Below are 54886 nucleotides of genomic sequence, written 5' to 3'. Positions count from 1 at the left end.
CGCGAGCACGAAGCTGCCGGTGCAGAGTGCCGTCAGCGGCACGCCCTTTTCGGCCGCCCGCAACAGGAAGGCCTCCTTTTCGGAGCTGAGGCTGCGGTTGGTGTCGAGCAGGCCACCGACCACGACGACATTGTCGAACTCCTGCGGATTGCCGATCGCCTTGGTCGGCAGCAACTCGACACCGCAACTCGCCCGGATCGGCAGGCCACGCTCGCCGACGATCTCCCAGTCGAACTCGATCCGGCGGCTGCGGTCGCCTTCATCGCCGGCCAGCCGCAGCGTGTCGATGAACAGCGACAGCGGCGACAGCGTGAAGTCGCGAACCAAGAGAAACGCAAACCGCCTGGCCATTGTTGCTCCGAAACGTTCCTTCGGGTGGATGGAAGCAAAGATGTCGCACAGGCGAGCACGCGGCGCTTTTCAGGAGAAGCCACCGGATGTCGGAGATGAGATCGACGGCCTCAGTGCGGAGCTGGAAATTCTCTGGGTTGTGTGGTGGTCATGGGATGTCGTCATCTACGCTCACACAAGACAGGCAGATGGACCAGTGGAATTGATCAGCATGGCACGGCGTGAGAAAAACCCTATCGTGTTTGTGTAACCTGCAGCACCAAAGCGGAGCCCAAGCCATGACCCTCACCAATCGCGATATCATCGAGCTGACGGCATGGCGCCGCAAGCTGCACCAAAACCCGGAAATCTCCAACGAGGAAGAACAGACCGCCAAGGAAGTCGTCAGCTTCCTCGCCGATACAGCGCCGGACAAGGTGCTGACCGGCCTCGGCGGTCATGGCGTGGCGGCGGTCTATGACAGCGGCCAGGCGGGACCGACGGTGCTGTTCCGCTCGGAGATCGATGCGCTGCCTATCGAGGAGCTTTCGGGCGTCGAGCATGCCTCGCAGGTGCCGGGAAAATCGCATATGTGCGGCCATGACGGCCACACCGCGATCCTCGCCGCACTTGGCCGCCAGCTCGGGCGTGAGCGGCCGGCCCGCGGCCGCGTCGTCTTGATGTTCCAGCCGGCGGAGGAGACCGGCAATGGTGCGGCCGGCGTCGTCGCCGATCCACGCTTTGGCGAGATCGCGCCGGACTTCGCCTTCTCGCTGCACAATCTGCCGGGCGTGCCGTTCGGCGAGGTGCGGCTCAAGCCCGGCGTGGTCAACTGCGCCTCGCGCGGCATCCGCATCGTGCTGGAGGGCAAGACCGCGCATTCCTCCATGCCCGAAACCGGCGTGTCGCCGATGCCGGCGATCAGCCAGCTGATGCCGACGCTTCCGGCACTGGGGCGCGGCACCTTTGCCGACGATGATTTCAGCATGGTCACCGTCACCCATGCGACGATGGGCGAGGCCGTGTTCGGCATCGCGCCCGGCTACGCCGAGGTGTGGGCGACGCTGCGTACAAGGCGCGACGAGCGCATGGCGGAACTGGTCGCGGCGGCGGAAGCGTTGGCCACCAGGATCGCGGCCGAGCACCACCTTTCCGTGCGCTGCGACTATCACGAGATCTTCGTCGCCAGCGTCAACGCTCCAGACGCGGTGGAACATCTCAACCGCGCGCTGGACGAAGAGGGCGTCGCGCGCAGCGAGGAAGCCTTGCCGATGCGCGCTTCGGAAGATTTTGGCATCTTCGGCCACAAGGCGAGGTCGGCGATGTTCTTCCTCGGCGCGGGCGAGCGCACCCCGTCATTGCACAATCCCGATTATGATTTTCCCGACGATCTGATCCCGATCGGTTCGAAGATCTTCATGCGCACGGCGCGCAACCTGCTGGGGTGAGCGGCCCTGCAAAATCCGCATCCTGGAGCTGCCTTTTTCCCGCTGGAATCGTCTTGTAGTCGCCTCCTACATTAGGAGGGGCTTGCGGATGAGAATTGCAATGGTCGTCGCGTTGACTGCGACAGTGGCAGGGTGCGTATCGTCTCCGGTCCAGTATGGAGCCTCGCTCTCGACCCAAGACCCGAAATGGGCGACGCCGGAATGCCAGCAGGCCCGCACCGATGCCATGAATTACGACGCGCGCGAGAAGGAGCATCCGGGATGGGCCGCCGGCGTCGTGCTGGGGCCCTACAGCATGGGCCTCGTGGCGGCCATCAAGGAGAACGAGCAGAAGCAGCGAAGGCTGCTCGCACGCGAGGTGCATTTGCAGTGCTCAAGCCTGCCCTTGCCGAGGGATCTGGACTTCGATCCAAAGATCTACGCGCCAAAGCCGACGCATTACCCCTGAGGGTGGCTTGCCGGCGGCGATCATGATGCGCCCTTGGCGTCAGAGGCCAGTCGACCGGCCCGCGCAGCTCGGGTAACAATGACCGTCTTTGGCGAAAGGGGTCCAATGCGGCAAGTGCCCATCGTGATGCAGCCGTTTGGCGGCATGGCGAACAAGATGTTCCAGTACATGTTTTGCCATGTGCTGGCGAAGCGTATCCCCGGTGGCTATGTCTGCGACGCCGACCTGCCGGAATGGTCCATTGCCAGGGTGCGGCCGCCTTTGTTGTGGAAATACCGGCTGCTTCGGGTCGACGGCTATCACCGCTACGACCTCGACGGGATCATAGCCGCGTTCCGCGACAGGCGGGCGCGGAGCATCCGCTTCAAGGGCTTCGCGCAGCGGCTGGGTTATTATGACCGGGACGAGGTCTCCGGGCTGTTCGACGGGCGTGCCGTCGCCGCGCCGACCCATGGCGACGATTTTCTCGTCATCCATGTGCGGGCCGGCGACATCCTCGACGGCTTCCACCGCAACTATTGCCCGATGCCATTCGGCTTCTTCGAGACGCTCATCAAGGATAGCGGCCGCAAGCCGGTCTTCGTCGGCCAGACCCATGACGACAACGATTATTGCCGGCGCCTGCGTCAGCGTTTTCCCGATGCTGTCTTCGCGCCGAAGGCGTCGCCATTGACCGATTTCGAGACGCTGCGCCGGGCGAGCCATCTCGTCACGGGGGTGAGCAGCTTCTCCTGGCTGGCCGGTTGGTTGTCTTCGGCGCGGACGATCCATCTGCCGGTGGCCGGCATATTCGACCGGTGCATCAGGCCGGATATCGACCTGCTGCCCCTTGACGACCCACGCTATCGGTTCCACCAGTTCGACATGGGCGACTGGACGGGCTCTTCGGAGCAGCTTGCGGCATTTTATGGCGATGCGATCCCGTTCCGGCAGGTCGAGCCTCAAGCAGCAGCGGGTGGCGCGGGGAAAGCGTTGCGATGAGAATTCCGTTTTCCGTCAACAGGCCGGTGATCTGCGCGATCATGAAGCTGGAGCAGCCCTATGTGATCGAGTGGGTCGCCTGGCACAAGCTGCATGGCTTCGACCTGATGATCGCCGACAACTGCAGCGCCGGACCGCAGACGGCGGTGCTCCAGGCGTTGCGCGATGCCGGCTGGATCCGGCTGGTCGACTGGCGACACGACACGGTGCTGCCGCAGCGGCGGGCCTATTCCTATCTTTACTGGCAGGCATTGCTCCACGGCTATCGCTATCTGGGCTTCATGGACGCCGACGAGTTCCTCGAGCCGCTCGACGCGCCGCCCTGGAGCGGAGCCGAACTGGTCCGCTCGCTTTTGAGCCGCCCGGGCGTGCGCAGCGTCGCCTTTCGCTGGGTGAATTTCGGCAGCGACGGCAAAGAGGCCTATGACGACGAACTGGTGACGGTGCGGTTTCAAAGGCGCGGCACGCATGACGCCCCGACCGCGCGCTGGAAGAAGTCGTTTGCCCGCGTGTCCTCGGTGCTGCGCAAGGCGCTGCGGGATCCCGGGCAGTTCATGCCGCACCCGCACGGTTTCCGCATCTCGCTGCGCAGGACGCTGGTCGACGGCATGACGCTCGACAAGCACCCGGCGGCCATGCCGATGGAATGGAAGATCGGCTGGATCCGCCACTATGCCGTGAAATCGAGGCAGGAACTGGCCGACAAGCATGCCCGCGGCGGCGGCTTCACGCCGTCGAGCGAGGCGCCGTCGCTGGACGAGTACCGGGTATCGAGAGATCAGAACGATATTCTCGATCCGCTCGACGATGCGACGGTGGGCGCCTTGCGGGCAAAGGTTTCGGAAATCGTCAGGTCGCTCGACCCGGCGGTCATCCCCCAGACGCGGCCGCTTTTCACGCAGCGGGGTTGAGGATCAGCGGCGCGGTAGCCATGCCGTGAAACGACATCGAGGCGCGGCGCTCGGCATTTGCGGCATCGAGCCGCCATCCGGGCGCACGGGTGAACAGGGCTTCTATCATCGCCGCGATCTCGATACGGGCGACATGCTGCCCGAGGCAGACATGCAGGCCGGTGCCGAAGGTCATCGACATGGCTGGCGGGCGCGTGAGGTCCAGCCGGTCGCCATCGGCGAAGACGGCATCGTCGCGATTGCCGCTGCCGAGCACCGGCACGACCGCTTCGCCAGCCGCAATCCTGACGTCGCCGAGGTCGATGTCCTGCGCCGCGATGCGGGCGACGGCGTATTGCACCGAGGCGCCATAGCGCAGCAGTTCGGCCGCCGCGCTGCTCCAGTCGACAGCGCCGCGCTCGAGCAGCGCGCGCTGTTCGGGAAAGCGATCCAGCGCAACAATTGCGTTGCCGAGAGCGTCGACGACAGTCTCCTGTCCGGCAAACAGCATGAAGACGATGTTGGCCACCATGTCCTCGCGCGACCAGCGGCCTTGCGCAACCTCCCGCACCATGCCGGCAACCATTCCGTCCGGCCGGTAGGCCTGTCGAGCCAGCCGCTCCTCGACAAAAGCCTGGCATTCGCGATAGGCCTCGGCGCTTGCTGCCGGCGGCTGCGCTCTTCGCAGGTCGAATGCGCTGGCCATGCGGCGGGTCACCGATTTCAACGCCCAAGGGTCCTCGATCTCGATGCCGAGGATTTCCTGCAGCAGCCAGAAGGACACCGGCACGGCGAGCCCGGCGACGGCGTCGACGCGGCCATCCGCCAGCGCACGCTCGACCAGCTCGTGGCTCAGCGCGCGAAGACCTTGCGTCAGCGCTTCGATGGCCGGCCGTGAGAAAAAGCCAGCGACCGGCCGGCGCAAGGCGCCATGCTGAGGCGGATCGGCAAGCAGCACCGAGCGGCTGAGCAGAGCCATGGGCGCATGGTCGACGAGCTTGCGGCGGACCTCTTCATATGTACCCGGCGGCGCCTGAACAAGAGCGGGATGCTTCAGCGCGCCCGACACCAGCTCATGGCTGAACACATAATGCGCGTCGGCCAGTTCGGGATAGGGCGCGACGCCGCGCGCAATGCCGCCGGCGGCGCGCATGCGGGCGAAATGCGGAAACGGGTCGTCGCCGAGCGCGAACGGATCGAAATGCGGAGCTGTCATGACGGCTCGAATCTCATGCCTTGAGATTCTTGGCTGAAATGACCCTGAAGCCGCCTGACGTGGCGTCCTGCGGGAAGAAGTCCGGCATGACGTAGAGGAACTCGCATCCGTAGACGCGGTAGTGCATGCGCAGCAGCGGATCGCGGATGATCTCTTCCAGCGGCGGTCTTGTGCCGGTCTGGTTCCAGCGGTCGATGGTGGCGCGGAACCGCGCATCGGCCTTGACATGATCATACTCTTCGCCCGAGGAGCCGGCATAGGACGAGCAGCGGCCATCGCCGATCAGCCAGCTGGCGCCCAGGCGGCGGCCGTGGCTCTCCATCTCCTTCAAGAGCCGCACCGCCGTGTTGGAGCCGCGATGGCTCGGCCGGACGCAGAGATTGTAGGCGTAAAGTGCGTAAACCGGCTCGCTGCGCGGCAGCGATGCATAGGCATCGAAATTCCTGGGGAAATCGGCGCGCACCAGCGGATCCTGGCTGGTCTCGGTAAAGCAGATGGTGCCAGCAAGCAGATCGCCATCGATCGCGCCGAACATGGTGTGTCCGAGTGCCAGCCGGTGGCGGATGGTCGTTTCGCTCGCCTGCAGCGGTGCGGCCCAGGCGGCAGCCTCAAGCTCCATCAGCAAAGGGATGTCTTCCAGGTCTAACCGGCGGACGGGTATCGCAACATCGTCTAAATTCATGTGTCGGCTGCCTCGACTTCTAACGCGTTGATGGCGCATGGCAGTTTCTTGCCAATGCGGTTTGCAGCTTCACGGAAACGTCAACCTGTTCTATCTCCTGTTTGACGGATGCCGGATCGAGAACCATTTCACGGCTTTCACAAGCCTGTCTAATTATCATGGTTCCCCTTTGCAATTACATACGGACAACGGAAACGCATGATATTTTACGTCGCGCACCGGGAGCACGCCTACACGCAGGCGGTGGTGCTTCTGTATCACCGGACTGACCTGGAGGCGTGGTTCCGGCTGGTGCGCTACGAGGATGCCGGGCTGCTGCGCGGCGTTCGCGCCGGGGTGGTCATCTGGTCCGACATGGACCGGCTGACATCGGACGAATTGAGCCGCGCGGCCGGCATCAGCGCCGAACTGGCTGACAACACCGGCCTGACGCAGCTCAATCACCCGACCGCCAGCCTGCAGCGCTTCGACCTGCTGCGCCTGCTTCATGCCGACGGCAGCAACGCTTTTCGTGTGTTCAGGCCGGACGAGCTGGAAGAGGCGATACGCTATCCCGTTTTCATCCGCGACGAGACGGGCGCACTCTACAGGGAGCCGCCGCTGCTGCACGACCGGCCGGCGCTGGACGCCGCGATCGCCCGGCTGGACGGTAGCGATCTGGCGCGGCCGATGGTGGTGGAGATGATCGGCACCCCCGGAATGGACGGTTATTTCAGGAAGTACGCGGCGTTTCGGGTCGGCGATACGATCTACGGCCAGCATTGCGCCATGTCGAAATCGTGGTTCGTCAAGAATTCGCCCGAGCAATTGCTGCCGGCGCATATCGAAGAAATCAGGACCTATATCGATACGAATCCTGACGCCAATGCGGTCATGCAGGTCTTCGAAAAAGCCCGCATGCAGTATGGCCGCATCGACTACACTTTCGTGGACGGCAGGCTTGTAGTGTTCGAGATCAACAGCAACCCCACCGTGCTCAGCGACCCGCCGACGCCGTTCGCCATCTATGACCCCAAGCCCTTTGCCGATCTTCAGGCCGACGCGCTGCTCGCGCTGCCGCAGGCTACCGAGGCGGACTCGCTGGCTGCAATCGACACCGCCCACCAGTCGGCGCTGGCCAAGTTGCGGCGCCATTACCAGATGAGGCGGTTGAAGTTAACGCTGCGAAAAGTGCTCAGGAAGAGGAAATAGCCGCCGCCTCCTCCGCAACCCGAAAGTACACCACGTCACGTTTCGTCGGATCTTGTCACAGCCTGCCTGGAACCAAATCACGGGCTAGATTGTTCAAGTTGGTTACGACGCCGACGAGCCCTGCCGGTTGGGTGAGCGGCGCACTTGAGGAGCTCCCACCATGACCATCTCGTCCAGCTTTCGTTCGCTCGCGGTTGCGGCCATCACAACTGTGTCCGTCAGCGCTGCCAGCGCCGCGCATGCCGATAGCGGCACGATCCGCTTTGCCGTCTACAAGGCGGCCTTCTTCGTCGGCGGTTCCGGCGGCGAGGGGACGCTGACCTTCCACGGCCGCTCCTATCCCATCACGATCGGCGGCGTTTCGGGCGGCTTCGCCTTCGGCGTTTCCAAGACCTATTTCCGGGGCACCGTGCGGCATATCAGAAGGGTTCGCGATGCGACCGGGGTTTACGGCGCGGCGGGTGGTGGCGGCGCGCTCGGCAAGGGCGCGCAGGTGATCGTCATGACCAACGACAAGGGCGCCCAGCTCGAGCTTACCGGCCGGCAGGTGGGCCTGCAGGTGAATGCGGATCTGAGCGGGATGGCGATTTCGTTGAAGTAAGGGGCGTTGCGTCTGGGTGGGCAAGGTCGCCCAGGATGGTGGCAACCGCATAGGGTGCTCCCCCACTCCGTCTCGGCTTCGCCGAGCCACCTCTCCCCCACATCCGTGGGGGAAGAGGAAACGCTAATCTCCGAGGTCGCGGCCTTCAAAAGTTTGGGTGTCCCTCTCTCTCGAAAAGCTTGGGTTCCTCCACGCCAAAAAGCTTGGCATTTCCTCTCCCCACGGACGTGGGGGTAGAGGGGGCTCGGCGAAGCCGAGAGGGAGTGAGGGCTGGCGCTGGCCTCGGCCCCTACCGCTCCTCCACAATCCGCAAATATGCCGCCGTCACGAACAGCACGATCAGCCCGAACAAGATCCGCCGTGCCCCCTCCGGCATCTGCAGGATGGTCAGCAGTGTTGTCAGCACGGTCAGGATCAGGGCGCCGATGATGGTGCCGGTGTAGCCGCCGCGGCCGCCGAAGATGGAGGTGCCGCCGATGACGGCGGCGGCGACCGAGGGCAGCACCAGCGGTTCGGCGAGCGACAGCGACGGCGCCTTGATCAGGCCGATATAGAGCAGGCCGGTGATGCCGGCGAGCACGCTAGAGGTGACGTAGAGCGCGGTGATGACCTGCCAGTATTGCACGCCCGACAGGCGGGTCGCGCGCTCATTGTCGCCGACGGCGTAGAGCAGGCGGCCGAAGCCGGTGCGGGCGAGCGTGAAGACGATGAGGGCGGCGAGCGGCACGAACAAAAGCAGCGCGTTGGGGAAGCCCCATGTCACGCCGGTGCCGAGCCAAGCCAGGAAGTCGGGGATTTTTGCGCCCGACGCGATCACCGTGCGCTGGTAGACCTGCAGGCAGCCGGTGCCGATCAGGCTGGTGCCCAGCGTCATGATCAGCGGGTGGACGCGGAAGACACCGACGCCGATGCCGTTAACGAGGCCGATCAGCACCGCCGGCATCATCGCCAGGAGGAACGCCACCGCCGGGTCCTGGTTGACCACTTGCGTCGCCATGATGAAGGCGCTCATCGTTGCCACCGTGCCGACCGACAGGTCGATGCCGCCGGTCAGCATGGTCATGGTCTGGCATCCCGCCAGGATCGCCAGCGGTATGGCGAATTTAATAGTGTTGGCGATCCAGCGCTCGTTGACGATGCCGGGGCGCAGGATCTGCAGGATTATAACCAGGATGGCGAGCAGGACGATCAGCGGGATGAGCGGGCGATCGGCCATGAAGCGCTTTATGCGGCGGCCGAAGGGGACCGGGGTGATGGCCGTGGTGCTCATGGGGCGGCTCTTGCTCGCGATGAGGTTTGCAAGGTGCGGCAAGTTGGCGAGGACAGTGCTCTACGGCGCCCCCCTCTGGCCTGCCGGCCATCTCCCCCACTTGTGGGGAGATTGGCAGCTTCAGCGCCTCGCTCATTCGTGCAAGGTTGGAGATTGGCGAAGGTCGTCGCGACATCCAATCTCCCCCCTTGTGGGGGAGATGTCCGGCAGGACAGAGGGGGGCGCGAAGGAACGCCGACGTCTCTCTGCGACAGCACACCCATCATTGCCGCCCCCGCATCGTGATAAACGCGCCGAACATCACCACCGCCACCATGATCAGCCCCTCGATGATGGCGGTGACATTCGGGTCGATGGCAAGCAGCGTCAAATCCGTGCGCACCAGGCGCAACACGAAGACGGCGACGATCGGGCCGAGCAGGCCGCCCTTGCCGCCGCCGAGCGCGACGCCGCCCAGCACCACGGCGGCGACGCTGGCGAGCAGATAGGGGCCGGGGATGGGGGCGCCGATGCCGGTGCTCATGGTCAGCGCCAGGCCGCCAAAGGCGGCGAACAGGCCGGACAGCGCATAGGCGATGATGCGAGTGCGCTTGACCGGCACGCCGGAGCGGAACGCCGCCAGTTCGCTAGAGCCGATGGCGTAGATGGAGAGGCCGAGGCGCGAGCGCCTCAGTGGTATCCAGATGACGCAGAGGCACACGATCAGCACCAGCAGCGCCTTGGGCAGCCAGGCGTCTATGGCGTCGGGCAGGCCGGGGATCGGTACGGTGCCAGAGATCAGCGCCTTCAGCCATTCGGCGATGCCGCCGCCTGGCGCTTCGAGTACCAGCAGGGCTGCACCCTGCAGCACGAACAGCATGGCCAGCGTCACGACAATGTCGGGCACGCGGGTGACGACGATGAGCAGGCCGTTGAGTGCGCCGAGCACGAAACCCATGGCCAGCACGAAGGGCACCACGAACAGCGCGTATTCCTCGCTCGCGCCATTCATCATCGCCGCCGCGGTGACGCTGGTCAGCGCCATCATGGCGGCGACCGACAGATCGATGCCGCCGGCGATGACGACCACCGTCTGCGCGGCGACTGCGAAGGCATAGGGCAGAACGGCGCGGGCGAGCGAGCCGAAATCATTGCTGCCATAGGCCGGCTGGATGATCCTGGTGGCGATGAACAGGACCATGAGCAGGGCGAAGAGGCCGACAACCCAACCCTGGCGGCGCAGGAAATGGCTCATGGCGTTGGCTCCGTCGAAGCCGAAGCGTCGGCCGTGGGATCGGCCAATATGCCGATGTCGGCCTTGGCGCCGCGCGGCAGGCCGTAGGCGGCGCGCATCAGCGCCGGCTCGTCGGCCTCCTCGACCGGAAAAATGTCGACCAGGCGGCCGCCGAAGATGACAATGACGCGGTCGCAGACGCGCTGCACCTCTTCCAGTTCCGAGGTGTAGAACAGCACCGACTTGCCGTTGCCGGCGAGCTCGCGCAGCAGTTTGTAGATCTCCTGCTTGGTGCCGACATCGATGCCGCGCGTCGGGTCGAAGCACAGGATGGTGCGGGCATCCGCCGCGATCCAGCGGGCGATGGTCACCTTCTGCTGGTTGCCGCCCGACAGGCGCTGCACTTCGCCTTGCGCCCGGGTGTCGATCTGCAGCCGCTCGATGGCGCTGAGCACGGTCGCGCGCTCGCGGCGCATGTTGATCGGCCCCCAGTTGCGCAAGGCAGCGCTGAAAGGCAGCGCGATGTTTTCGCGCACCGAGCGCTGCATGGCGAGCGCCTCGGAGCGGTCGCCCGGCACATAGGCTAGGCCGGCGCGGATGGCGTCGATCGGGTGGGCGAATTTCACTGGCTGGCCATCGACTTCGATCGTGCCGCCGGAGGGCCGGATCGAGCCGGCAAGGGCGGCGAACAACTCGTCCTGGCCCTGGCCTTCGAGCGCGACGACGCCAGCGACTTCGCCGTCGGCAAGATCGAAGGAGACGTCACTGAGCTTGGCACCGACGCGGAGATTGCGCACGGAGATGCGCGGCCGGGCAGCTGCGGGCGCGGCCTTCTCGGCGGCACTGCGGGCCGCGACATGGGTTTTGACGATGCGGGTGCCGAGCATCAGCTCGACGATCTTTTCTTCCACGCCCGGCACGACGTCGACGACGCCGACGGTCTCGCCATCGCGCAGCACGGTAGCGCGGTCGCACAGTGCCGAGATTTCGACGAAGCGGTGCGAGATGAAGATCACGGCGCGGCCGGCATCGCCCTGGCGGCGCACCACTTCCAGCACTTTTTCGGCGAGGTTGGCGGGCAGGGCCGCCGTCATCTCGTCAAGCAGCAGCACGTCGGGCTCGACGGCGAGCGCCCGCGCGAGGTCGAGCACGCGCAGCACGGCCAGCGGAATGTCGCGCGCGGTGTCGCGCAGATCGAGGTCGGTAATGCCGAGCTCGCGCACCCAGGCGCGGAACGGCTCGACCGGCGTGCCGGTGAGCCTGAGATTGGAGAGAACGTCGAGATCGGGGATTAGCGACGGCTCCTGGTAGACCGGCAGCAGCCCGGCGCGGCGCGCGGCGGCGGGCGAGCGAATGTCGCGCGCTTCGCCGCGGATCAGGATGCGGCCGGCATTGGCGGGAATGGCGCCGGTGAGGATCTTCACCAGCGTCGACTTGCCGGCGCCGTTGGCGCCCATCAGCGCGTGGACCTCGCCCGGCAGCACGGAGAGCGACGCGTTGCGAAGTGCTGCAACCGCACCGTAGTTCTTGGCGACGCCGGTGGCGTCGAGGAGGGGGCTGGTGGTCAAATGGTTTGTTGTCAAAATTGATGGTTCCAGAAACTAATGTCGGCGCTCTACGGCGCCCCCCTCTGTCCTGCCGGACATCTCCCCCACAAGGGGAGAGATTGGCAGTTCCGGCGCCGCCCCTCGTCTTGCGACGTAGAAAATTAGCGAAAGCCGAGATGACAGCCAATCTCCCCACCTGTGGGGGAGATGTCCGGCAGGACAGAGGGGGGCGCCGTAGAGCGCTAGTCTGTGTGGCGAGGACGGCCGTTCGCCGTCCTCGCCAGTTCATTCAAACCAGGCTTACTCCCCCGGCCCCTTGCAGGCCACGATCTGCTCCTTCGTGTAGGTCGTCCACTCCGGGATCGAGATCGAGACCGGCCATTCCGGGCTGAGCGACGGGTCGGCGGCTGCCTTCAGCTTGGCCTTGCCTTCGTCGGTGGCGTTGTCCCACAGCTGCGGGTCGACCAGCACGGTCTGCTGCGCCGGCTTCTTGCCGTCGAGGATCTGCAGCGCCAGCGTCACGCCCGCGCCGCCGATCGAGCCGGGGTTGGTGACGGCTGCACCGACGAGACCTTTCACCGAGCTCAGCTGGCCGACGAAGCCGGCATTGTCGGCGCCGACCACCGGCACCAGCGGCGCCTGCGATTCGACCAGCGCGTCGACGATGACGTTGTCGATGCCCGACGTCCACACGCCGTTGAACGGCGTGCCGGTGGCCAGGAACGACAGCATCTGCTGCTTGGCCTGATCCTGCTGCCAGCCGGTGAAGACTTCCTGCGCCACCTTCACGCCGGGGTTTTCGGCCAGCGCCTTCTTGAAGCCTTTGTCGCGATCGCTATCGGCCGAGGCGCCGGCGGCACCGCGCATGTAGAACACTTCGCCCTTGCCGCCCATCTGCTGGAACAGCCATTTGGCGCCGAGATAGGCATACTGTTCCTGGTTGTTGGAGATGATGTAGGCCGACGGTTCGGTCACCGCCTGGTCGACGGCAACGACGACGATGCCGGCCTTGGTGGCTTCTTCCAGGCCCGCCTTGATGCCGGCGGGATCAGCGGGGTTGACGACGATGGCGTCGACCTTGGCGCTGATCAGATTGCGGATGTCTTCGAGCTGGCCGGCGGCATCGGTGTTGCGGTGGGCGATGTTGAGCTTCGTCACTTCGCCCGAAGCCAGCGCCTGCGCCTTCATGGCGCAGACCATTTCCTCGCGCCAGCCATTGCCCTGCACGGTGTTGGAAATGCCGATCGTATATTTGGCTTCGGCCGACGACACGCCCATCGATGCCAGCAAGGCAGCGCCCGCAAGCAACGGGACCATGGTCAGTATTTTCTTCATGTCAGTACTCCTCCACATTGTTGTTTTTCGTCTCAGGGTCAGACCCTTCGGCAGGTTCAGACCAAGTCATTCACCTCGTCATTTGACGAAGGGGCGCAGCACGTCGCGGGCGAGCAGGAAGCCCCGCTTCACCGCATCGTCGTTGCCTTCAAACCGCCTGTCCTCATGTTCGATGATGACCGAGCCGTCGTAGCCGGCGCGGTAGAGGCCGGNCGTCGTTGCCTTCAAACCGCCTGTCCTCATGTTCGATGATGACCGAGCCGTCGTAGCCGGCGCGGTAGAGGCCGGAGAAGAAGCCGCTCCAGTCGACATCGCCCAATCCCGGCATGCGCGGCACCTGCCAGCGTATCCCGGCGGAAAGAATCCCGCGCTCATACAAACCATCATGATCGATCATCAAATCCTTGGCGTGGACATGCAGCATGTAGGGGCCGAACTCCTTGATGAAGCGGCCCTGGTCGATCATCTGCCAGACCAGATGCGAGGGGTCGAAATTCATGCCGACCTCGCCGCCCCAGGCCTCGAGGATGCGCCGCCAGATGTAGGGCGAATAGGCGATGTTGTGCCCGCCCGGCCACTCGTCATAACTGAAGATCATCGGGCAGTTCTCGAAGGCGAGTTTTACCCCGTGGCCGCGCGCATAGGCGACGGTCTCGGGCCAGACTTTCAGCGCGTCCTGCCAGTTGACGTCGACGGTCTTCGAGGCATCGCCACCGCAGAAGGTGTTGACCACCGGCACGCCCATATTGGCGGCCAGCACGATGACCTTCTTCAGATGGCCGATGACGGCCTCGCGATGGGCAGGGTCCGGATGCAACGGGTTGGGATAGTAGCCGAGGCCGGAAACCGTCAGCTTCTTCTCCGTCAGCGAAGCGACGATCTCCTTGGCCTGCGCGGGCGAGGTGGATGCGGCATCGATATGGCTGGTGCCGGCATAGCGTCGCGTCGCGCCGGATGTCTTCGGACAGCAGGCGATTTCCAGCGCCTCGAAGCCGGCCGAGTGCGCCCAGTCGGCGACCTCGCCAAGCGGCGTCTCCGCAAACGGTGCTGTAAGCACTCCAAGTTTCATTCTGCCTCCCTAGACCGACGACTATAATGCCGATTGTTTGGATCGCTTCAACCTCGCGACCTCATCTTGTTCGAGACTGTGCCGGACAGCCGCCATCGGATCGTCCGACAGCAGGTCGCCCAGCGCCGATATCACGGCTGCGCGGAACGTATCGTCGGCGGCAAGGCCGGGGCCGAATATCCCGTCGATGGCAAGGATGGCGGACACCAGCGCGCTGGCATCGTGACCGGTCGCGTCGGCGATTCCGGCGACCTTGCCGGCATAGGGGTCCGACACCGGCCAGCGTCTGCCGAAACGTCCCGAGGCCTGGATCAGATAGGCCATCCAGCCGGCGACCGGCACCGACAGCAGCCCGATGCTTTGGCCCTGGCTCAGCCGGTCGCGGATCGGGTTGAGCAGGCGCTGGACGATCTTCTGCGAACCGTCGGTGGCGACCTGGTGGTTGCGGTGGCGGATCGCGGTGTTCTTCAGCCGGGCAAGGCTCTGCTCGACATAGGCAAGGGGCAGGACGCCCGGCACCGGCATCAGCGTCGGCAGCGTCTCCTCGACCAGCATGCGCCGGATGAAGTCCGACAGCAGCGGGTCGGCCATGGCATCCGATGTGTGCTCGAGACCAGCTAGAACGCCGAGCGTGGCGAGTGCCGTCTGGGCGCCATTCAGCACCCGCATCTTGAGATGCTCAAACGGCGTGACGTCGTCGACGAAGGTGGCGCCGACCAGATCCCAGCGCGGCATGCGGCCGGCGAATTTTTCCTCGATCACCCACTGCCGGAACGGCTCACCGACAGCGACGGCGGCATCGTGGTAGCCGAACCATTGTTCGACACTATCGAGGTCATCTTGCGTCACCGCCGGCGCGATGCGGTCGACCATGGCCGCGGGGAAGGCGACATTGGCCTCTATCCAGCGGGCCAGCCCTTTGCTCCGCCGTTCGGCAAACGTCCGCACGACATTGTTCAGGATAGTACCGTTGGTCGGAATGTTGTCACAGGAGAGAAACGTTATGGGTCGCTCATGTGTGGCCCTGCGCTGCTCCAGCGCCCGCACCAACAGGCCGGGGATGCTGCGTGGCGTCTCGGGGCTGGCGAGGTCGTGGACGATGTCGGGATGGCCAAGGTCGAGTTCGCCGCTGGACGGGACGTGGCAATAGCCTTTTTCGGTCACCGTCATCGTCACCAACTCGATATCCGGTGAGATCAGCACACCCAGCGCCGGTGCGGCACTCTCCTGGCTGTCGACCACCCGGACGATGCTGCCGATGACGCGCGCCTCGATGTGGCTGTTCTCGCGGATCAGCCTTGTGTAGAGCCCGCCCTGCCGTCCCAGCGTGTCGGCAAGGCGGGGCGGACGGATGTTGATGCCGACGATGCCCCAGCGGTCGAAGCGCAGCGAGATGAGATCGTCGGTGTATTCGGCCTGATGGCAGCGATGGAAGGCGCCGACGCCGAGATGCGCCATGCCGGGCGCCAGCATCGTGCGGTCGTAGGACGGTGTCTGGACCGAAGCCGGCAAGCGATCGAGCAGCGCCGGGCCGAGCGGCTCTATGGCGCTCACCGGTTCGCCCCGATCACCGCCTGTTCCTGGTCGATGACCGCGCCGGTCATCGGTCCGGCGGCATCGGAGAGCAGGAAGACGGCGAGGCTGGCGATGTCGTCCGGCGTCAGCAGCCGGCCGAAAGGCTGCGCGGCATTGGCCTTGTCGAGCCAGCCAGGGCCGTTGCCCAAAGTCTCCGCCTGCATGATGCGTTCGGCCGGCGTGTCGGTCCAGCCGACATTGATGCCGTTGACGCGGATGCGATCGAAACGGTGGGCGTTGGCGGCGTTCTTGGTCAGCGTCGCCAGCGCGCCCTTGGTGGCGGAATAGACGGCAAGCTCCGGCGAGCCGCAATGGGCGTTGATCGACAGAATGTTGAGAATGGCGCCACCTTGGCCGCGCTGCTTCATGTCGGCAATCGCCGCCTGCATCAGGAAGAACGGCGCGCGCGCATTGACGGCAAACAGTGACGCCCAGTCGTCGAGGCTGGCGTCGAGGAAAGAGGCGCGATCGGTCAGGCCGGCGGCGTTGACCAGCGCATCGATGCGGCCGAAGCGCTCGATGCAGGCCTGCGCCAGAAGGGTGGGGGCGTCAGGATCGGCAAGGTCGGCGGCGACGAAGATGGTCGGCGTGCCCAATTGCGAAAGCTCGGCCGCCACGGCCTCGCCACGCGCCCTCTCGCGCCCGGTGACCAACAGCCCGGCGGCACCGGAACGCGCCAGCGTCTCGGCAATGGCGCGGCCAATGCCTTGCGTCGACCCGGTGACCAGAGCCACCTTGCCGTCAAGCCGGATCTCCATTCCTCCTCCCGGGAATAAAGTTTCTATTTTGAGAAATATGGAACGGCAATTCCCGATAGTCAATTGGACCAGTGACGCCTCATTCGTCGCGCCGCGCCGCCACGCCATGGACCAGCGCCATCCCAACGGCGAGCGAGGCCGCCAGTGAGCGGAAGCCGGCAAAGTCGGATTCCACCACTTCCAGCCAGCTGTCCGAGAGCGGGATCAGCGGGCTGAAGGTGCTGTCGGTGACGGTGACGATACGCGCCTTGCGCTCATGCGCCACCGCGACGAGATCGGGCGTGATCGAATTGTAGGGGCTAAACGAGACAGCGAGCACGGCATCCCGGCCGCTGATGCAGCCGATCTGGTCGAGTGCGGAGGAGCCGACATTGTCGACCAGCACATTGCGCACGCCCTGCTGCGACAGTGTCAGGGAGAGATAGGCGGTGACGGGAAAGGCGCGCTTGGAGCCGATGACATAGATCAGCTCGGCGGCCGCCAGCAGCGCCACCATCTTGTCGAAACTCGCGACATCGAAGCCCGCCTCGATGCGGCCAAGCGAGGCCTGCGACGCGCCGACCATGCCGTGCAGGAAATGCAGATTGGGCTCGGTCTCGGTGCGCGGTTCGCCGCGCCCTTCCGGCCATGAGCCCTTGATGTGCTCCTTGAACAGGCCCTGGAAATCGGAAAAGCCGGAATAGCCGAAGATCTGGGCAAAGCGCACCAGCGTCGAGGGCTGCACGCCGGCCTGTGCCGCAACCTGCGCGATGGTGCCGAGCGCGACGTCGCTCGGATGCTGCCACAGGAAGATTGCCACCTGGCGCAGCCGCTTGGGGAAATGCACCGTGCCCGACGACAGCACCGCGCGTAGCTCCTCATAGGTCTGCGGCTGGATGTAGCCAAGCGCGGCCAGCGAGCGTCCGCGCTTGCGCGTCGCCGCCTCGTCGGTGCTGGACCGTCCGGATGCCTTGCTTGCCCCACTCATGATTTCAGGCTAGCGCGATACGATCGTTTTACAATATGAAAATTGGAAATCGTATTCGAAAGCGGTGTGCCGGGAGGAGCTTGAAAATGGTCTACGCAACATCGGACGGATCAGCCGGCAAGCGGCTGCGGGTCGGCATGGTCGGCGGCGGCCGCAATGCCTTTATCGGCGCCGTGCATCGGCTGGCCATGCGCCTCGACGACCAGATCGAGCTGGTCGCCGGCGCGCTGTCGTCGGACCCGGAAAACGCGGCCGCATCGGCCGCCGAGATCGGCATCGCGCCGGATCGCAGCTATGCCGACTATCGCGAGATGGCGCGAACCGAAGCAGCGCGGCCGGATGGCATCGAGGCGGTGGTCATCGTCACGCCCAACCATCTGCACGCGCCGATCGCCACGGCCTTTCTCGAGGCCGGCATCGACGTGATCTGCGACAAGCCGCTGTCGACGACGCTGGCCGACGCAGAAGCATTGGTGGCGCTGGCGCAGGTGAAAAAGCGCCGCTTCGTCGTCACGCTCAACAACACCGGCTACGCCATGGTCCGCCAGGCGCGTGAGATGGTGGCGGCGGGCGCGCTTGGCCGCATCGTGTCCGTGCATGGCGCCTACATCCAGGACTGGCTGACCAAGCCGATCGACGCCGAGGGCCAGAAGCAGGCGGAATGGCGCACCGATCCGGCGCGCGCCGGCCAGTCGGCGGTGTTGGCCGACATCGGCGTGCATGCCTTCAATTTGGCGAGCTTCATCTCCGGATGCGAGGCCGAGGCGGTGTCAGCCGATCTGTTCACCGCCGTCCCCGGACGCCGGCTCGACGACAATGCGCATGTGCTGGTGCGCTGGACGGGCGGCGCGCGCGGCACGATCCTGGCCAGCCAGACCTCGCCCGGCCACTACAACGATCTCTCGGTGCGCATCTATGGCGACAAAGCCGGGCTCGAATGGTCGGGCGGCCGGCCGGAAGAACTGCGCTTCTCCATCTACGGCGAGGAGACCCGCACGCTGGTGCGCGGCGGCCATGGCTCGACCACTGAGAGCCAGCGCGTGTCGCGCATGCCGGCGGCGCATCCGGAGGGATATATCGAGGCCTTCGCCAATATCTACCGCGACGCCGCCGATATCATTCGCGCCCATCGCTCTGGTGGGGTGGTCGATCCGGCGCGTGCGGCGCAGGTGCCCGATGTTGTGGATGGTGCGCGCGGGGTGAAGTTTGTCGCGGCGGCGGTGGAGTCGAATGCAGCGGGTGGGGCTTGGACGGCGGCAAGGTTTGGGTGAGGACGGGAGCTGCCGCGGTTCAGCGGTAGAAGCAATCACCTGGGGGACTGGCGCTGCCCTAAGGGATTGACCTGCCGAAGGCGCTACCGCCGCCGCAGCAGACCTGGCAGCGGCGGGGCGCCAAGTACTCTTCGGTCGCTTTACTGGGCAAAACGCTGCTATGCATGTGTTAATCATGATATGGGTTGTTCATTGTCAGAGCATCGGCCCAGCCGTATTCGGTAACAATGCGCAACTTGTCTCTCTTCCTTGCTGCCAGCCTCGGCTGCCTCGTTCTCTCGGCGGTTTCCTTCGGCGCTCCGCAAGGCCTGCTCGTTACCCTGTTCCCGGACAGCAATGCAGCGAAGGTGGCGCAGTGCAGAAGCCTACTCAAAATCCGTTTCGACACGGGCGAATGGCCGGACAAGGGCGCGGCTGACTACATGCGCTATGACGAGTGCTACTATCTGATCTGTGGCGGAACCAGGCCGAGCGCTTGAAGGCTTGGTGCAGCTATCCCTTGATCGCCGAGCCGACGATGGAATCGACGAAGAAGCGCTGCAGGAAGACGAACAGGATGAGCGGCAGCACGGCGAGCGTGGCGCCGGCCATCACCAAGCCGGTGTTGACCGCACCTCTGTTGTAGCTGAGCAAGCGGCTCAAGCTGATTACGATCGGATAGGCGTCGGCATTGCCCTGCAGCACGGTCAGCGGCCACAGATAGCTGTTCCAGTGATAGACGAAGGCGAAGAGGGCCAGAGCCGCGATTGCGGGTGCGATGCTGGGCGCGACGATCTTGTAGAGGATCAAGAACTCCGAGGCGCCGTCCATGCGCGCGGCGTCGATGAGCTCGTCGGGCACGCCGGAGATGAACTGGCGCATCAGCATTGCCGACGTTCCAGGCGACGATGCGGGGAGAGTGAAGGCACGGAGGCCCGGCACATGGCCAGGCCTCCAATTTCTATCGCTGGAATTTTCCGGATGTTCAACGCCGCTTCGGGCGCCCGGCAGGCGATTTGTTGCCGCGCGGGCCGCTCTGAACCGGCGTGTTGCCCTGGTTTTCCTCCGACAGCTTGCGCCAGCGGGCAAGGCGCTCAGGGTCGAGCGTACCCGCCTTCAACGCAGCCTGCACCGCGCAGCCCGGTTCGTGGACATGGGTGCAGTCGCGGAACTTGCACAGCGGTGCGAGCTCGGTGATTTCGGCAAACAGCGTGTCGATGCCGGATGCGACGTCGCTGACATGCAGCGTGCGCATGCCCGGCGTGTCGATTACCCAGCCGCCACCGGCGATGGGGTGCAGCGACCGCGCCGTGGTGGTGTGGCGACCCTTGGCATCGTGCTCGCGAATGCCCGCAGTCTGTTGCGGCGATTGCTGCGCCGCTCCGGCCAGCGTGTTGACCAGCGTCGATTTGCCGACGCCGGAGGAGCCGACCAGCGCCACCGTCTGCCCTGCGCCACACCAGGGAGCAAGCGCCGCTGCGGCATCGGCGACGCGCGGGTTCAGCGTCACTACGGGCAAACCACGCTGAAGGGCGGCAGCCTGGCTTTGGTATCTCTCGGCATCGTCAGCGGTGTCGGCCTTGGTCAGCAGGATCACCGGCGTCGTTCCGGCCTCGTTGGCCAGCGCCAGATAGCGCTCGAGCCGGGCGATGTTGAAATCGGCATTGCAGGACGTCACGATGAACAGCGTGTCGACATTGGCCGCGGCCAGCTGCGGGATCCTGCCGCCCTGGGTACGGCGCTCCAGCACCGTCTTGCGGGTCAGCCGGCGGAGCAGCAGATGTGTATGCTGCTCGACCAGCACCCAGTCGCCGACGGCGTAGTCGCCGGTGTTGGCATTGGCCGGCAGCGTCAGATCCACTGGCCCTGCCCGGGACAGGCCGGCCAGGCGGTCGCGGTGCACCGAGGCGATGCGCGTCGGCACGAGGTCTGCCTCATCGGCTTCAAGCTGGTCGCCGAAGAAATCCGTCCAGCCCAGGCTTGCGAGGGAGGCCGTCACGGCTTTGACCAGGGGGACGGCGTCACAGACATCGGAGAGTATCCTTTGGCAAAATGGGCGCGGACCCTCGGGGCGGTTGTTCAAGCCGTGTATGGGCGGCATGGCGGCATTTGGCAAGCCGAACCGCGCCGATGGCCGAGCCGTTTCGCGCACCACGTTGGAACGCATCGCGGCGGTGGTTCGCTGATGCGCTTACGCGTCGTTACTCTCAATGTCTGCAACACGGAAGGCGAACCGGAGCGCCTGGCGGCCATCAACCGGGAGCTGAGGCGGCTCGACCCCGATCTGGTCGCCTTTCAGGAGGTCGTCCAGACAGCCGATGTGAAATTCCTCGATACGCTGCCCGATGGTTTGGATTTGCATGCAACGCATCAGGCCTCGTCGTCGACCTCGAAGTTGGCAAGGACGGCTGAGGATGGCAGGTCGGGAAGCCTGGTAGAAGGGAGGGGGATGGCCGGCGCCACAGGGGGCGGGGGTTGGGATGGGGTTGCCTGAAGCACCGGCCAAAGCGGGACAAGTCCCACGTCCACAAGCTAGCAGAGGTTGGATCGGTTCATATGGTGTGATCGCGGAACTGGCGCCAAAGCGCTTTCACATCCCCGCGCAGGCGTCGGCAACGGGCCCGCAACCGGGGGTTTCCGGTCGGTTGGTGGGTTGCGCAAGCGCCGGTTGAAGGCGCTGCGGGAGGCTGTCGTTTTTAGTGGGGTTCGAGTGCTATGCGCTCAGCGACAGGTGCTCAAGGCAAGGCAATCGCATGGCGCCACCACATGCCATTGTCCTGCTTACGCCACCGGCAGCATCCGCCCCGCAATCAGATCCGCCGCCTTCTCCGCAATCATGACCACGGCGGCGTTGGTGTTCGACGACACGATGCTCGGCATGACCGAGCTGTCGCAGACGCGCAGGCCTTGCAGCCCGCGCACGCGAAGCTCGGGGTCGACGACGCTGTCGGCATCGCCGCCCATCCGGCAGGTGCCGACTGGGTGATAGGCGCTGCGGCCATGTTCTCGGGCGAAGGCTTCGAGTGCTGAGCGCCCCTGCATCGCCTTGCCGGGCAGATGCTCGCGGCTGATGTATCTGGCGAAGGCTGGCTGCGACAGGATTTCGCGGCTGATCTCGATGCCGTCGATGGCGCGTTCGAGATCATAGCGCTCGGCGAACGGGTTGGGGTCGATGATGGGCGCATCGCGCAGGTCCGCGGACTTGAGCGTGACGCTGCCGCGCGAACGCGGGCGCACATGGTAGGAGTTCAGCGTGCAGCCATTGCCGCCGGGAACCGAGCCGATGCCTTCCTCAACGCCGGCGCCGGGCAGGAAATGGAACTGGATGTCCGGCGTCTTCTCCGCGCGGTCGCCCCACCAGAAGCCGCCGGCCTCGACGATGTTGGAGGCCACCGGCCCCTTGCCGAACAGCGCATATTCAAGACCGGCGACCGCTTGCCAGCGCTTCTTCTTGTAACGGTCGATGCCGTGCGGTCCGTTGAGCTCGGCGACGACATCGACGTCCATGTGATCGTGCAGATTCTGGCCGACGTTTTTGGAATCGTGGACCACCTTGATGCCGTGCTCGCCGAGATGCACGGCCGGGCCGATGCCGGACAGCATCAGCAATTTCGGCGAGCCGATGGCGCCGGCGGCGACGATGACTTCGCGCTCGGCGCGGAGCAGTTCGGTGCGGCCATTGACGATGATCTCGACACCGATGGCGCGGCCGTTCTCGACCACGATGCGGCTGACGGAGGCGTCGGTGCGTAGCGTCAGATTCTTGCGGCCGAGCGCCGGCTTCAGATAGGCGACCGCCGTGCTCGAGCGTTTCCCCCGGCGCGTCGTCGTCTGGTAGAAGCCGGCGCCCGCCTGCTTACCGGCGTTGAAGTCGGCGCGGAAAGGAAGGCCCGCCTGCTGCGCCGCCTTGACGAAGATGCGGGTCAGCGGATGCGGCGCGCCGCTGGAGACGCCGAGCGGGCCGTCAGTGCCGTGCTGCGCATCGGCAAAAGTGTCGTTGCCCTCGGAGCGGACGAAGTAGGGCAGCACGTCGGCATAGCTCCAGCCGGCACAGCCATTCTCAGTCGCCCAGCCGTCATAATCCTCAGGGCAACCGCGGGTGAACACCTGGGCGTTGATCGAGGAGCCGCCGCCCAGCACGCGGGCCTGCGGATAGACCATGGTGCGGCCGTCGATCTCCTTGCCGGGCGCGGTGTCATAACCCCAGATCAGCGGCCCCGACGTCATCTTGAAGAAGCCGACCGGCAAATGGATGTAGCGGTCGGTGTCGGGCGGACCGGCCTCGAGCAGCACGACGGACACGTCCGGGTCCTCGCTCAGCCGGGCGGCCAGAATGCAGCCAGCCGAACCGCCGCCGACAATGATGTAATCCGTCATTTCCACTCCCGGGTTCTCTTTGTTGGAGCATGATCTCCGGACAAAACGGTTTCCCGATTTGTCCGAGAAAACCGGTTCCCACTTCTAGGGATCATGCTCCGGCGGGCGATGAAAATCACCGCCCCTTCCTCTTGCGCGCGACGATCTCAAGTCGCTTGTGCCACGTCAAGAGAAAGGGTATGGTTATCGTGTTGAAGGGTTGTCGTACAAGTGGAGGAGCTTGACGATCCTCACCACGAGGTCCCGGCCGCGCTCCCTGCGCAAGATGCCGGGCGGAACAGAATTCAATCGGGAGGTTTCGAGGTATGAACGACACGAAGAATTTTGCGGTCAACCGGCGCACGCTGATGATGGGCGCCACCGCCGGCGTGGCGGCACTCGCGATGCCGAGCGTGCTGCGCGCGCAGGAAAAGCCGACGCTGGTGACGTCGATCCGCTCGCTGTCAAACCCCTATCACGCGGTGTGGAAGACCGGCGCGGAAGCGTATGCCAAATGGGCCGGGCTGGAACACGTCACGCTGGTTTCGGAAGGCAACAGCGAGAAGGGCATTGCCGACATCAAGGCGATGCTGGCCAAGACCGGCGGCAACATGGTGCTGAATTCCGATCCCAACGACACGCCCGATGCGCGCCCGATCGTCGAGGCCTGCGCCAAGGCCGGCGCCTATGTGGTGACCCAGTGGAACAAGCCTGGGGATCTGCACCCGAAGGATTTCAACCCGAACTATGTCTCGCATATCGAGTTCGACGGCATCGACAGCGGCAAGACCATCGCCGAGATCCTGTTCAAGACCATAGGCGGCAAGGGCGGCATCGTCGCACTCGGCGGCCTGATCTCGACCACGGCGGCGATCGAACGCAAGAAGGGCCTCGATGCGGCGCTCGCCGCCAACCCAGACATCAAGCTGCTCGATTTCCAGGTCGCTAACTGGAAGTCGACCGAAGCCTTCGACCTGATGGGCAATCTGCTCACCCGCTTCGGCGACGACATCAAGGGCATCTGGGCGGCCAATGACGATATGGGCTCCGGCGCACTGGAAGCGCTGCGTGCCGAAAATCTCGCCGGCAAGGTGCCGATCGTCGGCGTCGACGGCATCAAGACGGCGGTCGATGCGGTGCGCACCGGCGAGTTCGCCTGCACCGTCACTTCGGATCCGTTCTGGCAGGGCGGCATGGGTCTGGCCATCGGCTACAACGCCAAGATCGGCAAGTTCGACCCGACCAAGGAGCCCGCGGAGCACCGTGAGTTCTACGGCAAGGCGGTGCTGATCTCGCACGACAATGTCGAGGAATATTACAAGACCAATGTCGATGCGAAGCCCGAGATCGACTGGAACGATCTGTGGGGCCGGGTCACCGGAGCAATCCGCACCTGATCCATCGGAGTGGGCTGCAACTCCCTGGCGGCCCGCTTCCTCCCGCAGCCGTCGCGATCCCCTTGTCGCGACGGCTGTCACCAGCAGACGGGAAGCGGTTTCTTGACAATCCATACAGAACCCCTGAAGTCCGTTTCGGACATCGAGCGGACGACGCCTATGACATCGTTCCCCGGCCGTATCGCGACATTCCTGGGCGGCAGGCGCTGGCGCAGCCTGGCGCCGCTGGCGGTGCTGATTGTACTCTGCGTACTCATCGCCATTGCCAACCCCAATTTCATCGAGCTGCGCAATCTGGTGCGGCTTGCGAATTCCGCCGCCGTGCCGCTGACGCTGGCGATGGGGCTGACCTTCATCATCCTGATGGGCAGCATCGACCTTGCAGTCGAAGGCACGCTTTCGGTGGCGGCGATGGTGCTTGTGCTGCTCGCCGCCAATGACGGCAACGGCAACGACTATGGCTGGTGGGCGGTGCTCGCTGCCATCGCCGCCGGCACCGCCATGGGCTTCGTCAGCGGTCTCGTCCAGACCATGCTGCGCATCCCGTCCTTCATGGGCACGCTCGGCATGTGGTTCATCGGCCTCGGCCTGTCGGTCTATATGCTGGGCGGCACGGCCATCAAGCTGAACGACGCCTCGATCCGCGACCTGGCCTTGCACCGTTTCCTCGGCCTGCCGGTGGCGGTCTGGGTCGCGTTCGGCGCCTTCCTGCTCGCCACTGTCATCCAGTATCACACCAAGCTCGGCCGCCACATATTGGCGATCGGCGGCGACGAGGATGTCGCCAAGCTCTCCGGCGTCAATGTCGTGCGCGTGCGCATCACCGCTTTTGCGCTGGCAGGGTTCTTCTTCGGCATTGCCGGCGTGCTGGCCGCGGCACAGCTCGGCCAGTCGCACGCCGTCATCGGCGACGGCAGGCTGTTTGCAGCGGTCACCGCAGTGGTCGTCGGCGGCACCGCTTTGACCGGCGGCGAGGGCGGCGTCGTCAACACGCTGATCGGTGTGCTGATCGTCACCGTGCTTGCCAATGGCATGATCCTGCTCGGCATCTCGCCCTACATCCAGCAGACGGTGCAGGGTCTGATGATCATCGCCGCGGTGGCGCTGTCGCTCGACCGTGTCCGCCTGAAAATCGTCAAGTGAACGCCATGCTGCAGGCGTCCAACATCATCAAGAATTTCCCCGGCGTCCAGGCGCTGCGCGACGTCTCCATCGAGGTGCGGCCCAATGAAGTTGTCGGGCTGATCGGCGAGAACGGCGCCGGCAAGTCGACGCTGATGCGGGTGCTGGCCGGCGGCTACCGGCCGGATGGCGGCTCGCTCACGCTGGATGGCGAACAGCTGCGCATGCGCAACGCCCGTGATGCGGCCAGGCATGGCATCGGCATGGTGTTCCAGGAGCAGTCGCTGGTGCTGAACCTGACGGTTGCCGAAAACATCTATCTCGGCGAAGAGGACCGCTTCACCCGCTTCGGCCTCGTCAATTGGCGCGCCATGAACGCGGCGGCGCGGCGGCAACTGGCCAAGATCGGCATCGACATCGACGTCACCGCGCGCACCTCCGAACTCACCTTCGCCGCACGCCAGATGGTCGAGCTCGCCAAGGCGCTGACCTTGGAGGAAGTGGTCGAGCGGCAGTTGCTCATCCTGCTCGACGAGCCGACCTCGGTGCTCAACGCCGCTGATATCGAGGTGCTGTTAGCGCGGGTGCGCTCGCTTAAATCCCGCGCCAGTTTTGTGTTCGTCTCGCACCGCCTCGACGAGGTGCTCAACATCTCCGACCGTGTCTACACGATGAAGGACGGCGCGGTCGTCGCCGAGCACCGCGCAGCTGAAGTCACCGCGCCGGAGCTGCACGAGATCATGGTCGGGCGCGGCCTGCAGGCCGAATATTACCGCGAGGCCCGCCAGCTCGCGCCGCGCGATATCGTGATGGTCGAGGCCAAGGGGCTTGGCGCCAACGGTTACTATCACGGCGTCGATCTCTCGATCCGGGCCGGCGAGATTGTCGGCATTGCCGGCGTCGTCGGCTCCGGCCGCGAGGAGGTGACGCGCACCGTTGGCGGCTTCGTCCAGCATGATGCCGGCGAGATGAAAATCGCCGGCGAAGCCGTGCGCTTCTCCTCGCCGGAGCCGGCTGTGCGCAAGGGCATCGGCTATGTCCCGCGCGAGCGCCGGCTCGAAGGGCTGGTGATGTTCCTGTCGATCGCGGAGAACATTTCGCTGGCCGATCTCTCCAGCGTCATGCGCCATGGCGCCATCGACTATGGCAAGGAGCGCCGGCTTGCCGCCGACTGGATCAAGCGGCTGCGCATCAAGGCGCCCGGTCCCGATGCCGCCTGCCGCAAGCTCAGCGGCGGCAACCAGCAGAAGGTGGTGCTGGCGCGCTGGATGACGGCGGGCTCGCGCATCCTGGTGCTCGACCATCCCACACGCGGCCTCGATGTCGGCGCCAAGGAGGAGGTCTACGAATTGGTGCGCGATCTCTCGGCGCAAGGCGTGGCGATCCTTTTGATTTCCGACACGCTGGAGGAAACGATCGGTCTGTCGCACCAGGTGCTGGTGATGCGCGACGGTGCAATCACCGCGCGCTTCGATGCCAGTCCGGGCAACAAGCCGAACCAGGTCGATCTTCTCAGGGCAATGGTGTGAACCGATGAATGAGGCGTTCTCCATCAGGCAGGTTTTCGAGGGCAAGTGGACGCAAGGCGCCATTCCGCTGATCCTGCTGGTCGGCCTGCTGCTGGTCATCGAGATCGCCGCGCCCGGCTTCCTCACCGGCGAAACCGTGGCGCTTTTGTTTGCCAACACCTCCGTGCTGTTCATCCTGGCGACCGGCGTCACCTTCGCCATTCTGCTCGGCGGCATCGATTTGTCGATCCAGGCGGTGGCGTCACTAGCCAGCGTCATCCTGGCGCAATTGCTGCCGTCGCTCGGCCTCGCCGCCTTTCCGGTGGCGATCCTGTCGGGGCTCGCCTTCGGCGTGTTGAGCGGTGTCGTCCATGTCAAGCTGCGCGTGCCGTCCTTCGTCGCGACGCTCGCCACCGGCGGCGTGGTCACCGGCCTGGCTCACGATTTGCGTCGGCAATCGACATGGCGGGACTCCTGTTGATGNGTCGTCCATGTCAAGCTGCGCGTGCCGTCCTTCGTCGCGACGCTCGCCACCGGCGGCGTGGTCACCGGCCTGGCGCTCTGGGTCTCCAATGGCCGCGCCATCACCATCGAGGAGGCTGGTCGCGAAAACACGGCGTGGATCAACGCCACCATCATCGGCATTCCGGTGGTGGTGCTGATTTCGGCGGTCATCGGCATCGCCGCCTTTCTGGCGCTGCGCTACACACGCTTCGGCCGCCAGGCGATCGCGGTCGGCGCCGGCGAGCCGGCGGCGTGGGCCGCGGGCATCAATGTCGACCGCACCAAGATCATCGCCTTTGCCGCGTCGGGTATGCTCGCGGCCTTCGCCGGCATCGTGCTGGCAGCCAGGCTGTCGAGCGGTTCGCCGGTGCTGGCCAACCAGCTGCTGCTGCCGGCCATCGCCGCCGTCATCGTCGGCGGCACGGCGATCACCGGCGGGCTCGGCGGCGTTGCCCGCACGGCGGTCGGCGCGCTGATCATCTCGATCGTGCGCATCGGCATGACCTTCGTCGGCGTCAATATTTTCCTGGAAAACATGGTGTTCGGTGCGGTGCTCATTGCCGCCGTCGCCATCACCATCGACCGCAGCAAGATCGCGGTCATCAAGTGATCCCGCCTCCCAGGCAAGCGCGGACAGGACGGGACCGCATCGGCGCGAGGCCGATGCGGTCCGGCCCGATCGGATTACATCGTGTCGAGGCCGATCAGCTCGATCTTGTAGCCGTCGGGGTCTTCGACGAAAGCGATGTGGGTGGTGCCGTGCTGCATCGGGCCGGGCTTGCGCGGGATCTTGGCGCCGCGCTTTTCCAGTTCGGCGCAGACGGCGTAGATGTCGTTGACGCCGAGCGCCAGATGGCCGAAGCCGGTGCCGATCTCGTAGGGCTCCTCGCGGCCCCAGTTCAGCGTCAGCTCGACGACGGCTTCCTTGTCCTCGGGGCCGTAGCCGACAAAGGCGTTGGTGAACTTGCCGCCGGGGTAGTCGTCGCGGCGCAGCAGAGTCATGCCGAGCACCTCGGTGTAGAAGGCGATCGACTTGTCGAGGTCGAGCACCCTGATCATGGTGTGCATATAGCGAAATCCCGGGGCGTCGCTCATTGGGGAAGTCCTCCGAATTCTGTGATTTGCGGGTCTGATCATCCACATCGAACGCTTGGCGGCAAGCCTCGCTTGATGTTCTCAATCAGGGTTGTATGATAACACGACAACGCCGGTATTTGTCCAGCCGTTTTGCCGAGGGGCCCAGAGCCAATCCATGAATGCCGTGCCGCCACCCTCCGCATCGCAGATCGCAGCCCTGGCCGGCTTGCTGCCGAATGGCGGGCTGCTGACCGAGGAAGTGGATCTGGCGCGCTACAGCCGCGATTGGTCGGGCGATCATTTCGGCCGGCCGCTGGCGGTGGCGCGGCCCTCTTCGGTGGAGGAAATGTCGGCGCTGATGCGGTTCTGCCATGCCGAGCGCATTCCGGTGGTGCCGCAAGGCGGCCTGACCGGGCTCGTGGGCGCCGCAGTGGCGGCGGATGGCGGCGAGATCGTCATCTCGCTGGAGCGCATGAACCGTATCCGTTCGATCAGCCCGATCGACTTTGCCATGGTGGTCGAGGCCGGCTGCATTCTCGAGGACGCCAAGCGCGCCGCCGAAGCGAGCGACTGCCTGCTGCCGATCACCTTCGGCGCGCAGGGCAGCTGCCGTATCGGCGGCAATGTCGCCACCAATGCCGGCGGCTTCAACGTGCTGCGCTACGGGATGACGCGGGACCTGGTGCTTGGCCTCGAAGTGGTGCTGGCCGACGGCCGCATCTGGAACGGGCTGAAAGTGCTGCGCAAGGACAATCGCGGCTATGATCTGAAGCAGATCTTCATCGGCTCGGAGGGCACGCTGGGCATCGTCACCGCGGCGGCGCTGAAGCTGTTTCCCAAGCCGACGCAGATCGAAACAGCACTTGTCGGCTTGCGCTCGGTCGAGGATGCGATGGCACTCTATGCCCGCGCCCGGCGCGATTGCAGCGATTTGCTCACCGCCTTCGAACTGATCCTGCGCGGCGGCATCGAGATCACCATGCGCGAAGGCCAGGATTTTCCCGATCCGCTCAGCCAGCCCTATCCCGTCTATGTGCTGATCGAGGTGTCGTCGGGCGGGCTGATCGACCTCTCCAATATGCTGCTGGGGTTTCTCGGCAGCGTCGAGGACATCGTCGAGGACGGCGTCATCGCTTCGACCAGGGCTCAAGGTGAGCGGTTGTGGCTCTACCGCGAGATCATGGTCGAGCGGCAGGGCAGGGGCGGGCGCTACCTGCGCACCGATGTGTCGGTGCCGATCTCCAGGCTTGCCGATTTCGTCACCGATGCGCTGGCCGCCTTGGAGAAAGCCCGGCCCGACGCGCTGGCCGTCACCTACGGCCATGTCGGCGACGGCAACATCCACCTCAACGTCGTGCCGCCGGAAGGCATGGGCACCGAGGCGATGGAACATCTGTTCGAGCAGGCGGAAGCCGAGATCTTCACCGTCGTCGATCGCTATGGCGGCTCTATCAGCGCCGAGCACGGCATCGGCCGGGTCAAGCAGAAGGCGTTCCTCGAACGCATCGATCCGGTGACGCTCGACCTCGCCGCCGGCATCAAGGACGCATTCGACCCGCGCCACATTCTCAGCAACGGCCGCATTCTGGCGTCCGCACCCGCCGTCGACTATAGGTGAGCGATGACGCTGAAACTCGACAAGGTCAATCGCGGCCCACACCTCTCCACTCTGGTGGCCAGTTCCATCTCGCGCGAGATCGCGCAAGGCCGGCTGAAGCCGGGTGACCAGCTGCCGACCGAGGCGGCGCTGGCAACCACTTTCGGGGTCAGCCGCAACGTGGTGCGCGAGGCGATCGCGCGGCTGCGCTCGGAAGGCCGAATCTGGTCGCAGCAGGGGCGCGGCGCCTTCGTGGTCGAGAGCAACAACCCGACGGTGCTGACCATCGACCATGAGACGCTGCAGCGCGCCGACTCGTTTCGCAATCTGTTCGAACTGCGTGGCATCCTCGAAGTGCAGGCGGCGGCCCTTGCCGCAAAACGGCGCAGCGACGCCGATCTCAAAGCCATGGGCGATGCGCTGTCCGGCATGCGCGCCGCCCCCTATGGCAGCGTCGCCTGGCTGCGCAGCGACCTCGAATTCCACCGCACCGTCGCCGAGGCGACGCGCAATTCCTACATGGGCCAATTCCTGGTCTTCGTGTCCGAGCGGGTGCGCGAAAGCATTCTCGCCGCCGGCAACCAGCAAAAGTCGGACGACATGGCCCGCATCACGCTCGGCGAACATGAGCGCATCCTGAGAGCGATCCGTGCCGGCGACGCCGAAGGAGCGCAAGCGGCGATGCGCGACCATCTGGCGGGCGCGGCGCTGCGGGTGGGGTTGCATGAGGGGGAAGCTGCGGAGATAGCGCCGGGGCCCGAGGCGGCGTCTCCGGTACGGCATTCGCGGTTGCGGAAGGCTGTGCGCGGGCAGGCTTAGGGATAGCCTTGCCTTATCCGCGCGCTGGGCCAATCGCCTATGGCGGCGCTGACCCCCACTCCGTCTCGGCTTCGCCGAGCCACCTTGCCGGGGCGAGCCACGGGTCTCGCCCGTCCTTCGGACCCCCCATTTCATGGGGGATGAGGAAATGCCAATCTCCGACATCGCAGCCCTTCAAAGCTTGGGTTTCCTCTCCCCCACGAATGTGGGGGTAGAGGTGGCTCGGCGAAGCCGAGACGGAGTGGGGGAGCGCCATATCAGATTTCACTCGGTCGTCGGCTCAACCAGCTCAGGGCCGGAGATAGGCCGCCACCCACCGCGCTATTTCAGCGGCAAAAACAGCTCAAGCACCACCTCGCGCACCGGTCCGTTCGACGAAAAGTGTCGCTGGCAATAGATCGGAAAGTCGCGCGCCTCCTCGCCGCTGGCCGGAAGCCATTCGCGGTAGAGGTAGAGCGCTGCCGGCTCGAGATTGTTGGTGTTGCCGGGATAGCGCAGCACCGCGCAGCGTCCGGCGGGGATCACGCCGGCCTTCATCTGCGCGTCCTCGATCCGCCCGCCTTCTACCGGCAGGTCGGTTCCGGCACAGATATCCATGCTGTAATCGGCCGGGTTCGCCGGCTCCCTTTCGGAACGGAAGATGTTGAAGGTCGGGCTTGTCTCGGGCGAGAGGCCGGCCGCCTTGCGCCAGGCGATGAAGCGCTGGATGGTGTCCTGGAGCGTCGCCCGGTCGCCGCGATGCTCCATGATCGCCACAGGCGTCGGCGGCACATCGCGGATCATCACGTCGTCGGGTTCGAAGATTATCTGCATGAGCGTGGTCCTTGCTTTGTCGAGCGGCCCGAAGGCCATGAGCCACGACCCCCAGTCGGGAGATTTCCGAAACGACGAAGGCGATTGTCCGAACCGTTGCCTGAAGGCGCGGGCGAAGGCATCCGGCGCGTCGTAACCGGCATCCATCGCTATGTCGGTGACGCTTTGGGCGTCGCTCTCGGCAAGCCGGTACGAAGCGCGCTTCAGGCGGGCGAGCTGGACATAGCGATGCACGGACAAGCCGAAGGTTGACGTGAACTGCCGGTGGAAATGGTATTTCGAGAACGCCGCGACGCCGCTCAACGCTTCCAGGCCCAGATCGCCGTCCAGATGCTGGTCGATGTGGTCCAGCACCCGCTGCATCCGGGCATGGTAGTTTTCAAGTGGCGTCATCAAACGTCTCGTCCTGCGTGGCGACACCAGATAGGCGCTCCCGGATATGTCGCGCTCGACCGATCTTGCGGTTTGACACGGATGGACGCGTGCCGCATCTCCGGCGCGCATTAACGACTGCGGATGGCTGCGGGCAGGTCGCAAGATAGGCAGTGGCTCAGTCTGTCCGGTCGGCGGACTGTTCCAACACGACATCGAGAGTGATCATCGCAGGGCTAAGGTCGCTGGCGGCAGTGTGAATGACCTGCCGTACCCGTCGGATTGGTGAAGCTAAGCAGAAGGCGACGCGTCTTTTGCTTTTACGTCAGAAACGAAGGGAAACTCCGCGCCGTTGAATGCCCACCAGTAGCGATTAATAATCTGCCACCAAGTCAAGTAAATGCGCTTTGACTTGTCGCTGCCTAGGCTTTCGGCAGCAGCATTGTAGGCTATGGCGTCCATTGCGCGCATCGGAGGCGGCTCCTCTGCGTAGAGGCGTTTAAGGGTCGCCTCCCAATCTCTGACCGTTGAGGGGCTAGGCTTGTCGGCCTCAGCGATTTCCGCCGTTAGTTCGTAGAAACGGCGTTGCAAAAATTCATGTGTGCGCGCCTTACCTCCAAAGTCGAACACCAACTGCAATAGTCCCGCCATGGTTGCCACAAAAGCCAGAACCGCCGGGGGAGCGAAGGTCTTCTCAAAATCGGCTACGGCCGCTGCGCCCGCTGCGACAATTATCAAGCTCATGAGCCGGTTGAGCAGGTCGTAGTAGTTGCGCCGCGCGGTGTGGTAGATCGCGTTTCTGAGCGCATCAAAATTGATTTTAGACGGTTCGCGCATCGCATTTGCCATCAGTTTGGGGGCGGTTTAACTCCCGGCCCCGCCATCCTAATATAGATCTTATTCCCGACCGGAGCAAATATGAGAGGTTTGATACTCTCGTATCCAAGTTTTTCAGTTATCGCTCCAAGCGCATCAACGAAGCCAGACTTATACGCGTCGAAATTGTCAGATTTTAGAACGGCGCGAAAATCAGAAGCGTCATTTTGTGACACCTCGATGTATGAAATCTGTCCGGCCTTGGCATTGGCGATCAATGCACCTGGCTGCCCATCAAGCATCACTTGATATTCCCCAGGCGGCACGCGGTATTGCCTTACGAGGGGAAAACCGGGCAGGTTCCATTCAAAATTGTCGAGAGAATTGCCCTTCGCATCGGTGGCGGAAATGGACAGTTCTTTGGACGGATTTTGGACATAGACTGCTATCCCACTCTGATCGGGAGGCATCTCAATCCACTTCTGTACATCGCCAGCAAATGCTGGAAGCGCGGCCGATGTTGTTGCAAGAAAAATCAGTGCTGCCCGCAACATCGGGTTCCCCAAATTCGATGAAGTGAGCACGGATAATGACATATCTATGGATTGATTGCTATCTGCGCTTTCTGGACTTGCCCAGGCCTGCGGATTCGTCTTTGTGTCTCTACTGTAGCCATGCAGCTGCGGCGTTTTGAGCATTCGCTTCAGCGTGTCTTTAGCTGCATATATCCGTTTTTCACTAGGTTCTAGAATGGCCTACGACGAATTTGAGATTGACAGAATTAAGCACGCTCTTGGCGACATGTGCATTGCATGGGCACATCTTGAGGAAGGGTGCTTCATGGTCCTCTTTTACACCATGCGGGATATCGAATACACGGCCTATGAACTTATCCGAAACGAGCTCGACCTTCGCGGTGCTTTGCAGGTCTGCAAGGGACATGCGGTCGCTAACCGCTGGGAGCGCCACAGCGACCATATCCCTATCCTGGTTGACTTGATCGATGGTGAAATTCGAGCAGCCCGCAACCGATTTATCCACGACCCAATCACTAGTGGGGTAACATCGTACATTCGCCAATCATACGTGACGCGCTACCGAAAGAGCCCACACAAACTCGACGTGCATATCGGCACCCATACCGAGGTGAGCTCCGAAGAGATTTATACATTCACGCGCGCCGTGCGGGCACTAGAGCGCTACGCTGGGTCAATCGTCCAATATCTCGATTGGTTGGATGGTGAGCGTCAATTCGATTGGGAGTTTCCGTCCATGGAACTCGCTCAGCTAGGCGCGCACTTTGCCATCACCGAGTACACCCAGATCGCCAAATCGCGGGGTTCAGTTCGATAATCCTCTGGCACCCATGGCGCTCAAATATATGATCGCGCTGCCCTATCGCTCCAGTCCCATCACTCCCCCGCCGTCTCCACCAGCGACACCCCATTCAACCCCGCGACAATATTCGACAATGCCGGCACGAACTTCTCGCCGTGGCCGGTGGCAACCGCCGTGGCAAACCCATTCCGCACGGCAGCGCCGATCGGGTTGGCCACACCTGCGGCCTGGGCGAACGACGCGAGGTAGGTCATGTCTTTCAGCGCGTTGGCGATGGCGAAGCGCTGGGCGTTTTCGTTGCGGTTGAGGACGAAGTCGAAGAAGGCCTGGTAGAAGCCGCAATCCATGCGGCTGCCGGAGATGACGCTGTTGAAGACCTGCGGCGTCAGGCCGCCCTTGGCGCCCAGCGTCAGCGCTTCGGAATAGATCGCGGAATAGCCCATCGAGACGAAATTGTTGAGCAGCTTCATGGTGTGGCCGCTGCCGGTCGGGCCGGTGTGGACGACACGGGCGGCAAAGGCTTCGAGCACCGGCCGGGCGCGGGCAACGACTTCCGCCGGACCGCCGACCATGACGTCGAGCTTGCCTTCAGTGGCTTCCTTGGGCGTGCGCGCCAGCGGCGCGTCGATCAGCGCTATGCCTTGCTGGGCGAGATCGGTGGCAAGCGCTGTCGTCGATGACGGGTTGGAGGTCGAGCAGTCGATGATGAGCAGAGGCGTCGCGGCCGCTGCCAGCCCGTCCGGTCCCTTGACCAGCGCTTCGACCTCGCGCGTGCCGGTGACGCACAGGATGACGATGTCGCAGGCGGCGGCAAGCGCACGCGGGCTTGCCGCTTCGGTGGCGCCGGCCGCGATCAGCCGGTCGGCGGCGGTGCGGCTGCGGTGGACATACACCGCCAGTGGCCAGCCTTTGCTGAGCAGATTGTCGGCCATGCCGGCGCCCATGCTGCCCAGGCCGATGAAGCCGATGCGTTCTTTCATGCAATCCTCCTTGGACCCGCGTCGGCGGGCTCACCTTTCGTCACCTTGCGGCGAACACCTGTCGATGCAATCCTTCGAACAAGAATCGAACCGGAGTCGCGCCGATGGCGGAGCCCATGACTTTCGATGCCATACCGCAGGCGCCCAATCTCAGGACCGGGCTCGTCAACACGCTGATCGCGCAGATCGAATCCGGTGACCTGGCGCCGGGCCAGCGGCTGCCGACCGAGCAGGAGATTGTCGCCGCCACGGGCGTCAGCCGCACCGTGGTGCGCGAGGCGCTGGCGGCGCTGCGCGCCCGGGGGCTGATTACCACGCGCCAGGGCCTCGGCGCCTTCGTCGCCAAGGATCCGATGCCGAAGATTTTTTCCGTCCTGCCAGACGATCTCGAATCGATCGACGAGGTGCTGCGCGTGCTCGAACTGCGCATGGGCATCGAGGTCGAAGCGACCGGCCTTGCCGCCGAGCGGCGCAGCGAGGCGGCGCTCCAGCAGATGAGCGCGCGGCTCGATGCGCTGGAAGCGGCGGTGCGTGCCGGCGGCTCCGGCTCGGAAGAGGATTTCGGCTTCCACCGCGCCATTCTCGCTGCGACGCAGAACCCGAATTTCACCCGGTTGTTCGACACGTTCGGTAGCGCCATGGTCCCGCGCCATTGGACGCGGCTCGACCGGATGACGGAGGCTGAGCGGGAAAAATATCTCGACCGCATGCAGCGCGAGCATCGCGCCATTCTCGGGGCAATCGAAGCCAGGGACGTCAATGCCGCGCGGCGCGCCATGCGCAGCCATCTGACCAAAAGTTATGCCCGCTTCGAGGATCTGCGCGACAAGGCTGTTCACGATTAGGGAGCCAACCACGGTTGACGGACTGCTCATCCGGCGAGCCCGCCGAGATAAAGTTCGCGCATCAGCGACATGTTCCTCCCGGCTCCAAATTGTTGCAATCTTGCCTGGTTGTCATACAACCCTGTAATCTGGTAAATCCCAGGAAGAGGGATGTCAATCGCGTTGCCATGCGATATGAGGCTCCCCGAAGAATCGCAATCATGGAGCCGGCATTGCCGGCGAAGCCGCAGTCAGGAACAGCGAGATGCATTCACGGAAATTTGGCCGTACTGGCAGATCAGTCAGCGAGATCGGCTTCGGCGCTTGGGCGATCGGCGCCGCCTGGGGCGAGGTCAATGACAACGATGCGGTCGCAGCCCTGCATGCCGCGCTCGATGCGGGCGTCAGCTTCCTCGACACGGCCGACGTCTATGGCGACGGCCGTTCGGAAAAACTGATCGCACGGGTGATGAAGGAACGTGGCGGCGCGCGTCCGTTCATCGCCACAAAGGCCGGACGGCGGCTGCCGAAGCAGACCGTCGAAGGCTACAGCGTCGAGAACCTCAACGGCTGGATCGACCGCAGCCTGAAATACCTCGAGACCGACACGCTCGACCTGGTGCAGCTGCATTGCCCGCCGACCGATCTTTACTACCACCCGGAGGTGTTCGAGCGTCTCGACCGTTTGGTGGAGCAGGGCAAGATCCGCAATTACGGCGTCAGCGTCGAGCGTGTCGAAGAGGCGCTGAAGGCGATGCAATATCCCGGCGTCGTCAGCGTGCAGATCATCTTCAACGCCTTCCGCCAGCGCCCGGCCGAGCTGTTCTTCGACCAGGCGAAAAAGAACGATGTCGCCATCATCGCCCGCGTGCCGCTGGCCAGCGGCCTGTTGTCCGGCAAGTTCAGGGCGGACACCAAGTTCGAGACCACCGATCATCGCCTGTTCAACAGGACTGGCGAAGCCTTCGATGTCGGCGAGACGTTTTCGGGCGTGCCCTATGAGGTCGGGCTGGCGGCGGTCGAGAAGGTGCGGCCGCTGGTGTCAGGCGACACCACGATGGCGAAATTCGCGCTGCGCTGGATCCTGATGTTCGACGCGGTGACGGTTGTCATTCCCGGCGCCCGCAATCCGGCGCAGGCGGTTTCCAATGCGGAAGCGGCGGAGCTTGCGCCGTTGTCCTCCGAGTTGATGGCCAAGGTGGAGGCGGTCTACGACGAGAACATCAAGCCCTACGTGCATCAGCGCTGGTGAGCCAGCGCCTGCCGCCCTCATTTAATCGGCCGCGCCGCTTGTTATTGTGCAGTGCAGCAACGATATTGCTGCGTGTGCGTTGTGTGCACGAGTCTGCCCATTCCGGCGCGCAAGGATACCGATTTGCGAGACATATCCGATACGATCGCCCGGCTGAGCGCGATGCGCGGCCGGCCAGCCGGTGCAGGACAGAGCAAGGACGATCACCTGTCCGAGATGACAGGGTTCGGGTCCAATCCCGGCGCCTTGCGCGCGCGGTTTTATCTCCCTGAAAACCTGCCGAAGCAGGCAGCGCTGGTCGTGGTGCTGCATGGCTGTACCCAGAATGCAGCCGCTTACGATCATGGTTCCGGCTGGACCGAACTTGCTGCCGAGCAGGGTTTTGCCGTGCTTTTCCCCGAGCAGCAGCGCGCCAACAACGCCAATCTTTGCTTCAACTGGTTCGTGCCGGGCGATGTAAGCCGCGACAGCGGCGAGGCGCTGTCCATCCGCCAGATGATCGAGGCGGCGGTGGTCACCCACGGTCTCGACCGCAAGCGGATATTCGTCACCGGTCTTTCCGCCGGCGGCGCCATGGCGGCGGTGATGCTGGCGACCTACCCGGACGTGTTTGCCGGTGGCGCGATCATTGCCGGGCTTGCCTATGGCAGCGCCTCGACCATCCCCGAAGCCTTCGACCGCATGCGTGGCCATGGCGGCCCGTCCAGATCCGAGCTGCAGCGTCTGTTGCGGGAGGCCTCGCCGCACAAGGGGCCGTGGCCGAGGATTTCGGTCTGGCAGGGCTCGGCCGATACGACCGTGGTGCCTTCCAATGCCGACGCGGTGCTGGCGCAATGGCAGGGCGTGCACGGCCTCGCTCAAGCGCCGACACGCACGGAAAAGGTCGACGGTCAGAGCCGAAAAGTCTGGTCCGACGGCAAAGGCCGCGACGTGGTCGAGGCATACAGCATTGCCGGCATGGGCCATGGCACACCATTGCAGGCGGGCGGCGACAATGCTCTCGGCAAAGCAGGGCCGTTCATGCTGGATGCCGGGATTTCCTCGACGCGCCACATCGCCCGTTTCTGGGGGCTGACGAAGCCAGAGGTACGACGCACGGCGAAAGCCGAGGCCGCTTCAGGCACTGCATTGCAGCCTTTCTCGCCGAAGGAAAAACCGCGAGCTGTCCGTGTCGATCCGGCCCCGGAGCCTGTCAATCCGCCAGGCGGTCCGGCGGGCGGGATTACCAAGGTCATCGAGGACGCGCTGCGGGCAGCGGGATTGATGCGCCGAGGCTGAGGCTCGCCCCGCACGAAGGACAAGGGCAAGCACCAGCATCATTATCGCAGCAGGCCTTCGTCCTCGAACGCATCCCAGCCCTTCAGTCCGGGCGGCGGGCCCTCAGTGTCCCGGGCGTTCCTCGCAGTGCGCGCTTGGCCGGTGCCCTTTCCCGCGCGCGTCAGCGCGGCCTTGCCCGCGCCGCGCCGCCTGTTCTCGGCGACCTCCCGGACATCCTGCTCTCTCCAGACGGTTGCCAAATCGCGGTCCAGGACGTCCTCGATGTGCCGCGGGTCGAAAACGTGGAAGGTGACAGACTTTGATCGCCCACGCATCTTGACGGTGCGTGTGCCGGTGCTTTGCAGCCGACCGTCCTTGAGCCATTTGTGGCGCTCGCGCGAAGAGATCGTAAGGATATCCTCGACCTCGCGCGGAAGCACAGGCAGCGCCTCCACTCCCTCCAGTGTTTTGGAGATACTGGCAGAGGCGGCCTTGAACGCTTCCGCTTCGGATCTCGACATTCGCAATGCGATGCGGCCCGTCTCGGCCTTGACGTGCTTCCTGACTGCCCATGGCAGGCGGGCTCTGACTTCACGTTCGATCCCCTTGGAGCGCACGGCGGACCCGAGTGTCGCTGACGGCGACAACGGCCATTCGGCAATCAGTTGCGGGGACGGGCTCATGCTTTCCTGGGGCTGGTTTCGCTGGTTCGATGCTAACACGGCAGGAGCCGGTCAAACCAAGGCAACAGCGAAAAGGGGCAGGTCCGATGAGAACCCGCCCCTTATGGCCGAATTGAACGCCGCTTGCAGCGCGCCGACAGCACCCTTGGCCCCGCCGCCGTACGGCGGCGGGGCTCGATGATCAGAGTGGGCTGGCGTTGCGCGTTCTGTCGCGCTCGGCCTCGATGTCGGTGTAGGGGTCGGCATTGGCATCGAAGCCGGTCCAGCCACCTGCTTCATAGGCGCGTCGGCGGTCTTGCAGATCGACCGACTTGGACTCGCCAAGAATACGCTCGGCCTCATCGGCGAGTTCGTCACTGACCCTGGCGGTCACCATCGTGCCACCGCGGCGAACGCCCTCCGCATAGACATGCGCATCCCTTTCGGGGACGCCTGACTCGGTCAGCGCCCCGACGATGCCGCCGGCAGCGCCACCGACGACCGCGCCGCCAACGGCGCCGACCGCGGTGGCGGCCAGCCATCCTGCGGCCACGACAGGACCGACGCCCGGAATGGCCATGATGCCGAGCCCTGTCAGAAGCCCGCCGGCGCCGCCAATGACGGCTCCGAGACCGGCGCCGCCGGCTGCATCCTCGGCGGCGTTGGAAGTGTCGCCCTCGTCGTACCAGTCATCCGAATTGTTGGCGACGATGCTGATGTCGGCCTGCGGCACGCCGATTGCCTCCAGTTCGCCGACGGCATCGGAGGCATCATCGTAGTTGTCGAAAAGTCCTGTTACGGTTTTCATGGTCTTGATCTCCTCGATCTGGTTCAGAGGTTCAGTTGGCGCCGGCAACGACGTTGCCCTGATAATCGAGCGCCACGGTCGTGGTCTTGCCATCCTTGGTGGCCTGACCGCGCCAGATGCCCTGGTCGTCTTTGGTCAGCTTGGACACGCCGGAGAAGCCGGCATCCTGAATGCGGCTCTTCGCCTGATCCTCGGTGAAGCTGTTGGCACCCGGGACCGGGGCGGCCGGATTGGTGGTGTCGGTCGTGCTCACGGCCGGGGTGGTGGAGCTGGTGGTCGACGATGCATTGTCGGTGGAAGCGATCTTCTCGACCATTTCCTGATGCATTTTGAGCGTCGGCAAGGTCTCGGAGGCGAAGGTCTTCAACTGCGCGTTGTCGCCGTCCTTGGCATAGCTCTCGAACAGCGTGACCGCCTCCGAATGCGCATCGCGCTGCATCTGGACATAGGGCTTGTCGACGGCATCGTTGGCATTCTGCAGAGCCTCCAGATCGGCCTTGTGCTTGGCGTCCAGCTCCGTCGGCACTTTCAGCTTCTGTTCGCCGGCGATGGTCGCAAGCTTGGCGTTGGCGGCGCCGTGATCGTCGATCATCTTCTTGGCGAAATCCTTGACGCCTTGATCCTGGGCCTTGCCCTCGGCGATCTTGCTGGAATCCACTTCGAACAGGCCGCCGATGGCAGCCTTGTCGACAAAGTCCTGAGCACTGTCGGCGGCGAAGGCGGGCAGGGCGAAGACCATGGCTGTGGCGGTGGCCAGCGAAGCTAGAAGAACACGTGTTTTCATGGACAGAGATCCTCGTTGGGGCACACATCGTGCTGTGAGCCTAACCAGTGCGGCCAAGCTTTGTTCCGCCGCCCAAGCGTTATAACCGGGAGGGTCGATGCCGCGATGATGGCCCCTCATCCTCGGATTTTGCGCCTTTGCGATGTCGACGCGTGGCTCGGACGGCGACCCGCTCGATGGGCGCCTTGCAAGTCCATCGCAAAGGGAAACGAGGCCTTCGCCGCCCGCAATGAATAGCGCCCGCGGTGGCCTATCGAGGTTCAGCGATCGTTGCGTTCGAGGCGGCGCGCAACCTCTGTCTGGGCGACCTGCAGCAGCGTGTCTATTTCGAACATCGCCGCCGCATGGCCGCCGTCGCGAATGACACGGCGGGCGCGGTGTAGCAGATCGGAGACCGTCCGCAGCGTTTCAGCATGGCTCGATCGATTCGACAAATGCGTGCCCTCCATCAGCCACAACCGTTGGATCGGGAGAGTGTTCCCAAAGTTGGCGGCCGGCCGGGTGAATGACTGTGAGCGCAGGCAGCGGAACCATCCTTGTCCGTTGGCCGTTCCCCCTGCCTCAACGAAAGGAACAGCCATGGCCGACAACGACACCCCGAAGGACACCGCGAAGGACACCCCCAAGGACACCCCGAAGATGTCCGCCCGAGAGGCCCAGGAGGCCCTGGAGAAGCAGGTCGCATCGCTGAAGCGCGAGATCAGCAAGATCAACCGGACGCTTGCCGACCGCGCAGAAGATGCCGCCGGCGAAGCCGGCGGCTGGTACGGCAGCGCGACCGAGCGCGCGGCACGGGCAACGCAGCAGCTGAGATCGCAGGCGCAGACGGTGTCCGAAGCCGTCCAGCAAAATCCCGGCACCATCAGCAGCGCTTTCGTGCTTGGCGGCATTGCCGGGTTGTTGATCGGCATGCTGCTCGGGCAAAGCCAGGAACGCGACCGAAGCTGGTTCTAGCGGCGTATCTTATGACTATTGCGCCCGCCGGCTTTGCTGGCGGGCTTTGTATGGACGCCAGATCACTGTGGCTTTGAGTGAAAAACTCCCCGCTCGGGTAAACGGGATTTGTGGTCGGCGCCGCCCGCGCGGCGCCCCCCGCGCGGCGCCCTCGACAGGTGAGTTGAGTTTCCCTGCCGCGGTCGTATGTTGTTGACCGTAGTGGAGGATCACAAATGCCCATTCGACGCAAAGCCACCGAGGCCGGCGTTTTGCAGCCATCCGAACTCGAGCTGTTGGGCCGTGTATTCGAGCAGCTTAAGCGCGACGGTCAGTCGCCCGAAGCACGCGACGCCATCGCATCCCGGATTATCGCGAACTATATGGCCGGCGTGGTCGACGAAGCCGAGCTCGTCAGTCTTTCGAGGCAACCGCTGGGCCGGTAGTGCGCTTTCCATTCCGGGTTCAGAAGAGTTTCAGGTCGTCACATCAGAGGGATAAGGCAATGCCGACTGACCCACCGATAGAGCGACGGTCGCATATCCGTGATCTTGTTCTGAAGGAAGCGACAATCCGCGTTGGCGACGCCAGTATCAATTGTCTGGTTTGTAACCAGCACGCCCACGGTGCGGAGCTGCGGGTGAAGGCCGATATCGCAATCCCCGACCGTTTCGTGCTTCACGTGCCGGTCGATCATACCAGCTATCGCGCCGTGGTGCGGTGGAGACGGAACGAGCGACTTGGGGTGCAACTCGATTCGGGACGGCAGGCGTAGATGGCGGTAGCCGGGACGGATCACCCAGCTGTTCAAGTGCAGGGTTGATGGGACAAGGCAGGGCTCGTTTGCGGCACGAACGCTTCCTTCCATGCTGCTTGCAATTTGCAATCAGTTGCGATAGCCTCTGACCGCTTGCATTACAAGCGGTTGGTCCGTGGACCCACTAGGTGAAGGCGCTGCTTTTGGGCAAACTTATCTTGGGAATGAACGTTTCCATCGATGGCTATGTCGATGACCTTGCCGGAAATCTGGTCATGGGCGCACCAAGCCAGAAGCACTTCGAGTACTGGATCGAGACGATTCGCAACCATGCCGGCGCTGTGTATGGCCGCCGGATGTACGAGGTCATGCGCTATTGGGACGATGATCACGCGGAATGGGATGCTTCGCTTCGCCAGTTCGCGACACTCTGGCGCAAGCTGCCCAAATGGGTCGTTTCGCGCACACTTTCTCGGGTAGGCCCCAACGCCACCCTCATCTCCGGAGATATTGAAACGCAGATTCGCGAGATCGCGGCCCGCACGGAGGGTATCCTGAGCGTTTCCGGTCCGGAACTGGCCGGTCTTATGACCGGGCTGGGCCTGATTGAGGAATATCACCTGCACGTGAGGCCGTTCGTGCTCGGCAAGGGCAAGCCTTTCTTCCACGAGGCAAGGCCTCCGCTGCAACTGGTGTCGAGCACATTGATCGATGACGATACGGTTCATATGATCTATGTGCCGCGAGGCTGAACGATAAGGCGCTTCAGCGCCAACATGCGAACCAACACGTACGTTCGCAGTGGGCCTGGTCCCGGCCTTCGCACCGAGGTCTCACATGTCAGCTTGCGTGCTGGGTACCCAAGCAGCAGAGGGTCTGCTGTCGGCCGAAAATCTGCCGGTCAGCAATGCGCCCCATGCCGGTCAAAGAGGCCTTGCCGCCGTTCCTCCATAAGCAGACATTGCAGACCTACAAGGACGTCGCTTTTACGCCCGAAGCGCCGCTTCGGTTGGTCCTTCAGTGACCTGGCGGCCCAAGAGCGTCGTCCTCCTCCGCCCGACCTCGTCCGCAACTCATCGTTGCCGCCAGCGGCTCTGCTCCTGGCCTTCCCGCGATAGTGAAACATCATGGTCAAGCCTGAAAAGCAAGGTCCAACCTAGCCGCTTTTCCAGGCCTGCGTCATCATCGTCCAGCAGTTCAGGATCCTGCGTGCGCCAGCCGGGTCCGTCGGGTCGGCCGGCCGCACAGTTTTTTTCATCCCGCTGGAACATTGGCGAAGGAATGCAGTTGGTGTCGCTGCAGATGCCGCCGCGCGGTGCCTGTGGGCGATTGGTGGCAACACCTGATCGGCCGCCGCTCCTTTACGAGGCGGCTTAGCGTGTGAGCCAATCCTGCAGCAAAGGCCTAGGGATTGGAACGACCAACAGGAGGCAGTCATGAAGCACCAGACACTCGATCAACTCCAGTCAGTCGCGGACATCAGTCCACTATCGCCGGCTCTGCTGGCTACAAGGACGCAACGGATAGAGCGGTGGGCGGAACTGCTCTATCGAAATCCGACGCGCTCCCTTGTGGCTCTCACCGGGACTGAGCATCTGCATCCCTCTGTCCGCGGAGAAGCGCGCGCGGTCGGATCGGCGATCAGTGTCGCCTTTGACGATCCACTGCTGCGTGCGTCGGGCATGCAATCGGATACCTACGGGGAAGCCAGACGCTTCTTCGAACTCTCCGATTGGCAGTTGCATGAGATCGTCTGCAGTTGCCACACCGGCGCCACCATGCAGGCTGGCTGGGCCGCCGGGCGTGTCCGCAGGGTCCTCAATGGGAGCAAGATATTGGCTTGGCTGAGAAAAGGATTCATGCCGCACTGAGACACAGCGCTCGCGCCTGAAGAAGCATGCAGGCTCCAGCAGAGATTGCGTCGGCGCCGCGAAGGCATGGCTGACCTCAATGGAGTAGGGCGGCCGAGTTGCTTGCGACTTCAGAAATGACGTTCACCATTGCTTAGTGGACCTCGTCAGGGTGATCGGCAATTTCGTGAATAGCGAGTGCCAGCGCCAGTTTCGACCAACCGGTCGGCAGCGCCCTCGTGACCAAGCGGGGTTACTTATCCTCGGTGCGTCACATGTGCGCTTCGTCAGCGGTATAGCCTGCCAATCCCTCCACAGCCGTTTTGACGCTGCGGAAAGATCGAGGCGTGAGGGGGCAATTTAACCCAGGAATCCCGAAAACGGACCTTCCGCTTTCGGCCCCGAAATTGAAATTCGAGGCCCGCCCCATCACCCCGGAAAGATCGTAAACCCGCCATCGACGCGGAGCACCTGCCCATTGATAAATCGTGCCCGCGGGCCAGCCAGAAACGCCACCGCCTCCGCGATCTCTTCCGGTTCCGCATAGCGGTTCAGCGACTTCCTGCTCGAATCCATGCGCTCCGGATCGACCGTGCGGGTCGCCTGGAAGCGTGCCGTCTTGGTGGCGCCTGGGCTGACCGCGTTGATGCGCACGCCGTCGTCGATCAGTTCCTTGGCGAGACAGCGCGTGTAATGCACGACCGCGGCCTTCAAAGTGGAGTAAACGACCTCGGGCGAGCAGCCGAGATGTGCCGCCGCGGAGGCGATGTTGATGACGGAGCCGCCGCCGCGCTGCTTCATCGGCGGCACGAAGGCCTGGCAGACCAGCATCGTGCCGATCAGATTGTTCTCGGTGAGCACGCGGATGTCGTCCAGTTCGATGTCGAGGGCGTTGTTCGGGTTCGGCTTGCCGCCCCTGGCGCCGATGTCGCCGCCAGCGCAATTGACCAGCACATGGACGTCGCCGAGATCGGCCTCGATCCTGCGCTTCATCTCGGCCACCGCCTTCTGGTCGCCAATGTTGCCGGTCACCGACGTGACCTTCGTGCCGTGCCGCTTCAGGCGCTCGACCACTTCGCCGAGATTGGCGAACTCGCCGTACTTCGCCGGCGCTCCCTCGTCCATGTCGTGGATCGCGACATTGGCGCCGAGTTCGGCCAGGCGCTCGGCCATCACACGGCCGAGGCCACGGCCGGAGCCGGTTACGAAGGCGGTCAATCCATCGAGTTCACGTGCCGTCATCGGATATTCTCCATCAGTTTGCGCATGTTGGCGGCGCTGCGCCGGATCATGTCGAGCTCATAGGAAACCAGTGAGACGTCGGCTTCGCGCTCCCAAGGCGTGCGGTAGTCGGCATCTTCGGGCAGCCGGTTGCGCTGCGCGGCCGCCAGGCAGGCGGCAAATTCGCGTGCCGTCTTCTGCGGATAGCCGCGCCACCAGTCGTCGCTGAGATAGCGGACATGCCGGGCCTCCAAGGCGCCCGGTTCGAGAACGGCGGTCATGCGATCGTGGTGCTGGCCAAGAATGGCGAACAGCTCGGCAAACGGCACCGCACCGTCGCCGATGGCGCAGCGGATCAGCCGGTAACCTTCGGTCGTGAACTGCACGCGGTAATCCTTGAGGTGGACATGGCGGACATAGGGGGCGATCACCTTCGTAAAATCGAGCGGCGCTTCGCCGACCGGGAACGTGTTGCCAGTGTCGAAGGTGACGCCCACACTGTCACCACCGAGGGCGCAGAAATCGACGAGTTCCCGGCTGGTAAAGTCCTGGTGGTTTTCGATCGCAAGGACATACCCTTCGGCATTCGCGCGGGGACCCCATTCCACCAATCGCTCTCGAATGATGCCGACGTACTCGCTCCATTTTTCGCCGGCCGCGTTGCGGTCGCCGCAGAGAATGGGCGTCAGCGCCGTCCGGATGATTTTGGCGTTGAGCAGGCGCGCGGCCCGAAACGCATCGTCGAGCGGTTCGCCCACCAGCAGGCCGCCGCTGACGACCGGCGCGATGCGAAGGCCGGCGAGCCGTTCGCGCAGCGCGATCATCGCGTCGTCGGAAAGCTCGGTCAGCCATGGCACCCAGATCTCCAGCACGCGCGCGCCGAGATCGGTCGCGAGCGCGATGAAACCTTCGAGCCCCGCAGGTCTAGGATTGGCGCGTGGCGTGCCGCGGCCCTGGAGGCCGAGATGATAGGTCAGGCCGTAGGGGTTCAGGCCGACCTCGAGCATGAAGCGATCCTTTGAGTCAGGTGTGGTCATCGCAGGCCGGCATCCACGGTGATCGACTGCTTGGTGATCATGCGGCTGTCGTCGGCGGCGAGGAACAGCACCGTGCGCGCGATCTCCTCGCCGAGCAGAACCTTGCGGATCACCTGGCGCTGCACGACCTGGTCGACCGAACCTTGGGTCTTGTACCAAAGCTCCCGCTGCCGGTCGGTGATGACGGCGCCCGGCTCGATGGCGTTGACGCGGATGTTGTCGGGGCCAAACGCCCGCGCCAGCGCGAAGGTCAGCCCGATAACGGCAGCCTTGGCCGCCGCATAGGGCGCCATCTCTGACGCGCCGAAACGCCAGGCGATCGAGGAAAAATTGACGATCGAACCGAAGCCCAGTTCCTGCATGTGCGGATGCACGGCCTGGGCGGCAAAGAAGTGGTGCCTGAGGTTCACATCCTGGGCGTGGTCCCAATATTCCTGCGTCACGTCGGCGACGGAGAGGCGATTGTCATCGGCGGCGTTGTTGACCAGCACCGCGACAGGCCCTAGGCGGTCGCGCACCGTGCCGATCGCGGCCTGCAGGGCAGGGATATCGGTCACGTCGCAGCGCAGGAACAGTGGCGGATGCGCTGCCGTGGCGGCGAGGTCGCGGGCAAGCTGCTCGCCGGCCTCCTGCTGCAGATCAAGAAACGCCACTCGTGCGCCATTGGCGGCGAAGGCGCGGACCGTGTCGGCGCCGATGCCCGACGCACCGCCGGTGATCAGCACGACACGCTCGGACAGGCTCGGATAGGTGGCGAAGGACAAGGCGGAACTCTTTTCAGATCAAGCTTCGGTCAGATCGGGTCAGATCAGGCGTTGGGTCGTCGGGTCGAACAGGCACGCCCGCGCCATGTCGATGCCGAGCGTCACCGTCTCGCCCATAAGCGGCGTGCCGTCGGGGTCGAAACGGCCGGTGATCTCCTTGCCGCCCAGGCGCAGGACGGCCATGGTCTCCGCGCCTGTCGGCTCGACCAGTTCGACCACTGCATTGATCTGCGCGATGCCCGGCTTGCGGCGCGCAAGGTCGGGATCGAAGCGGTAGATATGCTCGGGACGGATGCCGAGCACGAGCTGTCGCGGCGTGTCGGATGGGAGCGCCTGGACGATCGGCAGGCTGGCCGTCTCGCCGTCGGCGGTCTGCAGGACGACAGTCGGGCGGCCGTCTTCCTGGCTCAGTTCCGCGGCCAAAAAATTCATCGCCGGCGACCCCATGAAGCCGGCGACGAACATGTTGGCCGGACGGTTGTAGATCGTGGCGGGATCGTCGAATTGCTGGACCTCGCCCTGATGCATCACGGCGATGCGCGACGCCAGCGTCATCGCCTCGACCTGGTCGTGGGTGACGTAGACGGTGGTCTTGCCGACGCGGTGATGCAGCTTCTTGATTTCGGTGCGCATGTCGACGCGCAGCTTGGCATCGAGATTGGAGAGCGGCTCGTCGAACAGGAACAGTTTGGGATCGCGAACCAGCGCCCGGCCCATGGCGACGCGCTGGCGCTGGCCGCCCGAGAGCTGTCCGGGCTTGCGGCCAAGCAGCGGTTCGATCTGAAGGAAAGCGGCAACCCGTTTTACAGCCTCGTCCTGCTGCGGCTTCGGCACGCGGCGGCTTTCCATGCCGAAGGTGATGTTCTCGCGCACCGTCATCGTCGGGTAAAGCGCGTAGGACTGGAACACCATGGCGATGTCGCGGTCCTTCGGCGGCACCGAATTGACCAGCCTTCCGTCGATGCGGATCTCGCCGGAGGTAACAGATTCGAGCCCGGCGATCATCGCCAGCAGAGTGGACTTGCCGCAGCCGGACGGTCCGACCAGCGCGATGAACTCGCCGTCCTGCGCCTCGAGATCGACGCCCTTCAGCACCTCGACCGCACCGTAGTTCTTGCGCAGCGATCGGATGGTCAATGTCGACATGCAATGCCCTTCACTTGACCGCGCCTCACTTGATCGCACCCTGGGTCAGGCCGCGGACGAAATACTTGCCGCCGAAGAGATAGATCAGCAGCGGCGGCAGCGCGCCGATCAGCACGGCGGCGCTCATGACATCGTAGGCGCGCACATTGGTGCCGCTTGCCGTCAGCGCGACGAGCGCTGCCGTGATCGGCTGTTGCTGCCCGGAGGTGAAGACGACGCCGAACAGATATTCGTTCCAGATGCCGGTGAACTGCCAGATCACCGTGACGATCAGGATCGGTGAGGAGAGCGGCAGAATGATCTTGCGGAAGATGCGCCAGAAGCCGGCGCCGTCGATGCGCGCCGCCTTGATCAGGTCGTCGGGGATGCTGACGTAGTAGTTGCGGCAAAACAAAGTGGTGAACGAAATGCCCTGGATGACGTGGATGAGGACGAGCCCGTAGACCGAATTGCTGAGGCCGAGATTGCCGAGGATGAACGCCCACGGCATCAACGAAATCTGGCCCGGAATGAAGACGCCGAGCAGCATGCAGGTGAACAAAGCTTCCGAACCCCTGAAGCGCCATTTCGACAGGATGTAACCGTTCATCGCGCCGACCGCCGTCGAGATGATCGTGGCCGGGATCGTCATCTTCAAGGAGTTGTAGAAGTTGCGCTGCATGCCCTCGCAGGTGCCGCCGATGCAATAGGTGCTCCAGGCCTGGCCCCAGGCATCGAGGCGGAAGCTGCGCGGCAGCGAGATCAACCCGTTGCGTGCGATCTCCTGCTGGTCGCGGAATGAATTCAGCACCACGACCAGCAACGGGACCAGGTAGATCGCCGCGAAGACGACCAGCAGCCCATAGATGGCGAAGCGGGTGAGAAAATGCTGGCGCGACGCGACTGCGGCAGCGCGACGGTCGAGCGACTGGTCCAGGGAGACGTCAGCCATGGCCGGCTTCCTTGCGCCGGCGCCAGACCACCCAGAATGAATAGGGCACCAGCACCACGGCAACAGCGGCAAGCATCATGATGGCGGCGGCCGCACCTTCGCCGATCTGGCCGCGTTGGAACATCAGGTCATAGACGTAGATGGCGGGGAAGGTGGTCGAGATCCCCGGGCCGCCCTTGGTGAGGGCCGCCACGAGGTCGAAGGTCTTGATGGCGAACTGGATCTGGATGACGGCGACCGCCAGGAAGATAGGCGCAATGGTTGGCAGAAGCACCTTGCGATAGATACGGAACGTCGATGCGCCGTCGATCTGCGCGGCCTTGACGAGGTCGGAATCTACCGAGCGCAGGCCGGCCAGGAACAGCGCCATGGCAAAGCCCGAGGCCTGCCAGACGCCGGTGATGATCACCGCGTAGATCGCATAGTGCCGGTCGCTGGCCAGTGCGAAACTGAAGCTCGTCCAGCCGAAACCGCGCACCATGGCCTGGATGCCGTCGGTCGGATTGTAGAGCCAGCTCCAGACCGTGCCGGTGACGATGAAGGACACCGCCAGCGGATAGAGGAAGATCGTGCGCCAGGCCGCTTCGCCGCGCACGCGCTGGTCGATCAGGATCGCCAGCAGCAGTCCCACCGCCATCGAGCCGACGATGTAGAAAGCGCTGAAGAAAAACAGGTTGTTGTAGGCGATGTTCCAGCGCCGGTTCGCCCACAGCGACGCGTAGTTGTCCAGGCCGACGAAGCCGTAGGTCGGCAGCAGCGAGGAGTTGGACAGCGAGATATAGAGCGTCCAGCCGGTGAACACGAAGACGTAGACGAAACTCGCCACGAGAGAGGGGCCGAGCACCAGCAAGGGCATCGCGGAGCCCAGCCGCTCGCGCCAGGGGCGGGCGGGCGCCGGTACCGACAGGATCAGGTCGTGATTTGACATTCAGAGCACGGAGATTGGCAGAGCACAGGACTGGCGGAGCGCGGGACCGGGATGGCGGATGGCCGGGTGCGGATGGCGCCCGGCCATTGCCATCTATTTCTGTGCTTCCGCCGCGTCGGCCATCGCATTGGCGCCATCCTCGGGCGACATGTCCGGCGTCGCCACGAACTCGGTAATGGAGTCCATGATCGCGCCGCGCATCTTCTGCGGGATGGTCATGTTGTGCGCCATCGAGCGGACCAGCGTGCCGTCCTTGATCGAAGCCTGCAGATCCTTCTGCGAGAGCTGCTGGCACGGATTGAAGCCCTTCGACAGATCGATATCCAGGCGTGCGGGGATCGAGCCCTTGGCCTGGTTGAAGACCGTCTGGAAGTCGGGCGACAGGATCAGGCTGGCCAGCAGCTTCTGGCCGTCGATGTAATCCTGGTCCTTCTGCTTGAAGAACACGACCGAGTCCGAGTTGAGGATGAAGCCGGGTTTGCCCCAATCGGTCGGCGCCTGGGCGCAGACATAGTCGGTGCCTTCCTTGAAGCCGGCGGCGGTCAAAAGGCCGATCGTCCAGTCGCCCATGATGTGGAACGCCGCGTCGCCCTTGCCGACCAGCGCCGACATCGAATCCCAGTCGCGGCCGACCATGCCCGGATCCATGTATTTGCTCGTCATCAGGCGCATCTGCGTGAAGGCCTTGACCATCCCCGGGCTGCGCATGGACTCGACATCGCCTTCGACGAAGGCCTTGCGGTAGAGATCGATGTCCTGGCCGTAGAGCACGACCTCGAACACCGTCGAATCCGTCCAGTCGGCGGTCGAATGCGAGATGCAGATCTTGCCTGTGGCGATGATCTTGTCGCAGGCCGCATTGAACTCGGCCCAGGTCTTGGGCATTTCCGCCACGCCGGCCGCCTGCATGACCTTGGGCGAGGCCCAGAGCCAGTTGATGCGGTGGATGTTCATGGGCGCGGCGACCCATTTGCCGGTCGGCTTCATCACCGGAAGCAATTCCGGCGCCACCACTTTCTCCCACCCTTCCGAGGCCGCCAACTCGTCGAGATCGGCGGTCATGCCGGTCTCGTTCCATTCGGCGATCTCGGGGCCCTTGAGCTGCACGGCAGGCGGGGCATTGCCGGCGATCACGTCCGCGCGCAGCTTGGCCAGCGTATTGGCGGTGTGGCCGGCGATCGAGGTCTGTTCCCATTTGCCGCCCTTGGCGGTGAACATCTCGCCGAGCTTGGCGATCGCCTGGGCGTCCGATCCGGTCGCCCACTGGTGCAAAAGGTTCGTCTTGGGTTCGGCGAAGGCTGCCCCGGCGAAAAATGTGCACGCAGCAGCGGCCGCAAGCGCGGTCATGACGGACTTCATCGTTTCACTCCCATATCGTGTTGCACGGTTCGTCTCGACCGCTTATGGCCGCGGTTTGAAGCCGCCGCCGGCGAGATGCGTCAATCTCGAGTTCTTTCCAAGATGACATATTGGAGCTATCAGTCAACGATGTTTATGTTGAGCCATGACAAAACCTTCGCTTAGAACCTGGCTGGTCGACAGACCCTCCGCGTCGCCGGAGAGCATGATCGTGCGCTGCCTGAGCGAGCGCGGCGCACTCTCCGCGTTGCAGATCGCACGCGCCACCGGTCTGGCGCGCTCGACGGTGTCAACCGCGCTTAACGGCTTGAAAAGGTCTGGAATGGTGATCGAAGCCCCGACCAGCCGCGACGGCATCAGAGGCATCGGCAGGCCAGCCGCGGCGGTGACGCTCAATCCGACAGCGGGCACCTGCGTCGGCATTCACCTGGCTCTTCAGCAGATACGGCTCATCGTCGCCGATGTCTCGCATTCCGTCATTGCCGAACAAAATATTCCAATGGCGCTGGACTACCAGCCGCAACAGGCGGCCCAGGCGGTCAAATCGGCGATTGCCCAATCTTACAGGGAAAATGGTCTGCCGATGGCGGGGCTCCTGGGGGTTGGTGTCTCCGTCTCCGGCCCTGTCAGCCGCGATGGAGTGGTGCTGCGCGCAAGCATGGTTCCAACATGGGCCGGCGTCAACATACGAGATGTGTTCGGACCCGTCCTGGAACAGCCGATCTTCGCCGACAACGAGAGCAACTGCGCGGCCATTGCCGAGCTGATGTGGGGTGCGGCCGTCGGCCAGGACGATTTCGTGCTGTTCAAGATCGATCTGGGTGTCGGCGGCGCCATTGTCCAGCATGGCCGGCTGGTGACGGGCGTCGCCGGCGGCGCCGGCGAATTCGGGCACATCAGCATCGATCCCGGCGGCGACCTTTGCCGCTGCGGCAATCGCGGATGCCTGGAGCTCTACGCGAGTTTTACCCGGCCGCTGGAACAGATTTCGCGTGTCGTTGGGCGGCAAGTCACCATGGACGATGTCATCGCCATGGCCGAGCAGGGCGACGTCAGGGCGTTGCGGATGATCGAGGATACCGCCGAGATCGCCGGCCGGGGTCTCGGCCTGATCGGCTCGGTGCTCAATCCGCCGCTTATCATCATCGGCGGCCACATGGCTTTGGCAGGGGACATTCTGTTGACGCCGCTGATCGCGTCCTATGAACGCCACACGCTGATCAAGTCCCGGGATGTCGCTCCCGCGCTGCGCACGCGCATCATCGTTGGCAGGCACACCGAGAACGATGCCTTGCTGGGCGCGGTCGGCCTCGTTTTGAGACACCAGACGAAGGAACTGTCGCTGGGGTGATCGTCAGGACCAGCCTGTGCTTGTTCAAGTCAATTGCACGTGTCCGCAGCCTTGAGCGCTTCGGCGCGTGACGATTTGGGCAAATCCGCGATCCGCCGGACAGAAGCGTAAAACCTTGGATAGTCGCCCGAACACAGGTCGAACAAGCGAAGAAAGGCCGGAACCTGTTCACCGTAGACAGAAGTTGCCGCGAGCTTGGCGTTGTTGATCGGGGCAGCGAACCAGGCGTCGTATCCCCGGTATCCCGCCCAGTGCTTGTCGCGCATCTGCCGGTAGCGCGCCCGCAACCGGTCGATGGTTGCTGCCTTGGCGGCCGCCATCTTTTCCGGGGTGCGGGGACTACCATAGACCTGCCTTAGCTCGTCGCGCGTCTTCGCCACCAGTCCGAGAAAATCGGCGCTGCGTTTGCGGTCGGCTTCGTATCGGCGCAATCCGGCCCGGTCGCCGGCGGCGCGGAGCCATTTCCTGACGCCGCTGGTTTCGACGGCAACGGCGAACGCCTCGTTGAATGCGGAATCGCCATCCACATAGAGGCGCTGATGCGCCAGCTCATGAAAAACAAGGCTGGCGAGATAGGTGTCGTCCTGACGCAGCATGGTGCTCAGCAGCGGGTCACTCGACCAGCCAAGCGTGGAATAGGCGGTGACGCCCGAGACATAGACGTCCAGCCCCTGTCTTTGAAGTTCGACTGCGTTCTCAGTCGCGGATTTCCGGGAGAAGTAACCCCGGTATGGAACGCAGCCGAAAACCGGAAAGCACCATGTTCGTGGCGCCAGCGAGAATTGCGGCGCGGCAAAAACGGCCCAGGTCACGGCGTCGCGATGGATGTCGACATAGCTGCGGTAGCTGCTGTTCTCGGGCAATGCCAGTTCATCCGTCGCAAACCGTCTTATGGCGCTGGCCGACGTCAATTTGGCGCGCAATGCCTCGGGCGTCGAAGGGTCAAGGATGAGTTTCCCGACATTCCTGCGCGCGGCCATGATCTGCGCGTGACCCTGCAACGACTGCGCGTAGTAGGAAATGCTCGTGCAGCCGGTCGCCCCGGACGCGATGATCGCCGCGGCAAGCATCCGAAGAACGCGCTTCACTGTTTGCCCACCTTGCCCATCTCCCCATGCAGCAAACGTCCTGGTCCCCCCTCAAACAGGAGGCACCGGTTTCCGTCAAGAGCTGCAGGGGCAGGGGGCGACACCGACCTGGGCAGGGCAATGCGGGCATTCGCCTAGGATTGACGAAAGTCCACCGCAGGGCGGAGCGGGCGAGATACGGACCGTCCGTTGGGACGCCGTTCCCCCAAGCTGCCGCGCGCTACTGGTCCGAAAACCTCACGCTCACGCCGCGCTGGCGAAAATAAGCCTGCATCAACTTACGGCCCGAGCGGTTGTTCTGCGCCAATTTTGCCGGATCGAACACCGCCTGTTTTGCGCCCTCTCGTGTCAGCGCAGCCTTGAGCGCCGCGATATGGGCGTCGATGTCGGCATTGTCCGCCCGCAGCGAGGCATAGATACTTTCGGTCGCTTCGGCCACAGTCGGTTCGCTCACAGATGTCGTC

58 protein-coding genes (1 of these 58 running past the window's edge) are annotated in these 54886 nt (G+C 64.0%); 26 read left to right on the top strand and 32 right to left on the bottom strand.

Translation table 11 applies throughout. The features are described 5' to 3' along the window. Nucleotides 1-351, bottom strand: partial view of a GlxA family transcriptional regulator gene (locus tag X756_RS162410; protein WP_023728507.1) — the 5' portion only. Its footprint begins 645 nt before the window's first position; only the first 351 of its 996 coding nucleotides appear in the window; its start codon is at nt 349-351; its stop codon lies beyond the left edge, outside the window. Between the two features lie 278 nt (nt 352-629). Here X756_RS162410 and X756_RS162420 point away from each other — a divergent pair, with 278 nt between their 5' ends. From X756_RS162420 to X756_RS162435, 4 genes are all read left to right on the top strand, one after another. Continuing rightward, entirely contained in the window at nt 630-1778 is a 1149-nt protein-coding gene (locus tag X756_RS162420) for an amidohydrolase (protein ID WP_023728506.1), read from the top strand. Between the two features lie 88 nt (nt 1779-1866). After that, complete coding sequence (locus X756_RS162425; protein WP_023691921.1) at nt 1867-2226, top strand: hypothetical protein; 360 nt, start codon at nt 1867-1869, stop codon at nt 2224-2226. A 105-nt stretch (nt 2227-2331) separates the two neighbouring features. Beyond that, nucleotides 2332-3207: an alpha-1,2-fucosyltransferase gene (locus X756_RS162430; protein WP_023686531.1), complete on the top strand. Its 876-nt coding sequence runs from the start codon at nt 2332-2334 to the stop codon at nt 3205-3207. After that, nucleotides 3204-4118 carry a glycosyltransferase family 2 protein gene (locus X756_RS162435; RefSeq protein ID WP_023691919.1) on the top strand — a complete coding sequence of 305 codons (915 nt, stop codon included), beginning with the start codon at nt 3204-3206 and terminating at the stop codon, nt 4116-4118. The genes X756_RS162430 and X756_RS162435 overlap by 4 nt, the downstream gene beginning before the upstream one ends. Here the strand turns inward: X756_RS162435 and X756_RS162440 are convergent. Beyond that, nucleotides 4102-5313 carry a cytochrome P450 gene (locus X756_RS162440; RefSeq protein WP_023728505.1) on the bottom strand — a complete coding sequence of 404 codons (1212 nt, stop codon included), beginning with the start codon at nt 5311-5313 and terminating at the stop codon, nt 4102-4104. The two genes, X756_RS162435 and X756_RS162440, sit on opposite strands and share 17 nt — an antisense overlap. Nucleotides 5314-5326: 13 nt before the next feature. Next, entirely contained in the window at nt 5327-5995 is a 669-nt protein-coding gene (locus tag X756_RS1000000169245) for a hypothetical protein (protein WP_031237741.1), read from the bottom strand. 198 nt (nt 5996-6193) lie between these two features. Between X756_RS1000000169245 and X756_RS01000000165110 the strand changes: the two genes are divergently transcribed. Both X756_RS01000000165110 and X756_RS162450 read left to right on the top strand, forming a co-directional pair. Next, complete coding sequence (locus X756_RS01000000165110; RefSeq protein ID WP_023728504.1) at nt 6194-7186, top strand: hypothetical protein; 993 nt, start codon at nt 6194-6196, stop codon at nt 7184-7186. Nucleotides 7187-7346: 160 nt separating this feature from the next. After that, nucleotides 7347-7787 carry a hypothetical protein gene (locus X756_RS162450; protein WP_023686526.1) on the top strand — a complete coding sequence of 147 codons (441 nt, stop codon included), beginning with the start codon at nt 7347-7349 and terminating at the stop codon, nt 7785-7787. A gap of 289 nt (nt 7788-8076) precedes the next feature. Here the strand turns inward: X756_RS162450 and X756_RS162455 are convergent, their stop codons facing one another. The 8 genes from X756_RS162455 to X756_RS162490 all read right to left on the bottom strand — a co-directional run bounded on the left by X756_RS162455 (nt 8077) and on the right by X756_RS162490 (nt 17521). Then, on the bottom strand, nt 8077-9057 hold the full coding sequence (locus X756_RS162455) for an ABC transporter permease (protein WP_023728503.1): 981 nt from the start codon (nt 9055-9057) through the stop codon (nt 8077-8079). Between the two features lie 262 nt (nt 9058-9319). Continuing rightward, complete coding sequence (locus X756_RS162460) at nt 9320-10291, bottom strand: ABC transporter permease (protein WP_023728502.1); 972 nt, start codon at nt 10289-10291, stop codon at nt 9320-9322. Then, nucleotides 10288-11838 (bottom strand): sugar ABC transporter ATP-binding protein, encoded by a 1551-nt coding sequence (locus X756_RS162465; protein WP_023728501.1) that lies wholly within the window; start codon nt 11836-11838, stop codon nt 10288-10290. The genes X756_RS162460 and X756_RS162465 overlap by 4 nt, the downstream gene beginning before the upstream one ends. A 279-nt stretch (nt 11839-12117) precedes the next feature. Continuing rightward, complete coding sequence (locus X756_RS162470; protein WP_023704174.1) at nt 12118-13152, bottom strand: ABC transporter substrate-binding protein; 1035 nt, start codon at nt 13150-13152, stop codon at nt 12118-12120. A 163-nt stretch (nt 13153-13315) separates the two neighbouring features. Further along, on the bottom strand, nt 13316-14221 hold the full coding sequence (locus X756_RS162475) for a sugar phosphate isomerase/epimerase (RefSeq protein ID WP_023728499.1): 906 nt from the start codon (nt 14219-14221) through the stop codon (nt 13316-13318). Nucleotides 14222-14242: 21 nt separating this feature from the next. Further along, entirely contained in the window at nt 14243-15775 is a 1533-nt protein-coding gene (locus X756_RS162480; protein ID WP_023728498.1) for a mannitol dehydrogenase family protein, read from the bottom strand. Further along, the gene (locus tag X756_RS162485) at nt 15772-16554 is read right to left on the bottom strand and encodes an SDR family oxidoreductase (protein WP_023728497.1); all 783 of its coding nucleotides are present in this window, start codon (nt 16552-16554) and stop codon (nt 15772-15774) included. Before X756_RS162485 ends, X756_RS162480 begins: the two co-directional genes overlap by 4 nt. 79 nt (nt 16555-16633) lie before the next feature. After that, complete coding sequence (locus X756_RS162490) at nt 16634-17521, bottom strand: MurR/RpiR family transcriptional regulator (protein WP_023714096.1); 888 nt, start codon at nt 17519-17521, stop codon at nt 16634-16636. Nucleotides 17522-17607: 86 nt separating this feature from the next. On the opposite strand from X756_RS162490, the gene X756_RS162495 reads away from it, so the two are divergent. Together X756_RS162495 and X756_RS162500 are read left to right on the top strand one after the other, a co-directional pair. After that, entirely contained in the window at nt 17608-18792 is a 1185-nt protein-coding gene (locus X756_RS162495) for a Gfo/Idh/MocA family oxidoreductase (protein ID WP_023728496.1), read from the top strand. 227 nt (nt 18793-19019) lie between these two features. Continuing rightward, complete coding sequence (locus X756_RS162500) at nt 19020-19271, top strand: hypothetical protein (RefSeq protein ID WP_023683121.1); 252 nt, start codon at nt 19020-19022, stop codon at nt 19269-19271. A 13-nt stretch (nt 19272-19284) separates the two neighbouring features. On the opposite strand, the gene X756_RS162505 is transcribed toward X756_RS162500, so the two are convergent. Together X756_RS162505 and rsgA are read right to left on the bottom strand one after the other, a co-directional pair. Next, entirely contained in the window at nt 19285-19713 is a 429-nt protein-coding gene (locus X756_RS162505) for an ABC transporter permease subunit (RefSeq protein ID WP_280806592.1), read from the bottom strand. Nucleotides 19714-19756: 43 nt separating this feature from the next. Next, entirely contained in the window at nt 19757-20782 is a 1026-nt protein-coding gene (rsgA, locus tag X756_RS162510) for a ribosome small subunit-dependent GTPase A (RefSeq protein ID WP_023683132.1), read from the bottom strand. Nucleotides 20783-20815: 33 nt separating this feature from the next. Between rsgA and X756_RS1000000168545 the strand changes: the two genes are divergently transcribed. After that, on the top strand, nt 20816-21265 hold the full coding sequence (locus X756_RS1000000168545; RefSeq protein WP_198019988.1) for a hypothetical protein: 450 nt from the start codon (nt 20816-20818) through the stop codon (nt 21263-21265). Nucleotides 21266-21552: 287 nt separating this feature from the next. Here the strand turns inward: X756_RS1000000168545 and X756_RS162515 are convergent, their stop codons facing one another. Then, complete coding sequence (locus X756_RS162515; RefSeq protein ID WP_023728493.1) at nt 21553-23148, bottom strand: GMC family oxidoreductase N-terminal domain-containing protein; 1596 nt, start codon at nt 23146-23148, stop codon at nt 21553-21555. Nucleotides 23149-23453: 305 nt separating this feature from the next. On the opposite strand from X756_RS162515, the gene X756_RS162520 reads away from it, so the two are divergent. The 5 genes from X756_RS162520 (at nt 23454) to X756_RS1000000170500 (ending at nt 28268) form a co-directional block, all read left to right on the top strand. Continuing rightward, nucleotides 23454-24524: a sugar ABC transporter substrate-binding protein gene (locus tag X756_RS162520; protein WP_023728492.1), complete on the top strand. Its 1071-nt coding sequence runs from the start codon at nt 23454-23456 to the stop codon at nt 24522-24524. Between the two features lie 159 nt (nt 24525-24683). After that, nucleotides 24684-25667, top strand: a complete 984-nt coding sequence (locus X756_RS162525; RefSeq protein WP_023700938.1) for an ABC transporter permease — start codon at nt 24684-24686, stop codon at nt 25665-25667. A 5-nt stretch (nt 25668-25672) separates the two neighbouring features. After that, the gene (locus X756_RS162530; RefSeq protein ID WP_023728491.1) at nt 25673-27175 is read left to right on the top strand and encodes a sugar ABC transporter ATP-binding protein; all 1503 of its coding nucleotides are present in this window, start codon (nt 25673-25675) and stop codon (nt 27173-27175) included. A gap of 4 nt (nt 27176-27179) precedes the next feature. Next, complete coding sequence (locus tag X756_RS1000000170505) at nt 27180-27635, top strand: hypothetical protein (protein WP_032999222.1); 456 nt, start codon at nt 27180-27182, stop codon at nt 27633-27635. A gap of 18 nt (nt 27636-27653) precedes the next feature. Further along, nucleotides 27654-28268 (top strand): ABC transporter permease, encoded by a 615-nt coding sequence (locus tag X756_RS1000000170500; protein ID WP_348529815.1) that lies wholly within the window; start codon nt 27654-27656, stop codon nt 28266-28268. Between the two features lie 74 nt (nt 28269-28342). Here X756_RS1000000170500 and gloA read toward each other — a convergent pair whose 3' ends face one another. Continuing rightward, a complete protein-coding gene (gloA, locus tag X756_RS162535; RefSeq protein ID WP_019856614.1) occupies nt 28343-28753 on the bottom strand; it encodes a lactoylglutathione lyase in 411 nt (136 codons plus the stop codon). 157 nt (nt 28754-28910) lie between these two features. Between gloA and X756_RS162540 the strand changes: the two genes are divergently transcribed. Both X756_RS162540 and X756_RS162545 read left to right on the top strand, forming a co-directional pair. Next, a complete protein-coding gene (locus X756_RS162540; protein ID WP_023728490.1) occupies nt 28911-30353 on the top strand; it encodes an FAD-binding oxidoreductase in 1443 nt (480 codons plus the stop codon). A 3-nt stretch (nt 30354-30356) separates the two neighbouring features. Further along, a complete protein-coding gene (locus X756_RS162545) occupies nt 30357-31151 on the top strand; it encodes a FadR/GntR family transcriptional regulator (protein WP_023671079.1) in 795 nt (264 codons plus the stop codon). A 321-nt stretch (nt 31152-31472) separates the two neighbouring features. On the opposite strand, the gene X756_RS162550 is transcribed toward X756_RS162545, so the two are convergent. The 3 genes from X756_RS162550 to X756_RS162560 form a co-directional block, all read right to left on the bottom strand. Beyond that, entirely contained in the window at nt 31473-32360 is an 888-nt protein-coding gene (locus X756_RS162550) for an AraC family transcriptional regulator (RefSeq protein ID WP_023728488.1), read from the bottom strand. A 267-nt stretch (nt 32361-32627) separates the two neighbouring features. Beyond that, nucleotides 32628-33173, bottom strand: coding sequence for a hypothetical protein (locus X756_RS162555; protein ID WP_023728487.1), 546 nt, complete (start codon nt 33171-33173; stop codon nt 32628-32630). Nucleotides 33174-33184: 11 nt separating this feature from the next. Further along, the gene (locus X756_RS162560; RefSeq protein ID WP_155922389.1) at nt 33185-33850 is read right to left on the bottom strand and encodes a hypothetical protein; all 666 of its coding nucleotides are present in this window, start codon (nt 33848-33850) and stop codon (nt 33185-33187) included. A 52-nt stretch (nt 33851-33902) separates the two neighbouring features. On the opposite strand from X756_RS162560, the gene X756_RS162565 reads away from it, so the two are divergent. Further along, nucleotides 33903-34505, top strand: a complete 603-nt coding sequence (locus X756_RS162565) for a hypothetical protein (protein ID WP_023691893.1) — start codon at nt 33903-33905, stop codon at nt 34503-34505. Between the two features lie 59 nt (nt 34506-34564). Here X756_RS162565 and X756_RS162570 read toward each other — a convergent pair whose 3' ends face one another. Beyond that, complete coding sequence (locus X756_RS162570; RefSeq protein ID WP_023728486.1) at nt 34565-35470, bottom strand: NAD(P)-dependent oxidoreductase; 906 nt, start codon at nt 35468-35470, stop codon at nt 34565-34567. Nucleotides 35471-35574: 104 nt separating this feature from the next. On the opposite strand from X756_RS162570, the gene X756_RS162575 reads away from it, so the two are divergent. From X756_RS162575 to X756_RS162585, 3 genes are all read left to right on the top strand, one after another. After that, nucleotides 35575-36315 (top strand): FadR/GntR family transcriptional regulator, encoded by a 741-nt coding sequence (locus X756_RS162575; RefSeq protein ID WP_023728485.1) that lies wholly within the window; start codon nt 35575-35577, stop codon nt 36313-36315. Between the two features lie 244 nt (nt 36316-36559). Further along, on the top strand, nt 36560-37546 hold the full coding sequence (locus X756_RS162580) for an aldo/keto reductase (RefSeq protein WP_023728484.1): 987 nt from the start codon (nt 36560-36562) through the stop codon (nt 37544-37546). 123 nt (nt 37547-37669) lie between these two features. Next, nucleotides 37670-38824 carry a PHB depolymerase family esterase gene (locus tag X756_RS162585; protein WP_023728483.1) on the top strand — a complete coding sequence of 385 codons (1155 nt, stop codon included), beginning with the start codon at nt 37670-37672 and terminating at the stop codon, nt 38822-38824. Nucleotides 38825-38865: 41 nt separating this feature from the next. Here the strand turns inward: X756_RS162585 and X756_RS162590 are convergent, their stop codons facing one another. The 4 genes from X756_RS162590 to X756_RS1000000168540 all read right to left on the bottom strand — a co-directional run bounded on the left by X756_RS162590 (nt 38866) and on the right by X756_RS1000000168540 (nt 41638). After that, nucleotides 38866-39486 (bottom strand): hypothetical protein, encoded by a 621-nt coding sequence (locus tag X756_RS162590; protein ID WP_031237730.1) that lies wholly within the window; start codon nt 39484-39486, stop codon nt 38866-38868. Between the two features lie 181 nt (nt 39487-39667). Next, entirely contained in the window at nt 39668-40273 is a 606-nt protein-coding gene (locus X756_RS162595) for a hypothetical protein (RefSeq protein WP_023728481.1), read from the bottom strand. 31 nt (nt 40274-40304) lie between these two features. Then, nucleotides 40305-41057, bottom strand: coding sequence for a DUF4142 domain-containing protein (locus X756_RS162600; protein ID WP_023728480.1), 753 nt, complete (start codon nt 41055-41057; stop codon nt 40305-40307). Nucleotides 41058-41317: 260 nt separating this feature from the next. Continuing rightward, entirely contained in the window at nt 41318-41638 is a 321-nt protein-coding gene (locus tag X756_RS1000000168540) for a hypothetical protein (protein WP_155923737.1), read from the bottom strand. Here X756_RS1000000168540 and X756_RS162610 point away from each other — a divergent pair. The 5 genes from X756_RS162610 (at nt 41637) to X756_RS162630 (ending at nt 44618) form a co-directional block, all read left to right on the top strand. Further along, nucleotides 41637-42011 carry a hypothetical protein gene (locus X756_RS162610; RefSeq protein WP_023728479.1) on the top strand — a complete coding sequence of 125 codons (375 nt, stop codon included), beginning with the start codon at nt 41637-41639 and terminating at the stop codon, nt 42009-42011. The genes X756_RS1000000168540 and X756_RS162610 overlap by 2 nt on opposite strands. 215 nt (nt 42012-42226) lie before the next feature. Continuing rightward, nucleotides 42227-42436, top strand: coding sequence for a hypothetical protein (locus X756_RS162615; RefSeq protein ID WP_023671091.1), 210 nt, complete (start codon nt 42227-42229; stop codon nt 42434-42436). 59 nt (nt 42437-42495) lie between these two features. After that, complete coding sequence (locus tag X756_RS1000000167000) at nt 42496-42765, top strand: PilZ domain-containing protein (RefSeq protein ID WP_081725353.1); 270 nt, start codon at nt 42496-42498, stop codon at nt 42763-42765. A 185-nt stretch (nt 42766-42950) separates the two neighbouring features. Further along, nucleotides 42951-43499, top strand: coding sequence for a dihydrofolate reductase family protein (locus X756_RS162625; RefSeq protein ID WP_023728477.1), 549 nt, complete (start codon nt 42951-42953; stop codon nt 43497-43499). A gap of 684 nt (nt 43500-44183) precedes the next feature. After that, nucleotides 44184-44618, top strand: a complete 435-nt coding sequence (locus tag X756_RS162630) for a hypothetical protein (RefSeq protein WP_023671095.1) — start codon at nt 44184-44186, stop codon at nt 44616-44618. Between the two features lie 408 nt (nt 44619-45026). Here X756_RS162630 and X756_RS162635 read toward each other — a convergent pair whose 3' ends face one another. The 7 genes from X756_RS162635 to X756_RS162665 form a co-directional block, all read right to left on the bottom strand. Further along, nucleotides 45027-45839, bottom strand: a complete 813-nt coding sequence (locus tag X756_RS162635) for an SDR family oxidoreductase (protein WP_023728474.1) — start codon at nt 45837-45839, stop codon at nt 45027-45029. Further along, on the bottom strand, nt 45836-46855 hold the full coding sequence (locus X756_RS162640; RefSeq protein WP_245264433.1) for a sugar phosphate isomerase/epimerase: 1020 nt from the start codon (nt 46853-46855) through the stop codon (nt 45836-45838). The genes X756_RS162635 and X756_RS162640 overlap by 4 nt, the downstream gene beginning before the upstream one ends. Continuing rightward, complete coding sequence (locus tag X756_RS162645; protein WP_023728472.1) at nt 46852-47619, bottom strand: SDR family oxidoreductase; 768 nt, start codon at nt 47617-47619, stop codon at nt 46852-46854. The genes X756_RS162640 and X756_RS162645 overlap by 4 nt, the downstream gene beginning before the upstream one ends. A 39-nt stretch (nt 47620-47658) precedes the next feature. Next, the gene (gene ugpC, locus X756_RS162650) at nt 47659-48765 is read right to left on the bottom strand and encodes a sn-glycerol-3-phosphate ABC transporter ATP-binding protein UgpC (RefSeq protein ID WP_023728471.1); all 1107 of its coding nucleotides are present in this window, start codon (nt 48763-48765) and stop codon (nt 47659-47661) included. 25 nt (nt 48766-48790) lie between these two features. Beyond that, entirely contained in the window at nt 48791-49696 is a 906-nt protein-coding gene (locus X756_RS162655) for a carbohydrate ABC transporter permease (protein ID WP_023728470.1), read from the bottom strand. Continuing rightward, nucleotides 49689-50624, bottom strand: a complete 936-nt coding sequence (locus tag X756_RS162660) for a sugar ABC transporter permease (protein ID WP_023691878.1) — start codon at nt 50622-50624, stop codon at nt 49689-49691. Before X756_RS162660 ends, X756_RS162655 begins: the two co-directional genes overlap by 8 nt. Nucleotides 50625-50717: 93 nt before the next feature. Then, nucleotides 50718-51983 (bottom strand): ABC transporter substrate-binding protein, encoded by a 1266-nt coding sequence (locus X756_RS162665; RefSeq protein WP_023691877.1) that lies wholly within the window; start codon nt 51981-51983, stop codon nt 50718-50720. Nucleotides 51984-52128: 145 nt separating this feature from the next. Here X756_RS162665 and X756_RS162670 point away from each other — a divergent pair, with 145 nt between their 5' ends. Beyond that, nucleotides 52129-53334 carry an ROK family transcriptional regulator gene (locus X756_RS162670; RefSeq protein ID WP_031237726.1) on the top strand — a complete coding sequence of 402 codons (1206 nt, stop codon included), beginning with the start codon at nt 52129-52131 and terminating at the stop codon, nt 53332-53334. Nucleotides 53335-53363: 29 nt separating this feature from the next. Here X756_RS162670 and X756_RS162675 read toward each other — a convergent pair whose 3' ends face one another. Both X756_RS162675 and X756_RS162680 read right to left on the bottom strand, forming a co-directional pair. Next, on the bottom strand, nt 53364-54404 hold the full coding sequence (locus tag X756_RS162675; RefSeq protein ID WP_032999240.1) for an aminopeptidase: 1041 nt from the start codon (nt 54402-54404) through the stop codon (nt 53364-53366). A gap of 238 nt (nt 54405-54642) precedes the next feature. After that, a complete protein-coding gene (locus X756_RS162680; RefSeq protein WP_023728467.1) occupies nt 54643-54876 on the bottom strand; it encodes a hypothetical protein in 234 nt (77 codons plus the stop codon). Nucleotides 54877-54886: the final 10 nt, after the last annotated feature.

This window comes from Mesorhizobium sp. LNJC405B00, assembly GCF_000502615.1.
Lineage (GTDB): Bacteria > Pseudomonadota > Alphaproteobacteria > Rhizobiales > Rhizobiaceae > Mesorhizobium.
This window is presented reverse-complemented; position numbering and strand designations above follow the sequence as displayed.

What these genes read in the sequence shown, in the direction of transcription:
- X756_RS162530 (WP_023728491.1), top strand. Translation starts at nt 25,673, where the DNA reads ATGCTGCAGGCGTCCAACATCATCAAGAATTTCCCCGGCGTCCAGGCG.
- X756_RS162575 (WP_023728485.1), top strand. Translation starts at nt 35,575, where the DNA reads ATGGCGGAGCCCATGACTTTCGATGCCATACCGCAGGCGCCCAATCTC.
- X756_RS162610 (WP_023728479.1), top strand. Translation starts at nt 41,637, where the DNA reads ATGGCCGACAACGACACCCCGAAGGACACCGCGAAGGACACCCCCAAG.
- X756_RS162485 (WP_023728497.1), bottom strand. Translation starts at nt 16,554, where the DNA reads ATGGAGATCCGGCTTGACGGCAAGGTGGCTCTGGTCACCGGGTCGACG.
- X756_RS162560 (WP_155922389.1), bottom strand. Translation starts at nt 33,850, where the DNA reads ATGCTCAAAACGCCGCAGCTGCATGGCTACAGTAGAGACACAAAGACG.
- X756_RS162580 (WP_023728484.1), top strand. Translation starts at nt 36,560, where the DNA reads ATGCATTCACGGAAATTTGGCCGTACTGGCAGATCAGTCAGCGAGATC.
- X756_RS162540 (WP_023728490.1), top strand. Translation starts at nt 28,911, where the DNA reads ATGAATGCCGTGCCGCCACCCTCCGCATCGCAGATCGCAGCCCTGGCC.
- X756_RS162450 (WP_023686526.1), top strand. Translation starts at nt 7,347, where the DNA reads ATGACCATCTCGTCCAGCTTTCGTTCGCTCGCGGTTGCGGCCATCACA.
- X756_RS162555 (WP_023728487.1), bottom strand. Translation starts at nt 33,173, where the DNA reads ATGCGCGAACCGTCTAAAATCAATTTTGATGCGCTCAGAAACGCGATC.
- X756_RS162615 (WP_023671091.1), top strand. Translation starts at nt 42,227, where the DNA reads ATGCCCATTCGACGCAAAGCCACCGAGGCCGGCGTTTTGCAGCCATCC.
- X756_RS162670 (WP_031237726.1), top strand. Translation starts at nt 52,129, where the DNA reads ATGACAAAACCTTCGCTTAGAACCTGGCTGGTCGACAGACCCTCCGCG.
- X756_RS1000000167000 (WP_081725353.1), top strand. Translation starts at nt 42,496, where the DNA reads ATGCCGACTGACCCACCGATAGAGCGACGGTCGCATATCCGTGATCTT.
- X756_RS162570 (WP_023728486.1), bottom strand. Translation starts at nt 35,470, where the DNA reads ATGAAAGAACGCATCGGCTTCATCGGCCTGGGCAGCATGGGCGCCGGC.
- X756_RS162600 (WP_023728480.1), bottom strand. Translation starts at nt 41,057, where the DNA reads ATGAAAACACGTGTTCTTCTAGCTTCGCTGGCCACCGCCACAGCCATG.
- gloA (WP_019856614.1), bottom strand. Translation starts at nt 28,753, where the DNA reads ATGAGCGACGCCCCGGGATTTCGCTATATGCACACCATGATCAGGGTG.
- X756_RS162455 (WP_023728503.1), bottom strand. Translation starts at nt 9,057, where the DNA reads ATGAGCACCACGGCCATCACCCCGGTCCCCTTCGGCCGCCGCATAAAG.
- X756_RS162420 (WP_023728506.1), top strand. Translation starts at nt 630, where the DNA reads ATGACCCTCACCAATCGCGATATCATCGAGCTGACGGCATGGCGCCGC.
- X756_RS162515 (WP_023728493.1), bottom strand. Translation starts at nt 23,148, where the DNA reads ATGACGGATTACATCATTGTCGGCGGCGGTTCGGCTGGCTGCATTCTG.
- X756_RS162590 (WP_031237730.1), bottom strand. Translation starts at nt 39,486, where the DNA reads ATGAGCCCGTCCCCGCAACTGATTGCCGAATGGCCGTTGTCGCCGTCA.
- X756_RS162490 (WP_023714096.1), bottom strand. Translation starts at nt 17,521, where the DNA reads ATGAGTGGGGCAAGCAAGGCATCCGGACGGTCCAGCACCGACGAGGCG.
- X756_RS162470 (WP_023704174.1), bottom strand. Translation starts at nt 13,152, where the DNA reads ATGAAGAAAATACTGACCATGGTCCCGTTGCTTGCGGGCGCTGCCTTG.
- X756_RS1000000168540 (WP_155923737.1), bottom strand. Translation starts at nt 41,638, where the DNA reads ATGGCTGTTCCTTTCGTTGAGGCAGGGGGAACGGCCAACGGACAAGGA.
- X756_RS162495 (WP_023728496.1), top strand. Translation starts at nt 17,608, where the DNA reads ATGGTCTACGCAACATCGGACGGATCAGCCGGCAAGCGGCTGCGGGTC.
- X756_RS162640 (WP_245264433.1), bottom strand. Translation starts at nt 46,855, where the DNA reads ATGACCACACCTGACTCAAAGGATCGCTTCATGCTCGAGGTCGGCCTG.
- X756_RS162525 (WP_023700938.1), top strand. Translation starts at nt 24,684, where the DNA reads ATGACATCGTTCCCCGGCCGTATCGCGACATTCCTGGGCGGCAGGCGC.
- X756_RS1000000170505 (WP_032999222.1), top strand. Translation starts at nt 27,180, where the DNA reads ATGAATGAGGCGTTCTCCATCAGGCAGGTTTTCGAGGGCAAGTGGACG.
- X756_RS162460 (WP_023728502.1), bottom strand. Translation starts at nt 10,291, where the DNA reads ATGAGCCATTTCCTGCGCCGCCAGGGTTGGGTTGTCGGCCTCTTCGCC.
- X756_RS162675 (WP_032999240.1), bottom strand. Translation starts at nt 54,404, where the DNA reads ATGCTTGCCGCGGCGATCATCGCGTCCGGGGCGACCGGCTGCACGAGC.
- X756_RS162565 (WP_023691893.1), top strand. Translation starts at nt 33,903, where the DNA reads ATGGCCTACGACGAATTTGAGATTGACAGAATTAAGCACGCTCTTGGC.
- X756_RS01000000165110 (WP_023728504.1), top strand. Translation starts at nt 6,194, where the DNA reads ATGATATTTTACGTCGCGCACCGGGAGCACGCCTACACGCAGGCGGTG.
- X756_RS162635 (WP_023728474.1), bottom strand. Translation starts at nt 45,839, where the DNA reads ATGACGGCACGTGAACTCGATGGATTGACCGCCTTCGTAACCGGCTCC.
- X756_RS162430 (WP_023686531.1), top strand. Translation starts at nt 2,332, where the DNA reads ATGCGGCAAGTGCCCATCGTGATGCAGCCGTTTGGCGGCATGGCGAAC.
- X756_RS162520 (WP_023728492.1), top strand. Translation starts at nt 23,454, where the DNA reads ATGAACGACACGAAGAATTTTGCGGTCAACCGGCGCACGCTGATGATG.
- ugpC (WP_023728471.1), bottom strand. Translation starts at nt 48,765, where the DNA reads ATGTCGACATTGACCATCCGATCGCTGCGCAAGAACTACGGTGCGGTC.
- X756_RS162655 (WP_023728470.1), bottom strand. Translation starts at nt 49,696, where the DNA reads ATGGCTGACGTCTCCCTGGACCAGTCGCTCGACCGTCGCGCTGCCGCA.
- X756_RS162665 (WP_023691877.1), bottom strand. Translation starts at nt 51,983, where the DNA reads ATGAAGTCCGTCATGACCGCGCTTGCGGCCGCTGCTGCGTGCACATTT.
- X756_RS162660 (WP_023691878.1), bottom strand. Translation starts at nt 50,624, where the DNA reads ATGTCAAATCACGACCTGATCCTGTCGGTACCGGCGCCCGCCCGCCCC.
- X756_RS162440 (WP_023728505.1), bottom strand. Translation starts at nt 5,313, where the DNA reads ATGACAGCTCCGCATTTCGATCCGTTCGCGCTCGGCGACGACCCGTTT.
- X756_RS162545 (WP_023671079.1), top strand. Translation starts at nt 30,357, where the DNA reads ATGACGCTGAAACTCGACAAGGTCAATCGCGGCCCACACCTCTCCACT.
- X756_RS162435 (WP_023691919.1), top strand. Translation starts at nt 3,204, where the DNA reads ATGAGAATTCCGTTTTCCGTCAACAGGCCGGTGATCTGCGCGATCATG.
- X756_RS162630 (WP_023671095.1), top strand. Translation starts at nt 44,184, where the DNA reads ATGAAGCACCAGACACTCGATCAACTCCAGTCAGTCGCGGACATCAGT.
- X756_RS162500 (WP_023683121.1), top strand. Translation starts at nt 19,020, where the DNA reads ATGCGCAACTTGTCTCTCTTCCTTGCTGCCAGCCTCGGCTGCCTCGTT.
- X756_RS162425 (WP_023691921.1), top strand. Translation starts at nt 1,867, where the DNA reads ATGAGAATTGCAATGGTCGTCGCGTTGACTGCGACAGTGGCAGGGTGC.
- X756_RS1000000169245 (WP_031237741.1), bottom strand. Translation starts at nt 5,995, where the DNA reads ATGAATTTAGACGATGTTGCGATACCCGTCCGCCGGTTAGACCTGGAA.
- X756_RS162595 (WP_023728481.1), bottom strand. Translation starts at nt 40,273, where the DNA reads ATGAAAACCGTAACAGGACTTTTCGACAACTACGATGATGCCTCCGAT.